This is a genomic window from Winogradskyella rapida (genome assembly GCF_042675845.1).
GTDB classification, from domain to species: Bacteria; Bacteroidota; Bacteroidia; order Flavobacteriales; family Flavobacteriaceae; genus Winogradskyella; species Winogradskyella rapida.
Window position 1 is genome coordinate 1,197,860 of the sequence record NZ_JBHTKM010000063.1, and the last position, 57,671, is coordinate 1,255,530.

General features: G+C 36.7%; 46 protein-coding genes and 1 riboswitch (2 of these 47 running past the window's edge). Of the genes, 23 read left to right on the top strand and 23 right to left on the bottom strand.

What is annotated here, in order from left to right; genetic code table 11:
- The 5 genes from ACFQ13_RS12535 to ACFQ13_RS12555 all read left to right on the top strand — a co-directional run.
- Positions 1-2,144 carry the 3' portion of an efflux RND transporter permease subunit gene (locus tag ACFQ13_RS12535; RefSeq protein ID WP_386117813.1) on the top strand. 1,348 nt of this gene lie to the left of the window's left edge, so 2,144 of the gene's 3,492 nt are visible here — the last part of the coding sequence; its start codon lies off the left edge, out of view; its stop codon occupies positions 2,142-2,144.
- 298 nt (positions 2,145-2,442) lie between these two features.
- The gene (gene aspS / locus ACFQ13_RS12540; RefSeq protein WP_386117815.1) at positions 2,443-4,197 is read left to right on the top strand and encodes an aspartate--tRNA ligase; all 1,755 of its coding nucleotides are present in this window, start codon (positions 2,443-2,445) and stop codon (positions 4,195-4,197) included.
- A gap of 19 nt (positions 4,198-4,216) precedes the next feature.
- Positions 4,217-6,037 (top strand): chloride channel protein, encoded by a 1,821-nt coding sequence (locus ACFQ13_RS12545; RefSeq protein ID WP_386117816.1) that lies wholly within the window; start codon positions 4,217-4,219, stop codon positions 6,035-6,037.
- 138 nt (positions 6,038-6,175) lie between these two features.
- Positions 6,176-6,418, top strand: coding sequence for a hypothetical protein (locus ACFQ13_RS12550; RefSeq protein ID WP_386117819.1), 243 nt, complete (start codon positions 6,176-6,178; stop codon positions 6,416-6,418).
- Between the two features lie 116 nt (positions 6,419-6,534).
- Positions 6,535-6,726, top strand: coding sequence for a cold-shock protein (locus ACFQ13_RS12555; protein WP_092446448.1), 192 nt, complete (start codon positions 6,535-6,537; stop codon positions 6,724-6,726).
- A 179-nt stretch (positions 6,727-6,905) separates the two neighbouring features.
- Here ACFQ13_RS12555 and ACFQ13_RS12560 read toward each other — a convergent pair whose 3' ends face one another.
- On the bottom strand, positions 6,906-7,358 hold the full coding sequence (locus ACFQ13_RS12560; protein WP_386117821.1) for a protease complex subunit PrcB family protein: 453 nt from the start codon (positions 7,356-7,358) through the stop codon (positions 6,906-6,908).
- A gap of 19 nt (positions 7,359-7,377) precedes the next feature.
- Positions 7,378-7,827 (bottom strand): nucleoside deaminase, encoded by a 450-nt coding sequence (locus ACFQ13_RS12565; RefSeq protein WP_386117823.1) that lies wholly within the window; start codon positions 7,825-7,827, stop codon positions 7,378-7,380.
- A 192-nt stretch (positions 7,828-8,019) separates the two neighbouring features.
- On the opposite strand from ACFQ13_RS12565, the gene ACFQ13_RS12570 reads away from it, so the two are divergent.
- Complete coding sequence (locus ACFQ13_RS12570) at positions 8,020-9,801, top strand: 1-deoxy-D-xylulose-5-phosphate synthase (RefSeq protein WP_386117825.1); 1,782 nt, start codon at positions 8,020-8,022, stop codon at positions 9,799-9,801.
- 249 nt (positions 9,802-10,050) lie between these two features.
- On the opposite strand, the gene ACFQ13_RS12575 is transcribed toward ACFQ13_RS12570, so the two are convergent.
- Positions 10,051-11,391 (bottom strand): deoxyguanosinetriphosphate triphosphohydrolase, encoded by a 1,341-nt coding sequence (locus ACFQ13_RS12575; RefSeq protein WP_386117827.1) that lies wholly within the window; start codon positions 11,389-11,391, stop codon positions 10,051-10,053.
- A 174-nt stretch (positions 11,392-11,565) separates the two neighbouring features.
- Between ACFQ13_RS12575 and ACFQ13_RS12580 the strand changes: the two genes are divergently transcribed.
- Complete coding sequence (locus ACFQ13_RS12580) at positions 11,566-12,792, top strand: hypothetical protein (protein WP_386117829.1); 1,227 nt, start codon at positions 11,566-11,568, stop codon at positions 12,790-12,792.
- 76 nt (positions 12,793-12,868) lie between these two features.
- On the top strand, positions 12,869-15,694 hold the full coding sequence (locus tag ACFQ13_RS12585; protein WP_386117832.1) for a TonB-dependent receptor: 2,826 nt from the start codon (positions 12,869-12,871) through the stop codon (positions 15,692-15,694).
- Between the two features lie 74 nt (positions 15,695-15,768).
- Here ACFQ13_RS12585 and ACFQ13_RS12590 read toward each other — a convergent pair whose 3' ends face one another.
- Complete coding sequence (locus ACFQ13_RS12590) at positions 15,769-16,125, bottom strand: toxin-antitoxin system YwqK family antitoxin (RefSeq protein ID WP_114307852.1); 357 nt, start codon at positions 16,123-16,125, stop codon at positions 15,769-15,771.
- Positions 16,126-16,522: 397 nt separating this feature from the next.
- Here ACFQ13_RS12590 and ACFQ13_RS12595 point away from each other — a divergent pair, with 397 nt between their 5' ends.
- The 4 genes from ACFQ13_RS12595 to ACFQ13_RS12610 all read left to right on the top strand — a co-directional run bounded on the left by ACFQ13_RS12595 (position 16,523) and on the right by ACFQ13_RS12610 (position 21,918).
- A complete protein-coding gene (locus tag ACFQ13_RS12595) occupies positions 16,523-17,728 on the top strand; it encodes a porin (protein WP_386117836.1) in 1,206 nt (401 codons plus the stop codon).
- A gap of 79 nt (positions 17,729-17,807) precedes the next feature.
- Entirely contained in the window at positions 17,808-20,090 is a 2,283-nt protein-coding gene (locus ACFQ13_RS12600; RefSeq protein ID WP_386117839.1) for an inorganic phosphate transporter, read from the top strand.
- A gap of 148 nt (positions 20,091-20,238) precedes the next feature.
- Positions 20,239-21,090, top strand: coding sequence for an OmpA/MotB family protein (locus ACFQ13_RS12605; protein WP_386117841.1), 852 nt, complete (start codon positions 20,239-20,241; stop codon positions 21,088-21,090).
- Between the two features lie 108 nt (positions 21,091-21,198).
- Positions 21,199-21,918: a DUF6503 family protein gene (locus ACFQ13_RS12610; RefSeq protein ID WP_386117844.1), complete on the top strand. Its 720-nt coding sequence runs from the start codon at positions 21,199-21,201 to the stop codon at positions 21,916-21,918.
- A 16-nt stretch (positions 21,919-21,934) separates the two neighbouring features.
- On the opposite strand, the gene ACFQ13_RS12615 is transcribed toward ACFQ13_RS12610, so the two are convergent.
- The 4 genes from ACFQ13_RS12615 to ACFQ13_RS12630 all read right to left on the bottom strand — a co-directional run bounded on the left by ACFQ13_RS12615 (position 21,935) and on the right by ACFQ13_RS12630 (position 27,080).
- On the bottom strand, positions 21,935-22,624 hold the full coding sequence (locus tag ACFQ13_RS12615; protein ID WP_386117845.1) for a hypothetical protein: 690 nt from the start codon (positions 22,622-22,624) through the stop codon (positions 21,935-21,937).
- 128 nt (positions 22,625-22,752) lie between these two features.
- Complete coding sequence (locus tag ACFQ13_RS12620) at positions 22,753-24,555, bottom strand: ribonucleoside-diphosphate reductase subunit alpha (RefSeq protein WP_114307858.1); 1,803 nt, start codon at positions 24,553-24,555, stop codon at positions 22,753-22,755.
- A 3-nt stretch (positions 24,556-24,558) separates the two neighbouring features.
- Positions 24,559-25,833: a ribonucleotide-diphosphate reductase subunit beta gene (locus ACFQ13_RS12625; RefSeq protein WP_114308632.1), complete on the bottom strand. Its 1,275-nt coding sequence runs from the start codon at positions 25,831-25,833 to the stop codon at positions 24,559-24,561.
- Between the two features lie 680 nt (positions 25,834-26,513).
- A complete protein-coding gene (locus tag ACFQ13_RS12630) occupies positions 26,514-27,080 on the bottom strand; it encodes a DUF3109 family protein (RefSeq protein WP_386117849.1) in 567 nt (188 codons plus the stop codon).
- A gap of 277 nt (positions 27,081-27,357) precedes the next feature.
- Between ACFQ13_RS12630 and ACFQ13_RS12635 the strand changes: the two genes are divergently transcribed.
- From ACFQ13_RS12635 to ACFQ13_RS12645, 3 genes are read left to right on the top strand one after another with little or no spacing between them, the layout of a single operon-like run.
- Positions 27,358-27,939: a MarC family protein gene (locus ACFQ13_RS12635; RefSeq protein WP_114307860.1), complete on the top strand. Its 582-nt coding sequence runs from the start codon at positions 27,358-27,360 to the stop codon at positions 27,937-27,939.
- Positions 27,940-27,949: 10 nt separating this feature from the next.
- Positions 27,950-28,150: a hypothetical protein gene (locus tag ACFQ13_RS12640; RefSeq protein WP_114307861.1), complete on the top strand. Its 201-nt coding sequence runs from the start codon at positions 27,950-27,952 to the stop codon at positions 28,148-28,150.
- On the top strand, positions 28,150-28,758 hold the full coding sequence (locus tag ACFQ13_RS12645; RefSeq protein ID WP_386117852.1) for an FAD-dependent oxidoreductase: 609 nt from the start codon (positions 28,150-28,152) through the stop codon (positions 28,756-28,758). Before ACFQ13_RS12640 ends, ACFQ13_RS12645 begins: the two co-directional genes overlap by 1 nt.
- On the opposite strand, the gene ACFQ13_RS12650 is transcribed toward ACFQ13_RS12645, so the two are convergent.
- The 3 genes from ACFQ13_RS12650 to ACFQ13_RS12660 form a co-directional block, all read right to left on the bottom strand.
- Entirely contained in the window at positions 28,759-30,369 is a 1,611-nt protein-coding gene (locus ACFQ13_RS12650) for a S41 family peptidase (RefSeq protein ID WP_386117855.1), read from the bottom strand.
- A gap of 22 nt (positions 30,370-30,391) precedes the next feature.
- On the bottom strand, positions 30,392-30,820 hold the full coding sequence (locus tag ACFQ13_RS12655) for a deoxycytidylate deaminase (protein WP_114307864.1): 429 nt from the start codon (positions 30,818-30,820) through the stop codon (positions 30,392-30,394).
- A gap of 102 nt (positions 30,821-30,922) precedes the next feature.
- The gene (locus ACFQ13_RS12660; protein WP_386117858.1) at positions 30,923-31,513 is read right to left on the bottom strand and encodes a HupE/UreJ family protein; all 591 of its coding nucleotides are present in this window, start codon (positions 31,511-31,513) and stop codon (positions 30,923-30,925) included.
- A 134-nt stretch (positions 31,514-31,647) separates the two neighbouring features.
- Positions 31,648-31,771, top strand: a riboswitch (SAM riboswitch).
- 98 nt (positions 31,772-31,869) lie between these two features.
- Here ACFQ13_RS12660 and ACFQ13_RS12665 point away from each other — a divergent pair.
- From ACFQ13_RS12665 to metF, 5 genes are all read left to right on the top strand, one after another.
- The gene (locus ACFQ13_RS12665; protein ID WP_386117860.1) at positions 31,870-33,039 is read left to right on the top strand and encodes a trans-sulfuration enzyme family protein; all 1,170 of its coding nucleotides are present in this window, start codon (positions 31,870-31,872) and stop codon (positions 33,037-33,039) included.
- A gap of 60 nt (positions 33,040-33,099) precedes the next feature.
- Complete coding sequence (locus ACFQ13_RS12670) at positions 33,100-34,101, top strand: homocysteine S-methyltransferase family protein (protein ID WP_386117863.1); 1,002 nt, start codon at positions 33,100-33,102, stop codon at positions 34,099-34,101.
- A gap of 28 nt (positions 34,102-34,129) precedes the next feature.
- Positions 34,130-34,486 (top strand): four helix bundle protein, encoded by a 357-nt coding sequence (locus tag ACFQ13_RS12675; RefSeq protein ID WP_386117866.1) that lies wholly within the window; start codon positions 34,130-34,132, stop codon positions 34,484-34,486.
- 1 nt (position 34,487) lies between these two features.
- Positions 34,488-37,256, top strand: coding sequence for a methionine synthase (gene metH / locus ACFQ13_RS12680; RefSeq protein ID WP_386117869.1), 2,769 nt, complete (start codon positions 34,488-34,490; stop codon positions 37,254-37,256).
- A gap of 196 nt (positions 37,257-37,452) precedes the next feature.
- Positions 37,453-38,406 carry a methylenetetrahydrofolate reductase [NAD(P)H] gene (gene metF / locus ACFQ13_RS12685; RefSeq protein ID WP_386117871.1) on the top strand — a complete coding sequence of 318 codons (954 nt, stop codon included), beginning with the start codon at positions 37,453-37,455 and terminating at the stop codon, positions 38,404-38,406.
- Between the two features lie 10 nt (positions 38,407-38,416).
- Here the strand turns inward: metF and ACFQ13_RS12690 are convergent, their stop codons facing one another.
- The gene (locus ACFQ13_RS12690) at positions 38,417-39,250 is read right to left on the bottom strand and encodes a DMT family transporter (RefSeq protein WP_386119448.1); all 834 of its coding nucleotides are present in this window, start codon (positions 39,248-39,250) and stop codon (positions 38,417-38,419) included.
- A gap of 182 nt (positions 39,251-39,432) precedes the next feature.
- On the opposite strand from ACFQ13_RS12690, the gene ACFQ13_RS12695 reads away from it, so the two are divergent.
- Positions 39,433-41,823, top strand: coding sequence for a polysaccharide lyase 6 family protein (locus ACFQ13_RS12695; RefSeq protein WP_386117873.1), 2,391 nt, complete (start codon positions 39,433-39,435; stop codon positions 41,821-41,823).
- Between the two features lie 369 nt (positions 41,824-42,192).
- Here the strand turns inward: ACFQ13_RS12695 and ACFQ13_RS12700 are convergent, their stop codons facing one another.
- Positions 42,193-43,395, bottom strand: coding sequence for a T9SS type A sorting domain-containing protein (locus tag ACFQ13_RS12700; protein WP_386117875.1), 1,203 nt, complete (start codon positions 43,393-43,395; stop codon positions 42,193-42,195).
- Between the two features lie 510 nt (positions 43,396-43,905).
- Between ACFQ13_RS12700 and ACFQ13_RS12705 the strand changes: the two genes are divergently transcribed.
- Positions 43,906-44,973 carry a heparin lyase I family protein gene (locus tag ACFQ13_RS12705; protein WP_386117891.1) on the top strand — a complete coding sequence of 356 codons (1,068 nt, stop codon included), beginning with the start codon at positions 43,906-43,908 and terminating at the stop codon, positions 44,971-44,973.
- A 254-nt stretch (positions 44,974-45,227) separates the two neighbouring features.
- Here the strand turns inward: ACFQ13_RS12705 and ACFQ13_RS12710 are convergent, their stop codons facing one another.
- From ACFQ13_RS12710 to ACFQ13_RS12730, 5 genes are all read right to left on the bottom strand, one after another.
- Entirely contained in the window at positions 45,228-46,784 is a 1,557-nt protein-coding gene (locus ACFQ13_RS12710) for a RagB/SusD family nutrient uptake outer membrane protein (RefSeq protein ID WP_386117906.1), read from the bottom strand.
- A gap of 42 nt (positions 46,785-46,826) precedes the next feature.
- Complete coding sequence (locus ACFQ13_RS12715) at positions 46,827-49,880, bottom strand: SusC/RagA family TonB-linked outer membrane protein (protein ID WP_386117908.1); 3,054 nt, start codon at positions 49,878-49,880, stop codon at positions 46,827-46,829.
- Positions 49,881-50,302: 422 nt separating this feature from the next.
- The gene (locus ACFQ13_RS12720) at positions 50,303-50,809 is read right to left on the bottom strand and encodes a LacI family DNA-binding transcriptional regulator (RefSeq protein ID WP_386117909.1); all 507 of its coding nucleotides are present in this window, start codon (positions 50,807-50,809) and stop codon (positions 50,303-50,305) included.
- Between the two features lie 9 nt (positions 50,810-50,818).
- Positions 50,819-51,487: a bifunctional 4-hydroxy-2-oxoglutarate aldolase/2-dehydro-3-deoxy-phosphogluconate aldolase gene (locus ACFQ13_RS12725; protein ID WP_114307877.1), complete on the bottom strand. Its 669-nt coding sequence runs from the start codon at positions 51,485-51,487 to the stop codon at positions 50,819-50,821.
- Between the two features lie 3 nt (positions 51,488-51,490).
- On the bottom strand, positions 51,491-52,537 hold the full coding sequence (locus ACFQ13_RS12730) for a sugar kinase (RefSeq protein WP_114307878.1): 1,047 nt from the start codon (positions 52,535-52,537) through the stop codon (positions 51,491-51,493).
- Positions 52,538-52,688: 151 nt separating this feature from the next.
- Here ACFQ13_RS12730 and ACFQ13_RS12735 point away from each other — a divergent pair, with 151 nt between their 5' ends.
- A complete protein-coding gene (locus tag ACFQ13_RS12735; RefSeq protein WP_386117912.1) occupies positions 52,689-53,705 on the top strand; it encodes a LacI family DNA-binding transcriptional regulator in 1,017 nt (338 codons plus the stop codon).
- 59 nt (positions 53,706-53,764) lie between these two features.
- On the opposite strand, the gene ACFQ13_RS12740 is transcribed toward ACFQ13_RS12735, so the two are convergent.
- From ACFQ13_RS12740 to ACFQ13_RS12760, 5 genes are all read right to left on the bottom strand, one after another.
- The gene (locus tag ACFQ13_RS12740; RefSeq protein WP_386117914.1) at positions 53,765-54,529 is read right to left on the bottom strand and encodes an SDR family NAD(P)-dependent oxidoreductase; all 765 of its coding nucleotides are present in this window, start codon (positions 54,527-54,529) and stop codon (positions 53,765-53,767) included.
- Between the two features lie 50 nt (positions 54,530-54,579).
- Complete coding sequence (locus ACFQ13_RS12745; RefSeq protein WP_386117916.1) at positions 54,580-55,893, bottom strand: MFS transporter; 1,314 nt, start codon at positions 55,891-55,893, stop codon at positions 54,580-54,582.
- Between the two features lie 14 nt (positions 55,894-55,907).
- Positions 55,908-56,609, bottom strand: a complete 702-nt coding sequence (locus ACFQ13_RS12750) for a FadR/GntR family transcriptional regulator (RefSeq protein ID WP_386117918.1) — start codon at positions 56,607-56,609, stop codon at positions 55,908-55,910.
- Positions 56,610-56,729: 120 nt separating this feature from the next.
- Positions 56,730-57,608: a PKD domain-containing protein gene (locus tag ACFQ13_RS12755; protein WP_386117920.1), complete on the bottom strand. Its 879-nt coding sequence runs from the start codon at positions 57,606-57,608 to the stop codon at positions 56,730-56,732.
- Between the two features lie 26 nt (positions 57,609-57,634).
- A protein-coding gene (locus ACFQ13_RS12760) for a RagB/SusD family nutrient uptake outer membrane protein (RefSeq protein ID WP_386117922.1) crosses the window boundary here: on the bottom strand, positions 57,635-57,671 show its 3' end. It continues 1,400 nt past the right edge of the window; the window shows 37 of its 1,437 coding nt (coding positions 1,401-1,437); the start codon falls outside the window, past its right edge; its stop codon occupies positions 57,635-57,637.

Genomic DNA, 57,671 nt, shown 5'->3' on the forward strand with positions numbered 1-57,671 from the left:
TTATTATTTCTACCGCAACAACAGTTGCCGCCTTTGTCCCTATTGGGTTATGGCCAGGAATTATGGGTGAGTTTATGAAAATCTTACCAATTACCTTATCTATTGTATTAGGCTCCTCGTTAATTGTAGCCATCTTCTTTAACTCTGTATTGGTCTCTCGTTATATGACCACAGAAGATAAGGATATGCCGCTAAAGCAAATTATTAAAATCACGGTAATTATTGCCGCTTTCGGTATCTTAATCTTAGTATTTGGTGGGACCTACCGAGGCTTAGGAACCATTATGGTCTTTACCGCTATTATGCTATGGGCTTACCGCTATTTTATTAGAGGTTGGGCCAATAGCTTTCAGAATAAAGCCCTTGTAAGTCTAGAGAATTGGTACGAAGTTCGCTTAAGAAAAGCGCTTTCTAAAAAGCAACCTTACGTGTTAACTATCGTAACCTTTGTGCTTTTATTTGCGGCATTTATCGCCTTTGGTTTGTCTTTAAAAAGTCAGCGTACTAAAGTGGAGTTCTTCCCAGATAATAAGCCCAACCAAATAATTGTCTATATCGAATATCCACAAGGAACGGCTATTGAAAAAACCAATGCCATTACTGCACAGATTGAAAAACGTGTAGAAGCGGTTATTAATGACGGGCAATACATGGATGGGGATCGTAACTTTTTAGTAGAAAGTGCCGTTTCTCAAGTTGGTGAAGGAGCCGGAAACCCTCAAACCGACATGGGATCTGGAGCAGAGATGCCCCATAAAGCTAAGATTACAGCCTCTATGCGGGAGTACAAATATAGACGTGGCGAAGACAGTGAACTTTTACGTCAAAAAGTACAAGAAGCCTTAGTGGGAATCTTTCCTGGGGTTTTAATTTCTGTTGAAAAAGACACCAACGGTCCTCCTGCCGGACCACCAATTAATATTGAAATTGAAGGTAGTGACTATGACCAACTCATAGGACTGGCAGAGCAAATGCGAAGCTTTATTAACTCTAAAAACATTCAGGGTATCGATGAACTTAAAATCGATGTGAACAAAGACAAACCCTCAATGCTTGTTGAAATTGATAGAAAGAAAGCCGGAGAATTAGGAATTTCAGCCAGACAAATAGGTGATCAATTACGAAACTCTATTTTTGGTTCTAAAGCAGGAATTTTCAAAGAAGACGGCGATGATTTTGATATCTATGTCCGCTTTAATGAAGACAACCGTTACGATAAAAGTGCCTTATTTAACCAAAATATCACGTTTAGAGACAACACAGGTCAGATTAAGGAGATTCCATTATCTACAGTTGCCAAGCAGAAAAACAATTCGGGCTTTAGTGCCATTAAGCACAAAGACACCAAACGTGTGGTTACCGTATACTCTGCCTTATCTCCTGGATTTACAGATGCCGGAGCAATTGTAACGCAGATTCAGAATGAAATGAAAAGTTTTGAAGGTTTACCAGAAGATGTGCATATTGATTATACGGGTCAGATTGAAGAACAGAATAAACAAATGGCCTTTTTAGTAGGGGCGTTTTTCACCGGATTAGGGTTAATTTTCTTCATTTTAATTTTCCAATTCAACTCGGTATCTAAGCCAACCATTATTATGATTGCTATTTTCTTGAGTTTCATTGGGGTCTTTGGAGGTATTGTAATCTCTGGAAGTGCCTTTGTTATTATGATGACTATGGTAGGGATAATTTCCCTTGCAGGAATCGTTGTAAACAACGGGGTGGTACTTCTTGATTATGCGCAACTCTTAATTGATCGAAAGAAAAATGAATTAGATCTTATTGAAACCGATTACCTTACAACTGAAGATTTATTTGAAAGTATCGTTAGAGCCGGAAAAGCCCGTTTAAGACCCGTTTTATTAACGGCTATTACCACGATTTTAGGTTTAATTCCGCTTGCCATAGGACTAAACATTAACTTCTTTACCCTATTTGCAGATTTCGATGCTAATATTTACATGGGTGGAGACAATGTGGTGTTTTGGGGACCATTAGCCTGGACCGTTATTTACGGTTTATTAGTGGCCACCTTCTTAACCTTAATTGTGGTTCCTATTTTATTCTTTTTAAGTATTAAACTTAAAATGTGGATGCGCTTAAAGTTTACTTCAGAACCTTTAAGAGCTGAAAAAAAGTAAGGCCTTTAGCACTTTATTTATAAAGTCTCCCCTTTAAAAAACACGTTATATAAAAGTCCATTTCGGCTTTTATATAACGTGTTTTAGGTTTTACTCGGTTTTCAAAATGCACTTTTATTACAGCGTTGTAAACAGATTGTGTTTGGGATGTGTAGAGCGGGGCCTTCAAACTTTAAAATATTCCACCTTCTAAGGATGAAAAATCCCAATTCATTATCCGATAATAATTAAACTTACTTAAATTTGCACCCGCATTCATCATAGCATTAGCAGCGATGAACAAAATTTAAATTTCATTATGTACAGAAGTCACAATTGTGGTGAATTAAGAGCATCACACAGCAATACAGAAGTTACACTCTCAGGATGGGTTCAAGGTGTTAGAGATAAAGGGTTTATGATCTATTTAGATCTTCGTGATCGTTATGGCATCACCCAACTTTATTTTGATGAAGAAAGCACTCCAAAAGAGATCATGGAGAAGGCTTCAAAATTGGGACGTGAATTTGTAATTCAAGTAACAGGTAAAGTTGTAGAACGTGCTTCTAAAAACCCAAATATTCCTACAGGAGATATAGAAGTTTTAGTTTCAGAACTTAATGTGCTTAACAGTTCATTAGTACCTCCATTTACTATTGAAGACAAAACCGATGGTGGTGATGATGTCCGTATGAAATACAGATATATTGATATCCGCCGTAATCCGGTAAAAAATAAACTGATCTTTAGACATAAAGTTTCTCAAGCGGTGCGTAATTATTTATCGCAACAAGACTTTATAGAAGTTGAAACACCATATTTAATTAAATCTACACCAGAAGGAGCGCGTGATTTTGTGGTGCCTTCTCGTATGAATGAAGGCCAATTTTACGCTTTACCACAATCGCCACAAACCTTTAAACAACTATTGATGGTTGGTGGAATGGATAAGTATTTCCAGATTGTAAAATGTTTTAGAGATGAAGATTTACGTGCCGACAGACAACCCGAGTTTACACAAATAGATTGTGAAATGGCTTTTGTTGAGCAAGAAGACATCTTAAATATGTTTGAAGGCTTAACCCGTCACTTATTAAAAGAAGTGAATGGTGTAGACATCGAAAAGTTTCCAAGAATGCTTTACGATGATGCCATGCGTTTATACGGAAATGACAAACCAGACATTAGATTTGGAATGGAATTTGGCGAGCTTAACGCCGTAGCACAACACAAAGATTTTGGTGTTTTTAACAATGCCGAATTAGTAGTCGGGATTGCCGTACCAGGCGGAAACGCTTTTACGAGAAAAGAAATCGACAACTTAATTAAGTGGGTAAAACGTCCACAAGTGGGAGCCTTAGGTATGGTATACTCACGTTGTAATGACGATGGTAGCTTTAAATCTTCAGTAGATAAATTCTATGACCAAGAGGATTTAGCAAAGTGGGCCGAGGTTACTGGCGCTAAAGCTGGTGATTTAGTTTGCATCTTATCAGGAGACAAAAATAAAGTAAGAGCACAATTAAGTGCGTTACGTATGGAACTTGCTGAGCGTTTAGGTTTAAGAGATCCTAAAGTATTTGCGCCATTATGGGTTATTGACTTCCCATTATTAGAGCTTGATGAAGAAACAGGAAATTACCACGCCATGCACCACCCGTTTACCTCACCAAAACCAGGACAAATAGAATTGTTAGATACCAATCCTGGCGAAGTAAAAGCCAATGCTTACGATTTGGTATTAAATGGTAATGAAATCGGAGGGGGTTCTATTAGAATTCACGATAAGAAAACCCAAGCCATTATGCTAAAACATTTAGGTTTTACTGAGGAAGAAGCAAAAGCGCAATTTGGATTCTTAATGGATGCTTTTGAATATGGTGCACCGCCACACGGTGGACTCGCTTTTGGTTTAGATCGATTGGTTGCCATTTTAGGAGGTCAGGAAAGTATTCGAGATTTTATTGCCTTCCCAAAAAACAATTCAGGTCGTGATGTAATGATTGATGCGCCTGCAGCAATTGACGATCAGCAACTTGAAGAACTCAGCTTAAAACTAAATTTAAAATCTTAAAAATATTTAATCCTGCTTTATGCAGGATTTTTTTATTAGATTTAAGACCATGCCACGAAAACATCCCATACTAAAAAAGATCCTAATATGGAGAACGAAGCACATCTCTGATAAGCAGTTTGTGTTTTTTCTTAGTGTACTTGTTGGTATTACCTCTGGAATTGGAGCCGTAATCCTAAAAAACTTAACACACTTTATTCAACATTTATTAGAAGGCAATTTAGTGCGGTATTACCACCATGCTTTTTACTTTTTATTTCCTTTAATTGGTTTCATTCTGGTGTATTTAATCATAAAATACATTATCAGATCTAAGGTAAGTCATGGAATTCCTTCTACCTTATACGCTATTGCCAAACGTAAAGGCGTTATAAAACGCTACCAAATGTTCGGTTCTATATTAACCGCTCCCATCACCGTTGGTTTTGGTGGTTCTGTAGGGCTTGAGGGGCCTTCGGTAGCGACCGGTGCTGCGATAAGCTCTAATATTTCGCGGTTGTTTAGGATGAACCAGAAGACCAAAATGCTACTTATTGGCTGTGCTGCAGCGGGTGCCTTGTCTTCTATTTTTAAAGCGCCGATTGCTGCCATTATTTTTGCTATTGAAGTGTTTAGTTTAGATTTAACCATGGTGTCTATGATGCCGTTGTTATTAGCCTCACTCTCGGCCATTATTACTTCATACTTTTTCTTTGGAGACGATGTTTTACTTCCCTTTAGAATTGAAGATCACTTTACCATATCTGATGTTCCTTTTTATGCCTTTTTAGGGGTTTGCGCCGCCTTTACCTCTATTTACTTTAATCAGGTGTATGAGAAGGTGCAAGATTTTTTTGATCGCCTAGACTCCCCTATTAAGAAATTATTGGTTGGAGGTGTGGCCATTGGAGTATTGGTCTTTTTTATTCCACCACTCTATGGGGAAGGGTTCGAAACCATGAACAACCTTATTGCCGGAAACCCTCAAAAAGCCCTTGAAGCTAATTTTTTCAATTTAGATCTTTCAAATATTTGGGTCGTAATTGCGCTGTTAGCCGGATTGGTATTTTTTAAAGTCTTTGCTAGTGCCATAACCTTTGGCGCCGGAGGTGTTGGTGGTATTTTTGCTCCAACCTTATTTATGGGCAGTTTAATGGGGAATTGTGTGGCCAAAATCATTAACAACTGTGGGTTGTTCCGCGCTCCCGTTTCCGAAAGTAATTTCACCCTGGTAGGGATGGCTGGTATATTGGCGGGTGTATTACAAGCGCCATTAACGGCGATTTTCTTAATTGCTGAATTAACTGGTGGCTATGATTTGTTTATACCGCTAATGATCACAGCAGCCATTTCCTTCGGGATTACCCGTATTTTCTCTCCACATTCTGTTTATACGATGGAATTGGGTAGAAAAGGTGACCTTATTACACACGATAAAGATCATGCGATTCTCACCCTTATGGACATTCATAAGGTCATTGAAACCAATTTTATTAGTGTTACAACTAAAATGAATTTGGGCGAAATTGTTAATACGGCCGTGGTCAAATCTAACCGTAATATTTTCCCTGTCTTAGATGAAACGAAGCAACAATTAAAGGGCGTCATCTTATTAGACGACATTCGCTCTATAATGTTTGACCAAAAGCTCTATAATGAGGTTTTAGCGATGGAAGTGATGCAGAAACCACCAGCGATCATTAATCTTGACAAGGATAAGATGACGGTGATTATGAAAAAATTTCAGGAGAGTAATGCTTGGAATCTCCCTGTAGTGAAAAACGGGAAGTATGTTGGTTTTATTTCTAAATCTAAATTACTAACCGCTTACCGACGAGAATTGATAAATATTACCTCTTAAACCTTAAAACCGAACGGCATTAACAGCCTCCTAAGTGGGTATTAAAATATTAATTATTAACAGCATACCATTTAGAATTGCTTAATTTTGCAGCGAATAACAGGGGCGTTATCACATTTTTTAAGCCTATTTACTCATATGAAACCTATAAAAATCATCACCTTTATTGCTTTTTTAGCCGCATTATCTAGTATTATTTGCGGTTTAATCCTCGATATTCCCTCCAAACAAAAATTAATTGGCTTCGGAGTTACCGGTTTATTTTTGGTGGTTTTCCCTCTATTTTCTTACTACCGATGGAAAGACAAAAACGTGCAGGACTACATGCTCACAAAGGAAAACTTGGATAAAATGAGAGAGAATCAGCGCCGTAATAAATGATAACTTTGGAAGAAATTTTTTAAAGGATTTTCGATTTAATTTAAAATTAAACAATTTAATAACATTGCGTTTTAATTTTATAGTATCTTTGTCCTTTAATTTTTATTTATATTATAATGACTGGAACAGTTAAATTTTTTAATGATTCAAAAGGATTTGGATTCATTACCAACGAAGAAACAGGAAAAGACATCTTTGTACACGTATCAAACCTTAATGGCGTAGAATTACGCGAAGGTGATAACGTAGAGTACGATGAAGAAGAAGGAAGAAAAGGTTTAGTAGCTGCAAACGTGCAGGTATTATAAGTATATATCTTAAAGTTTCAACGCTCAACCTTTGGTTGGGCGTTTTTTTTGCGAAATACTCAAGCGATTAATTCGCTTCACTATTAAAAAATATAGAGTTCCACTCCCATAAAGACAGAGCCTTAAATGGTAGTTATAAGGCTTCAGTTGAGAATCCTAAAGCCTTTGTAACCCCTCTTTTATTCAAAAATAACTGGTAAAGTAGTCTTAGGAATTTTTACAATACAATATGGCTGAGTTATAACACTCGTAGCGATGCCTTCAGGAGATTTCTGCTTAACTTTAACCAAGGTATGCTTAGAGGTATTATGCACTTCTAAATCTATACGATAACCGCCACTCCCTTTAACATCACTAAACACGGCAATAACATCATAGTCTGAAAAATTAATATCCGTTTCAGAAAATTGTTCTGAAACCGTATTCACCCGATTCATCTGCATAATTAAAGCCTGCCAATCTTTCGCATTGGTAATCACTAGGTTTTGTTTGCTTATCCCCTCTTCACCTGAGCCATGTAAATTTCCTTTCGCAATCTGTTGTGTTGTTATCATGCCGGTCTCATTATTTTTTAAATTGGTTTTGCAACTTAGGATCACAAGCGCAAAACAAAGTAGTAATTTCGTTTTCATAGTTGTTTTTTTAATCTTCTTAATTCAAATTTCGTTTTTCAATAAAAAAGCGTTTCATCAATGCGGATGCTTCTTCGGCTAAAACCCCACCGACCACTTCTGTTTTAGGATGCAATTGCGTCCCCATGGTGGTAAAACCTCGCTGTATATCAGAAGCCCCATAAACCACTTTAGATATTTGACTCCAATACAAGGCCCCAGCACACATTTGGCAAGGCTCTAGTGTTACGTACAGGGTGCAATTCAGCAAATACTTTCCGCCTAAAAAATTGGCTGCCGAGGTAATGGCTTGCATTTCGGCATGCGCGGTAACATCATTTAATAATTCCGTAAGGTTATGCGTACGGGCTATAACACGATCTTTAACTACAATTATGGCGCCAACCGGAATTTCCCCTTTCTCATAAGCCAATTCCGCTTCTTGAAGGGCTTTTTTCATAAAATAGGTATCGTCAAATGGATTAATCATGCTCGTATGGCTTAGGTTTTTGTTAGGTTGAATGGTCTCACATTTCAACCTCAACGCTGTAGGACTTTAAATTTAAGCGTTTCATAATTCCTGAAACCTTATCGGTATAAAATCGGAATCATGAATCTATTGTAAAAATACGATTCTAATTGAATTAAAAAATACAATTGCATATAGTACATTTGTAAACGGATGAAAAAACTTTTAGACCATATTAATCTTCCTGAAGATTTACGCCAACTCCCTGCAGAAGACTTAAGGCAACTTGCCCAAGAGTTACGCCAATTTATAATTCATATTGTAGCCACTAAAGAGGGTCATTTAGGGGCAAGTTTAGGGGTTGTAGAACTTACTATTGCCCTACACTATGTTTTTAATACGCCTGAAGATTTGTTAATTTGGGATGTTGGGCACCAAGCTTATGGTCATAAAATATTAACAGGACGAAGAGATACTTTTGAAACCAATAGGCAATTTAAAGGCTTAAGCGGATTTCCTAAACGCAGTGAAAGTCCATTTGATGCCTTTGGTGTTGGTCACTCTTCCACTTCAATCTCTGCTGCCTTAGGAATGGCGATCGCTTCTAAAATTAAAGGCGAAGACAAACAACACATTGCGGTTATTGGAGATGCCTCTATTGCGAGTGGTATGGCCTTTGAAGGACTAAACCACGCTGGAGTTACAGATGCCAATTTACTGGTTATTTTAAACGATAACGCCATCGGTATAGATCCTAGTGTAGGCGCGCTAAAACAATACCTTACCAACGTAAAAAAAGGTACCGAGAAGCAAGATAATATCTTTGAAGCCTTAAATTTTAATTATTCCGGACCTATTGATGGTCATGATTTACCTTTATTAATTAAAGAATTAAAACGTTTAAAAACCGTAAAAGGGCCAAAATTTTTACACGTTATCACCACTAAAGGTAAAGGCTTAAGACAAGCCGAACTCGATCAGATAAAATACCATGCTCCCGGAAAGTTTGATGCCTTAACCGGCGATCTTCCTATTAAATCTAAGAAAAAAATTCCACCTAAATTTCAGGATGTCTTTGGCGAAACCATCGTGGAATTGGCAGAAAACAATAAAAAAATTGTGGGGATTACCCCAGCAATGCCAACAGGAAGCTCTTTAAAATACATGATGGAAGCTCTTCCAGAACGTGCTTTTGATGTGGGCATCGCAGAGCAACATGCCGTAACCTTAGCTGCAGGTATGGCCACCCAAGGCTTAATTCCGTTTTGTAATATCTATTCAACGTTTTTACAACGGGCTTATGATCAAATTATTCATGATGTTGCCTTGCAAAACCTACCGGTTGTATTCTGTTTAGATCGTGCTGGATTAGTGGGAGAGGATGGTGCTACACATCATGGTGTGTTTGATTTGGCCTATCTGAATTGTATTCCTAATCTCGTAATTTTTGCTCCGAGAGACGCCATTGCACTTAGAAACATAATGTATACCGTACAGTTAGGTATTGATTTTCCTATCGCCATTCGCTACCCGAGAGGTCGTGGGCATTTACTCAATTGGAAAAAACCATTTGAATCTATTGAAATAGGTCGTGCTGTTCCGCTTAAAACAGGAGATAAAATTGCCATACTTTCTATAGGAACGATGGCGAAAACTGTTGAAGAGGCTATTGTACACCATCCCGACGAGGCCGCGATTAGTCATTACGACATGCAATTTGTTAAGCCGTTAGATGAAACGTTATTGCATGATGTCTTTGCAAACCATAAAGCCGTTATTACCATTGAAGAAGGTACACTTAACGGTGGTTTTGGGAGTTCTATTCTCACTTTTGCTAATTCCCATCATTACAAGCTTCCTATTAAAACCATGGGAATTGAGGATGCCTTTATTGAGCATGGTACGGTGAGCCAATTGTTAGCCTTGCAAGAATTAGATGTTACTGCGGTTCAGAAAACAATAAATGACTTAATGTTGAAAGTGAACAACGGCTAAGTCTGCATCCTTCTCTACATGTTGTAATTCTGTACCCTCATAATGAGGCACTGTTTCTTTTGGCGTAGAAATGTCGTCTAATAAGAGCAAACAGGTAATGACAACAACAAAGATTACCAGTCCTCCGAGTATATTATTTTCCATCTGTAATAAGTTAAATGGTTGATCTTGTAGTAAAAGAAAACAATATCTCGTTAAAAAACAAAATTATTCGATGAAATGCACAGCACTAAGTCCTTTAAGGTCAGATTATAAAATCTGACCTTGTAACTTTTTATGCAATAACATGGCGTTTGTATCCGATAGTTTTGAGATGTAGAGACATACCGCTAATAGATTGTCGTAAAGAGAATCGGTATTGAGCTGCACAATCTCTGGCAAGGTACTGAGCAATAGCTTATCGTAGTTAGAGAGCTTTCCGAGGTAATAGTGGTAAGCCATTTTACCAAATGCTTCTAATAATTGATTCAGAATCTGATAGCCTGCAATCTCCTTATTAATAACATCTTTAGAGCGGTATACATTATTTATACTAATATTAATGATATCCTTAATTTGGGCTTTATACTGACTTACATCAAGCAAAGCGGTTTCAAACTTTCCTTCTAAAATCGCTTCTTCATGGGCCATAAATAAGGTTGCCGCTTCATCAATAAGGCGCCCAATCGCTAAGGCTCGTAAATAACTTATACGGTCTTGCGTGGTTTTAAGAGTGTTATAATTTTCCGTTTTTATACTGTCACGGACCAAATTAATAAGGTACTCTAAGGCGTATTCTTCTTGAATTAATCCGAGGTTAATACCATCTTCAAAATCAATAATCGTATAACAGATATCATCTGCAGCCTCAACTAAGAAGGCTAAAGGGTGTCTTTGAAAACTTAAATAATCGTCATGTCGTTTAATTAAGCCTAGGTCCGTAGCAATATCATTAAACATGTGTTTTTCACTTTGAAAAAACCCATATTTCTTATCCACAATATGGTTACTCGGCTTTTTAGGCAGAGATTCTTTAGGGTACTTCATAAAAGCGCCCAATGTGGCATAGCTTAATCTAAGACCACCTTCTCTCCCCGGTCTACTTTCGGTTAAGATCTTAAATCCGTTAGCATTACCTTCAAAATCACAGAGGTCTTGATATTCTTTTGCGGTTAATTGCGCTTTAAACTCAGCGCCATGACCTTCTCTAAAATAGGCCCCAATAGCTTTTTCTCCAGAATGTCCAAAAGGAGGATTCCCAATATCATGAGCCAAAGCTGCGGCAGCTACAATAGCCCCAAAGTCATTCATTTTATACCCATGAACACGTTCTAGATGCGGATGTTTTTGTAAAAGCAATTGCCCTACACGTCTTCCAAGAGAGCGCCCTACGACACTCACCTCTAAACTGTGGGTTAAACGGGTGTGGACAAAATCGGTTTTAGACAAGGGTACCACCTGGGTTTTGTCTTGTAAACCTCTAAATTCAGAAGAAAATATAATCCGATCATAATCCACTTCAAACCCCAAGCGGGTCTCATCTTGTTCCTTTCTTAATCTCTTATTTGTATCGCCAAAGCGCTTTAAGGATAGTAATTGTTCCCAGTTCATACCTATATATTAAAGAAGGCAAGATAGCATTTTCAATGTTAAATTAATGTTTCCTAAATGATAAAACAACGGTCTTAAGGTAACCTTTTTATCACCAAGGCTTAACTATGAGGTAACAGACTTTTTCGGCTTTCGCAGTTTCTTTGCGGCATAACAATTAATGAACAAAACAAAATGAAAACAATTAAAAATTTATCTTTCTTATTTGCATTTTCACTATTAGCATTTAACTGTAGTAGTGATGATGACAACGGTACAACTACTGGTGGTGGAGTTGATAACGAATTAGTTCAAAAATCTGGAATTATCACTGCAGATGAAACATGGTCTTCTAGCAACATTTATCAATTAAATGGAAAAGTGGTTGTTAATGACGGTGTAACTTTAACTATTGAAGCAGGAACTATCATTAAAGGTGCAGAAGGACAAGAATCTTTAGCGTCTGCTTTAGTTGTGGATCAAGGTGGTAAAATAATGGCTGAAGGAACGTCTTCAAACCCTATTATTATGACCTCTGTTTTAGATAATATTACTTACGGTGAAACTGCAGGAACAAACTTAAACCAAAATGATGTTGGTTTATGGGGTGGTTTAATCATCTTAGGACGTGCGCCTATCTCTGTTAGTGGTGATGTTGAAACTGCACAGATTGAAGGAATTCCTGCTACTGAGCCTTACGGTCAGTATGGTGGAACAGATGCTGATGATAACTCTGGTGTTTACAAATATATTTCTGTAAGACATGGTGGTATCACTATCGGATCTGATAACGAAATTAACGGTGTTACTTTTGGTGGTGTTGGTGCTGGTACTACAGTAGATAACTTAGAAGTTGTTTCTAACCAAGATGATGGTTTTGAGTGGTTCGGTGGAACTGTGAATGCTACAAACTTAATTACTTGGTCTCATGGTGATGATGGTTTAGATGCTGACCAAGCTTGGTCTGGTTCTGTAACTAACGCTGTAGTAGTTCAAGGTGTTGAGTCTGGAAGTGCTTTAGAATTAGACGGACCTGAAGGATCTGATGCTACTGAAGCGGGTTATACAATGAGCAATATTACTTTAATTGGTAACGCTTCTAACTCTAGTTACATGACGGATTGCAGAGATGGTTTAATTGCTGACTTAAATAATATTTTAGCTTACAACTTTAGTGCTGATGCTACAGTAAGAATTAGTGGAGAAGATACTCAAACTGAATTCGCTGCTGGTCGCTTAGCATTCTCTAACTGGGAAGTTGTTTTACCAACAGGAGTTGCATTAGCAGATCTTATTGAAGCAGAGGCTAACGCAGAAAACTTTACAAACAACGTATCAGCGATCACAGCTACTGAAGCATCAACTGGTGCAAACACTTCAGTATTTGGATGGACTTATGCAGCGTCTCAAAACGCCTTCTAAATTAACAAACATAATTTTTCAAAATGTCCGAAAATCACTTTCGGACATTTTGTATATTTTAAAATAATACCCTAAAATGCTTAAATCTTTATCTCTATTTTTTTCAATTCTTTTATCTCTTTCATTCGTGTCGGCACAAGAGACCGGAACGTTAACGGGTAAAATTTTTGATGGTGAATTTAACGACGTGCTTCCTTTTGCTAATGTTGTTGTTCAAAACTCCTCTACTGGTACCACGACCGATTTTGATGGTGTCTATAAATTAACCCTAGATGTCGGAACCTACACCTTAGTATATTCTTTTGTGGGTTATGAAACAAAAGCGATTTCTGAAGTTACTATTGAAGCTAATAATGTTGTTGAAGTTAACGTAACTTTAAACCCCTCTTCAGCTGCTTTAAGTGAAGTGGTAATTACCACCTCTGCTCGAAGAAACACAGAAGAGTCAGTGCTTAACCTGCAACGTAATTCGGCTGTACTTTTAGATGGTCTTTCTATTGAAAGCATCAAAAAATCAGGGGCAAGTGATATTGCTTCTGCTATTAAAAGTGTACCTGGTGTATCTGTACAAAACGGAAAGTTTGTATACGTTAGAGGTTTAGGAGACCGTTACACCAAATCTATTTTAAATGGGATGGATATTCCTGGACTTGACCCTGACAAAAACACGGTTCAGATGGATATTTTCCCTACCAATATTTTAGAAAACATAATTGTTATAAAATCAGGATCTGCAGATTTACCAGCAGATTTTACAGGCGGTGTTGTAGATATCATTACTAAAGATTTCCCTTCAAGAAAAACGATGAGCTTCTCAGTCTCTACGACCTACAACCCTGATATGAGCTTTAACTCTAACTACGTAACTTACGATGGTAGCGGTACTGACTTTTTAGGTTTTGACAGTGGTACTCGAGAATTACCAGTAACCCCTACAACCGCAATTCCAAACCCAGCTTCTGCTAATAACAGCAGCTTAGAAGGGATTACTCGTTCTTTCAATAGAACTTTAGCGACAGAACGTGGTACTAGTAGCCCAGATTTTAGCTTAGGGTTTAATTACGGTAATCAATTTGATTTGGGTGAAAATCGTTTAGGTTTAATTGCCTCTATTAACTACAAAAACGAAACTAAATTTTATGAAGGTTTTGAAAATGGGGTGTACCAAAAAAATGAAGATCGTTCTATTAACACCTTAAGATTTGACCGTAGACAAACCGGTGATTTAGGTGAAAACAACGTCTTATTAAGTGGTTTAGTAGGTTTATCTTATAAAACAGATAACTCTAAATATAACTTCAATGTTTTACACATTCAAAATGGAGAAAGTAGAGCGGCCTTATTTACACAAAACACAGAAATCTCTAACGATATTGATGTTAACAAAGACAATTTAGAATACACACAACGTTCATTAACTAATTTCTTAATTGGAGGTCAGCACAACGATATTGAAAATGATTTCATCACAGAATGGAAAATTTCCCCAAGCTTTAGTCGTGTATATGATAAAGATGTGCGCTTAACGACTTTTATTATAAACAATGATGGCTCTACAAGTATCAGTTCTGATGCAGGTTTCCCACAACGTTTATGGAGAGACTTAGAAGAGTTTAACGGAACAGGTAAGGTAGATTTTACTAAAAAATACGAATTATTTAGCAAGCCTGCAGCCCTTAAGTTTGGTGCTTTAGCAAGTTACAAAAAACGTAATTACGATATCTATAAGTATGAAGTTGCTTTTAGAAGCGTAAACACAACAACTTTTAACGGTGATCCGAATGCGATTTTAGATCCTAACAATATTTGGACGCCTGATACCAATTCAGGATCTTATATTCGTGGTAATTTTGAACCAGCCAACTCCTACGAATCTGTACAAAATACAGCAGCAGCATATGTTTCTAATGAGTTTAAGATTACTGAAAAACTGAAATCTATTGTTGGACTTAGAGCTGAATATTTTACAACCTTATTTACAGGTCAAAACAATTCGGGTTCTGAAATCTATGACAATGAAAAAACTATTGAAGAATTAGATTTATTCCCTTCTGCAAACTTTATCTATGAAGCCAATGAAAAATCTAACATACGTTTGTCTTACTTCCGTACGGTAGCACGACCAAGTTTTAAGGAGTCTTCAGTAGTACAAATTCCAGATTTATTAACAGGAATAACCTTCTTAGGAAATATTGACTTACAACCCTCGTACATTAACAACTTTGATGCGAGATACGAATTCTTTGGTGAGAAAGCTCAGATGTTTGCTGTCAGCGGATTTTACAAAAGGTTTAACGACCCTATTGAGTTAGTGGCCTTTTCTTTTGTTGCACCAAACCAGTTTACACCAAGAAACTCACCAGAAGCGCAAGTGTATGGTTTAGAGTTTGAAGGTCGAAAAAACTTTGGTTTTATTTCAGAGTCCTTAACAGATTTAAGTTTAAATGTGAACATCTCAATTATAGAATCTGAAATTGAAATGGCTAAAGGCGAAGGACAAGAATATGAATCTAGACAACAGTTTGCTAGAGATGGGGAAACTATAGACGATACTAGAGAATTACAAGGTCAGTCTCCGTACTTAGTTAACGTTGGTTTAAACTACAACAATACCGCTTCAGGTTTTGAAACTGGAATCTTTTATAACGTTCAAGGAAAAACATTACAAGTTGTAGGATTTGGTCAGAATCCAGATGTGTACACCCAACCGTTTAACAGTTTAAATTTTAATCTTTCTAAGACTTTTGGTGAAGACAACAGATCTAAAATCAGCTTAAAGATTAGCAACATTCTTAACGACGAAAAATTAAGTCAGTATGAATCTTTTGGTGATACCACGGCAAACTTTTCAGTAAGAAACCCTGGAACATCGTTTAGCTTAGGATACAGCATGAAGCTATAAGCTATTATAGTTAGTAAAAACAAAAAAAGAGCTGTAATACGTATTACAGCTCTTTTTTTATATATAATGTTTACTTAGTTCCTAGATACCAAAGTACGATCATTAGACCATTCTACAACTTGAACAATTCGGTTGTTTTTATAATCTACTTCTTTCAAGACATCACCTTCCCAAAAGAACCATTTCCCTACTTTTTTTCCTGCTTCATAAGTTGCTGAAGCTAGTTTATTTCCTTCAGAATCAAAACTGGTCCATTCTCCTTGTAATTTACCATTTTTATCAAACGCTCCCGTTTGTTGAATTTCTCCATTATCATGGTAATACGTAGCGACAATGCCATTATCGTTCTTCTCTAATTTAGGTTGTATTTTTTCTTGTGCAAACGTAAACCCTACACACAGCATTACGATCATTGTTACTATCTTTTTCATACAATTGGGGTTTTAATTAATAATTACTATACGAATATAACATAAAATTTACATTTAAGCAACATTTACGTAACATTAAGTTAACATTAGACCCCTAAAACACTTGTGTACAGTTTCTTACATATTACGAAATCGCTTAATTTAAACTTAATAATTACATAATGTTAGCATTACACGCTTAAAACCTTTAATTGCCATATTTGTAACGTGTTATTATAACACTTTAAGCATTTCATAGGTATTATTAGTTTTTGTCGACTTAATAAATATGAATTTTAATAAGGCTGCTTTTTTTAAAGCGGCCTTTTTTTTTGAAACAGATATCGTAATAATAAGAAAACATTCTGTTAACATTAGACTTAGTAATTTTGCTCCCGACAAAAACTAATTACTAATAATGAAATTATCATTCTCTACGATTGCTATGGTACTCATAGTAATGTCTACTCTTGGTGCACAAGAAATTAGCGATACCTCTTTTGGTAAGGGTCTAATTAACTTTACCGCTAAAGACAGCTCTTTTAGTATAAAATTCGCTCCACGTTTTCAAGTCCGTTCTATTTCATCATGGGATTACGACAGTGACCAGTACGGAAGTCCAGAACACAATTTTATTGTTCGCCGAGCACGTTTAAAATTTGATGGCTTTGCGTATTCACCGCAACTCCGTTATAAATTAGAATTAGGCTTATCTAACCGCGATGTTTCAGGAGCCAATGATTTTAATAGAAATACCCCACGTTATATTTTAGATGCCGTAGCCATGTGGAACTTTTCCGGGAACTGGGAACTATGGGCCGGACAAACAAAACTACCGGGTAACGTAGAACGTGTGGTGTCTTCTGCCAACCTTCAATTTATAGACCGTTCATTATTAAATAGCAGTTTTAATTTAGATCGCGATATCGGTATTCAGTTAAGACATAAAACAGCCATTGGTAAAACCCTAGTAATGCGCGAAAAATTTGCTATTTCACAAGGTGAAGGTCGTAATGTTACAGAAGGTAATGAAGGCGGTTTGCAATATACCGCACGATTAGAAGTCTTACCATTTGGAATGTTTAAATCTAAAGGCGACTACAGCCAATCTGATTTAAAACGTGAAGAAAGTCCAAAATTAATGCTTGGCTTTACCTACAACTACAACCAAGATGCCGTTAGAGAACGTGGTTTTGCTGGGGATTATATGTTACGAGCTGACGGATCCCTTTATGAAACCGACCAAACCACCCTATTTGCAGATGCCATGTTTAAGTACCGCGGATTTTCGTTTATGGGCGAATATGCCAAACGTACCGCTGAAGACGAAATAGCCACAGAAGCAGATACCTTGACACCAACGGGAGCTCTTGTGCTTACCGGAAGTGCTATAAATTTACAAGCCGGGTATTTGCTAAAAAGTAATTATGAGATTGCCCTGCGTTTTACCACGCTAGACTATGAAGAGGTTACAGGAACTTTACCCGAAGAACAGTATACCCTTGGAGCGTCTAAATACATTGTAGGCCACAAACTAAAAGTACAGTCAGATCTTAGCTATACCACTGAAGATAAGAACCAAGATAATATTACCTTTAGGCTTGGTTTTGATATTCACTTCTAAACTTAAAAAATATAACAATTACATAACCTTATTCTGAAATTCTAATCAGATATTTGCAAACTTATTTTAATTAAAAATTATGGATAATATTTATTTATTAATGTTAATTGCCATTACCGTTTTAGCGATTGCTGATATTGTAGTTGGCGTTAGTAATGATGCTATTAACTTTTTAAACTCGGCTATTGGGTCTAAAGCGATATCATTAAGATCAATTATGATCATTGCCAGTTTAGGAATCTTTATTGGTGCCGTCTTCTCTAGCGGAATGATGGAAGTTGCAAGAAAAGGTATTTTTGTACCCGCACAATTTGAGTTCGGTGAAATTATGCTCATCTTCATGGCCGTAATGATTACAGATATCTTATTGCTAGATTTCTTTAATACCCTTGGTTTACCAACCTCTACAACGGTTTCTATTGTATTCAACTTATTGGGTGCTGCTGTTGTGATGTCACTTATAAAAATTAGCCAATCGGAAACAGAGACTTTTGCAGATTTAGGAAAATACATTGCTACAGATACCGCATTAACCATTATTAGTGGTATTCTACTGTCGGTGATAATTGCGTTCACAGTCGGTGCCTTAGTACAATGGGTTTCTCGATTGATTTTCACCTTTAACTTTGAAAAAAAATTAAAGCACTTCGGAATTGTTTTCGCTGGTGTAGCCTTAACTGCTATTACCTACTTTATCTTCTTAAAAGGTTTAAAAGGAACCCCATACTACAAAGAAATGAAGAGTGTGGTTGAAGGTAACGAAGCCTTTATTATTCTAGGTAGCTTTGTTTTCTGGACCTTATTTTCTTTTGGTTTTGAAAAACTTACTAAAAAGACCTCTTTACTCGCCGTTATTGCGGTAGGAACATTTGGTTTAGCCTTAGCCTTCTCTGGTAACGATTTAGTAAACTTTATCGGGGTACCAATGGCAGCTTACCACTCTTATGAAGCATGGATTGCTGGCGGAATGGATGTTGGTATGTCAATGTCTGTATTAGAGAAAAAAGTACCGGCTGAACCTTATTTATTATTCATTGCAGGCGCTATTATGGTCTTAACCTTATGGTTTTCTAAAAAAGCAAAATCGGTTGCTGAAACAGAATTAAGCTTATCACGTCAAGGTGATACACACGATAAATTTGAACCTAACCGTCTCTCTAGAGCTATTGTAAAAGGATCTTCACAATTATCCAGTTATTTCGGTGTCTTAGTTCCTAAATCATTCCAGGTAAAAATTAATAATAGTTTTGATAAACCAGCCTCTAATATGACCAAAGATCAAAGTATGGATGCCCCTGCTTTTGATATGATTAGAGCTTCTGTTAACTTAATGGTTGCCGGTGTACTTATTGCTATTGCAACCTCTTTTAAATTGCCATTATCTACAACTTATGTGACCTTTATGGTGGCTATGGGTACCTCTTTAGCCGATAGAGCTTGGGGTAGAGAAAGTGCTGTGTACAGAGTTGCCGGAGTATTAAATGTTATTGGTGGATGGTTTGGTACCGCATTAGGAGCCTTTTTAGCTGCTGGTATCGTGGTGTTCTTAATCAACTGGAATCCATCGGTAATGATTCCTATTTTATTATTAATTACAGCATTGTTACTTTACAGAAACTATGTTTCGCATAAAAAATCATCAAACAAGACCGCCGAAGAAGATAGTCTTAAAGAAACAGGAAGTAGCTCTGTACAAGGTGTTATTTTAGAAAGTGCAGATAACATTTCTAACGTGGTAAAACGTGGAAACAAAATCTACACCAACGCCGTAAACGGCTTAGCAAAACAAGACTTGTCTTTATTAAAAAAGAATAAAAAACAAGTTGATAAGTTAGCTAAGGAAGTTGATAGTCTTCGTGATAACATATTCTATTTTATTAAAAATTTAGATGAAACAAGTCTACGTGCAAGTAGTTTCTACATTAATATCTTAGGGTACTTAGAAGATATGACGCAGTCTTTAGAATACATTTCTAAGGTGAGCCATAAGCATATTAACAACAACCATAAGAAACTTAAATTTAGCCAGATTAAAGAATTAAAAGAAATTGATACGGCCTTAGAAATTCTATTTAACGATACTAAATCGGCCTTTAATTCACATTCTTTTGAGCAAATTGGGGTAATTATTAGTCGTAAAAAAGAAGTTTTAGACCTTGTTACCGACAAGATTGTAAAACAAGTGGCTAGAACACGAACTGAAGAGTCGAGTCCTAAAAATACCACCTTGTATTTTGGATTACTCTTAGAAACTAAAGATTTATTAGTTGCTACTATGAATCTTTTAGAAGAGTATTACAATGCTCACGACAGCTCTGTAGAGCCGGCAACTTTAGCCGCTGACAAGCAAGAAGTGGAGTAAAACTTACACTTTCAACTTAGACCACTCTAAATGAATGTATTAACATAAAAAGCCCTATTTTTATCTAAAAAAATAGGGCTTTTTAACATCCAAAAATAGACTTTCGTCGTATATCTACTTTAGAAATTAATTAAATTAAAAACTTAAGATGAAAAAAATTTCAATACTATTAGTCACAACCCTACTATTAAGTGCATGTGTTTCAAAAAAGAAATACGTTGCCTTAGAACAAGAAAAAGGTGAGCTTACAAGCGAACTTACTAAGACAAGAGTAGAAAAGGAAGAATTAGAGAATAAGTTTGCCATTATAGAAGCTCGCGTTAATGATTACAACAGCAAAATAAAATCTTTAAACGAAGATGTTGAAGGTTTAACTATTGAAAATAAAGCCAAGTTTCAAGTTTCTGAAGATGGTACTGTAGCCTCAGGAGCAAGCAAAGAAAAAATGCGTGAAACCTTGAAGAATGTAGATCCGGAAAAATTAGCTGGAGCTAAGACCTTAAAGGATTCTATGAATATTGCTATTCAGTACAACTTAAGTAAAGCAATGAACACTAGCGATCTTGATGAAGATGAAGATATCGTTGTAGACATTAACGAAACGGTTGTTATGATTTCTATTGCTGATGACATGTTGTTTAACACTGCAAGTTACCGTGTCGGAAATAAGGCTGACAAGATTTTAAAGAAATTAGCTGAAGTTATCAATTCTGAACCAAGTTTAGATGTTATGGTTGAAGGTCATACGGATTCTAGAAGCATTAACACTGAAAAAATTGCAGACAACTGGGATTTAAGTGTATTACGTGCCACTTCAGTGGTAAGAAAATTACAAAATCAGTTTAACGTTGCCCCAGAGCAATTAATCGCTTCTGGTCGTAGTAGCTACCAACCATTGGTTGAAAATGACTCTAACGCTAACCGCGCTAAAAACCGTAGAACACGTATTATCTTAATGCCAAACATTGATAAGTTCTTCGCTTTAATGGAAGAGAAATAAGAACAAAATCGTTTTAGATTTTAAGTTAAAAAAGCATCCTCCCGTAAAATTCGGCATTGGATGCTTTTTTTTATGCCCTAATGTGTAATTTGTAGCAAAATTGAAACTATGAAATCATTCGTTATATACAGTCTCTTCTTCATGTCCTTTTTAAGCTTTAGCCAGAATATAAGTCCCGAAACCTTATTAGATAAAGCCATTGCATATCACGATCCCAACGGCAATTGGAAAACATTTAATGAGACCTTTATAGTTGAAATGACAACACCAAAATCTACAAAACGCACGAGTAGCATTTCAATTAATTTACCTGCTGAATATTTTAGCGTCACGGCCACAAAAGATACAGTTAGCACCACTTACACCTTAAACAAGGGCAAATGTACCATGCGCTATAACGGAAAGGCTTTAGAGCCCTCAGCTGCTAAACAAAAGAACATGACTTGCGATAGAGCCACCTTATATAAAGACTACTATTCTTATTTATATGGCTTACCAATGAAGTTGAAAGATGCTGGCACCAATTTGAGTGATCAGGTTGAAAAGAAAAGCTTTAAAGGCAAGGACTATTTGGTTTTAAAAGTAACTTATGACGAAGCCGTAGGAAGCGATGTTTGGTACTTCTATTTTAATCCGAAGACTTATGCCATGGAAATCTACCAGTTCTTTAAAACAGACGATAATGGTAAAGAGAAACAAGATAGTGGTGAATATATATTGCTTTCTGAAGAAACCCTTCTAAACGGCATAAAAATACCCAAAGTTAGAGCCTGGTATTACAATAAAGATAATAAGTATTTAGGGACGGATACTTTGGTTGAAAAGTAATTCTGAATTCTGAAATCTATTCTGAATCTGATGTGTAACAATGTTCATTATAGAATTCTATGACCTGAAGTAAATTCTCCTTTGAAAAGGTTTTATTTTCTACGTTTTCAAGCAAGGTTGGACAATCTTTAAAATACGCTTTCATTGCCTTTTTAAAACTTTTCGAAAATGGCAAACCCTTAGTGTAAAGATGAGCCACCTGATCGTCTTCTCCATTCCCAACATAATAACTATATCTAGGGATACTCATCTCCGTGTAAACAGCTCGACTTGAACGTAGATCAATTTCCTGACCGTTATCTAACACAACCGTTTGATAGGGCATACTAGACGTAGCGGGAAGCGCTGAGAACGAATTGGTAAGCATACCACCTTCATAGACGCGTACATACAGACTTAAACGCGGATCTATAGCCACAATCTCCATGATTTCGGGGTACTTGTCTCCATCGATGTATTTATACCGAAATTGGCGATAATAATCGTTTTCAAGAATATCTACACCAATAAGATCTTTTGATCTGTAGGTTTTATACTTTAAGGAATCATTTTTAAACTTAACGGAAACGATAGATGCGATTCCGCTTATTTCTCCAACACCATTAATTCTAGTACTATCTTTTAAGATCAGCACCGCAGGTCCGGACTGCGCATTTATGGCGCTGTAGATCCAAAGAAAAGACAGAACAAGAATTTTATGTATCATGATTGCGAGATTAAAAGCTGTCCTAAATAGACCTATAAAACTCTAAAATAAAAAAAACCACCCGTATTTCAGAGTGGTTTTTTAATTTAAAATTTATAGAATTCCTGCCTTCGCAGGAATTTGATTAACTAGCCTTCACAACTCGTACATTCTTTCTTTTGCTTAAACTTCTGTGCAGCATTCATACTGTGTTGGTAGTACAATGATTTCACACCAAGTTTCCAAGCCGTTACATAAAGCTTATTAATATCTTTTACAGGCATATCTGGGTGTACCATGATATTTAAAGACTGCCCTTGATCAATATGATTTTGACGGTTTGCCGCTTGATAGATAAGCGTCATTTGGTCAATTTCAGAATAGGTTTTAAACACATCCTTTTCATGATCCGTTAAGCCTTCTAAATGTTGTACAGAACCATCATAGTCTCTAATGCTTCTCCACACCTCACTGGTATTCATGCCTTTTTCTTCTAAAAGCGCTACCAAATATGGGTTTTTAATCGTGGTTTTAATCTTCGCAATATCTTTTACATAACTGTTAGACCAAATTGGCTCAATTCCTTGAGAAACTTGTCCTAATATAAATGCAGAAGAGGTTGTTGGTGCCACCGCATTTAAGGTTGTGTTACGTCTTCCATAGCCTTTTAAAACTTCTGGCTCACCAAATAATTCGGCTAACTCTTTAGAGGCTTTGTTAGATTTTTCGTTAATCGTTTTAAAGATTTCACTGTTTAAGTTAAAGGCTTCCTGACTGTCAAAACCTAACATTTTAGACTGTAATAAAGAATGCCATCCTAAAGCTCCTAAACCTAAAGCTCTATTTTCTTTTGCAAAATTATAGGCTTTTTCCATGAACATAAACGTCTGTCTATCATCACGATCTGCAGAATCTCTGTACACCTCTAACTTGGTGATAAATTCTTCTAAAACCGCATCTAAGAAATAGACCATTGTTTCTACAGCGTCAGTATCTTTCCACTTATCATAATGCAATAAGTTTATAGATGATAATACACATACAAACGACCATTTTTCATTTGTTGGTAACATGATTTCTGTACACAAGTTACTTGCGTAGATTTCATGGTTTTTATCTTTATAAACATCTGCTGCTTTGTTGTTCGCATTGTCTTTAAAGAAGATATAAGGATATCCTATCTCTCCTCTACGTTGCAATACTTTGGCCCAGATAGCTCTTTTATCTTTATCACCATCAATCATTTCTTGCATCCACTCATCTCCAACAGTTACCCCATGGGTTAACTCTTGTATTGGATTTCCTTCGGTACCAATTTCTAAAAACTCATGAATGTCTGGATGCTCTATAGGTAAGTAAGGTGAAAAACGACCTCTTCTTACTGACCCTTGACTTACAACATCAACCATTTTTTCAAACAATTGCATAATATGCACTGCTCCAGAAGACTCTCCGTTATTTTTAACAGGAGCACCACGATGTCTTAATTTACCAAAGTAACCCGAAGTACCACCTCCAAGTTTAGACATCATACCAACTTCAGACTGGGTATAAAGAATATCCCCCATATCATCAGAAATATGCGACCCAAAACAACTAATAGGAAGTCCACGGCGCTTACCAAAGTTAGACCAAACCGGTGACGCTAAAGAATAATAGCCTTCTGCCATATAGCCATAAAACTTATCTGCAAAGCCATCGATGCCTAATATTTTTTCAGCATTATTAGCAATTTCTCTTATACGCTCTTCTGGCGTTGTATCACCTGTTAAATAGCCTGACGCTAAAAACTGACGACTGTTCTCGGTTAACCATTTTATTTCGGGTTCTGATTTAGCATCAGCATCCTTAATAGCTTCTTTTCTCGCTTTTATTAACTCCTCACGGTTAGAGGTTGTCGTTGTGTCTTGCTTCAATTTGTTGTCGAGGTCGGTGTTTGTGTAGTTGCTCATAATTTAAAATAGGTCGTCGCTGGTTATACTTTTGGTTCTTTTACTGTAGTTGATAGAACGTTTCACGAAGAAATCTCCATGTTTAGTTCCAATAATTTCATCATCAAACCATTCGGTTTGTGCTAATAGGGTCTCATCAACATCAAAGACTTTTTCAATGCCAATACTTTCTAATGAATTATTAAATCTATTTTTTATAAACTCATTAATCACATCTTTAGGTAAGAACTCAAGTTCACCCGCTTCAAAAATCCAATCTACTAATTTGCTTTCTGAAGTGAAAGCCTCTTTACATAAGTCTCTTACTAAAGCGCTGTGTTCTTCATCAAACCAAGTTGGGTTTTCATTTTTGATAATTTTTATAATATCAATACCAAAATCACCATGAATTTGCTCTTCCTTAGAGGTTGCTTCAACAACATTAGACACCCCTTTCAGCATGTTTTTGTGTTTGTTGAAAGCCATGATAATTAAGAATTGTGAAAATAAAGACACATGCTCTATAAATAGCGAGAATAATAAAATAGACTCAGCATACTCTTTATTGTCTTCACTCTTGGCATTTTTTAAAGCCGTTTCTAAATAATGAACACGTCTCATTATTACGGGCTTTTTCTTAAGATTTTTAAACTCGTTGTTAAGTCCAAGAATTTCTAATAAGTGCGAATAAGCATCTTGATGACGTACTTCACTTTCTGCAAACGTCGCCCCTACAGATCCGATTTCTGGTTTTGGCATTTTGTTATAAATCTCACCCCAGAACGACTTCACTGCTACCTCAATCTGAGAAATGGCTAACATTGTATTTTTTATCGCATTCTGCTCTACAACGGTAAGTCTTGTTTTGAAATCTTGAATATCACTAGTAAAGTTAAATTCTGAATGAATCCAGTAAGAGTGTCTAATAGCATCTACATATTCGTTAAGCTCAGGATATTCGTAAGGCTTAAGGTTAATACGTTTTTCAAAAATATTAGTCTTTCTATTTCTGGCCTGTTCATCACGGTATAAAATGTAAGCCTTAGCCACATCATGAAACGCGCTTTGCATCAGTTTCTCTTCCACCAAATCTTGAACCTCTTCTACGGTTGGCAAATAATTATGATCTGTTTTTTTGCGATCCAATAAGGTCTGTAACACATCTACAGAAATTCCATTAGCATCTTCTTTAGTACCATTTCCTACAGAAAGCATAGCTTTTTCAATCGCATTAGAAATCTTATTTAAAACAAAGGGACTTGTTTCATAATCTCTTTTTATAATCTGAGTAATCTCCATAGTTCTTCTTTTAATTTTAAAGACTAGATGTCCATTAGAATGAGTATGAATCATTCCAAATTCCATTAGTTATTCCGTAAAATGAGTTTAATTTTTTTCCTTTAAGGGGACAATAAGGGGCTTGCTTATAAAATGTATAATTTGACTTATTCTCTTTCAAAAATCCTTCAAAAATTCATTTCATTTGGCCTGCAGCAAAGATTGACATTTGTAATGAAAAATGAAAGATGATTTGCTAAACGTTGTCAACAAGTTTTTAACAAAGCCGCCTGAAGCCGTTAAAACAACATCATTCTTCAAAACACAAGCAAAACCCTGTATAACAGCAGCATAAGCAGTTTTCATAATTTAAAATTTTGTAAGATTTTACTTATTAAAACAAACGTTAACAAGCCTATTTACTGACCTTTTAAGCCGAAGCCTTTTCCAAATATTTTTGCAAAAATAAAGATTAAAATAGAATCCTTTTCCTACTATTTGTAGCAATTACGAATCGGACGTATAAATGAAATATTTTAACATTAAAATTTTAGAAATTCGGATAATTAGGCCTTATTTTTTAGCAATACAAAAATGATAAGGGTCTAAATTTTTTAGGCCCAGTATTTTTAGCGTTTTAACCCTAAAAATAGGACCACAATTTCTAATCTTTTAAAATAGGAAAGCGTAATGCCTAAATTTTAGCCTCTATTTTCAGCGATTTTTTCTAGTTCAGCATACCAATCGGCACCAAATTTTCGGATGAGCGCCTCCTTTACAAACTTATAAACCGGAACTTGCAACTCCTTCCCTAATGAACAGGCGTCATCACAAATCTCCCATTTTTCATAGTTCACACCAGAAAACTCCGAATAGTCTTTAACTCGAATAGGATACAAATGGCAAGACACGGGTTTTTTCCATGTAATCTCACCTTGATTATAAGCCTCTTCAATACCGCAAAGTGCCGTTTTCTTTTCATCAAAGATCACATACGCACAATCCGCACCATTAATTAAAGGGGTTTCAAAATCACCAAACTCGGTCGTAATAGACGTGCCCTGCGCCTCAATAGCATCAATACCTTCTTGTCTTAAAAAAGGTTTTACTTTAGGATAGATAGATTCTAAGATTTCAACTTCTTCTGGGTCTACAGGTGCTCCCGCATCACCGTCAATACAACAAGCTCCTTTACAGGCGGAGAGGTTACACACAAAATCCTTATCTATTATGTCTTCTGAGACTATGGTTTTTCCAAGTTGGAACATACACTAATTAATTAGCCTTAAAAAAGGCTGTTATGGTTTCTTTTTCGCCTTCAAATATACTGTAAAATATCCCTTTTAAAGCGCTGTTTTTAAGCATAAAAAAGCAAGTACAAAAATACTTAAACTTAACAATAATTTATTATTGTTAATCCTTAATAATATCGCACCTTTGCAAAAAATTTAAAACCTTGTACCTTTATAAGGTCTTTAAAGAACTATAAAACAAACCCTTATAACGCTTACACCAAAGCATCAGAATTTTTAAATTGAGTAAAAAATGCAATTAGATCTTAAACAAATTGTAACGGCTTTCATGATCCTTTTTGCGGTCATCGATATCATTGGAAACATCCCAATCATCATTGACTTAAGAAAAAAAGTGGGTCATATTCAAAGTGGTAAAGCCTCTATTATTGCCGGTATTATTATGATTATTTTCCTTTTTGTAGGAAAAAGTCTTTTAAGTCTTATTGGTATTGACGTCAACTCGTTTGCTGTTGCCGGTGCCCTTGTTATCTTTTTTATTGCTTTAGAAATGGTTTTAGGGATTACCTTATATAAGGAAGATGAGCACAGTTCGGTTACGGCTTCTGTTTTCCCCCTAGCCTTCCCTTTAATGGCAGGACCAGGAACCTTGACCACGTTATTATCGCTCCGTGCTGAATTTGCTATAGAAAACATTATCGTGGCCGTTATTAGTAACGTGCTTGTTATTTTTCTTGTTTTAAAAACCTCAGCCAAAATAGAACGTCTTATCGGAACTAACGGAATTAACATTATAAGAAAGATTTTTGGTGTAATTTTGTTAGCCATCGCTGTAAAACTATTTGCTCATAACATTAAAGCGTTATTAGCATAAAACACAAATTATGAAGATTTTCACTTTTGTTTTAAGCCTTATTGCTATAGGCCTCGTCATTTTCAATGCTACAAAATTAGATTTCAATGCCTTATTTGAAGGCGAAAGTCAGACTGCATTAATCACCATGTTAGCCGCTTTATGCGCCGTTGTCTTATTGCAGATTCTTAGAATTTCTAAAAAGATTGAAAAATTAGCCAACAAGAAATAATGGTTTTTGATGCCTTAATTATTGGTGGAGGAGCAGCAGGACTATCTTGCGCCTTGGTTTTAGGATCTGCAAAACAGAAAGCCTTTGCTAAGGATAAGCAGATTGGTATTATTGCCCACCAAAAAACATCCCATCTGCAAAGTGCTCTATTTAATAATGTACTGGGCTTAACTCCAGGAACCTTAGGTGCCGATTTGCTAAGGGATGGTAAAGCCCAATTAAAAGCGCAATACCCTCATGTAACCCAAATTGAGGACGAAAAAGTAAAAGCCATTACACGCCAGGCCTCTGGCTTTACCGTAACCACCCAAGAGCAAAGCTACCAATCTAAAATTGTGGTGATTGCTGTAGGCTACACCAGTTTTATTACCATAAAAGGACTTGAGGATTATATAGAACCTCATCCGAGATCGGCTGTTGAAAAAGATAGGATTTGGTTAAGAAACACAGACCATTTGGTTGAAACAAACCTTTATGTCGCTGGAAGTTTAGCGGGTTGGCGCAGTCAGTTTGCTATGGCTTGTGGTAGCGGGTCTCACGTGGCTACGGATATCCTAACCCTTTGGAATGATGGTAAGCAAACCAAAATTCACGATAAAGTTATCTAGTTAATGTTGCTTAAGTGTAGGATATTCAGTGCTTAAAAGAATAACCTCCTGCACCATTGTATCATCATTATTTATAACCTCTTCAAAGGCAATATCATCAAATAATTGTCCTGCTAAATTTGCTTTAATAAGACGTTTTATTTCTGAACTATACACCATAAAATTGATATTGGTGCCTTCTCTTAAGTTTACAAAATTCTGAAAACGGACTACCACCGAGTCTTCCACTTCATAATTCGCCATAAAATCAGATCGTGTTAGATCTTGATACAGCTTACGGTCCTTATCTAACGCTTCAAAAGCAAAATATCTAAAATGCCCTCTTCGTCTTAGATAATTTAAAGTTTCATTATCAAAACTTTGATCGACCGGCACAAAGACATCCGGAATAATACCACCACCACCGTAAACCACCTTTCCTTTTGGGGTGGTAAATTTTAAAGAATCATCGACTGTGATGCTTTCTTCATGCGCCAATTCCCCTGTACGTAAACGTTTATAATAATCATTGAAATAACTTTCACTATCTCCATTGGTATAGGGTTTCTGAATGGAGCGTCCCGTTGGGGTATAATATCGTGATACCGTTAAGCGTACCGCACTACCATCACCCAAAGCCATTTCACGTTGTACAAGCCCTTTACCATAAGAACGACGCCCTACAATAATACCTTTATCATTATCTTGAAGCGCTCCAGCAACCACTTCGCTAGCCGAGGCAGAATTCTCGTTGATTAAGATAAAAATCTCACCATCTTCAAAAGCACCATTACCCGTAGCATAGACATATTCTTCTTTTCCTCGCTTATCTTTAGTGAATAAAATGAGTTTATCATCTTCTAAAAACTCGTCTACAATCTGTTCTGCAATCCCCAAAAAACCACCAGGATTCTCTCTTAAATCTAAGGCCAATTTCTTAGCTCCTTGCCCCTGAAGTGTATTTAAAGCAGCTTTAAATTCCTTATAGGTAGACTCTGCAAAACGGTTAATTTTTATATACCCTAACTCTTCTGTAAGCATATAAGCGGCATCTACACTTTTAATAGGAATGGCTTTTCGCTTAACATCAAACTCTAACAACTCCGGCGCTCCTTTTCTATAAACGGTAAGCTTAATAGAGGTATTCTTATCCCCTTTAAGCTTTTGACTAATCATACTATTGGTGATCTGAGCACCATAAAGCGTATCGTTATCAGCCATAAGAATACGATCGCCACTTATAATCCCCGCTCGTTCACTAGGTCCATTTTTGGTGGGCTTAATCACAGCAATGGTATCACGGTAGGCATAAAAATTAATCCCAATACCTACAAAATCACCTTTCATGTTTTCAGTGACACGTTTTAAATCTTCTTTGGGAATATAGGTAGAATGTGGATCTAAATTTTGCAGAATACCGTTTACAGTCACATCAACTATACTGTCGGTATTCACTTCCTCCACATATTCGTAATCAATATAATCAATTAACCGATTGAGTTTATTCTTTTTACTATTGCTTGTAAAGAGGTTATCTGACGTGTCTGAAAAATTCAATTTTCCACCAATAACCACCCCGGCCGCAATTGCAGCACCGATAATTAATGGTATGTATTTATTTTTTGTTGCCATAGTATTTCCCTCTTAGGGAATCTTAATCGATATCTTCGATAAGCTCTATCTGAATCCCTGCTTTTTTCAGAAATTTTAATCCCGAGTCATCCTTATAACCTTGATGGTACACGACTCTAACAATACCCGCTTGATGGATTAGCTTACTACACTCTTTACAAGGCGAAAGCGTAATGTATAAAGTTGCTCCTTGACAAGACTGCGTAGAGGATGCCACTTTTAAAATGGCATTAGCCTCGGCATGTAACACATACCATTTGGTATAGCCTTCATCATCCTCACAGTAATTTTCAAACCCCGTAGGCGTTCCGTTATAACCATCAGAAATAATCATACGGTCTTTTACAATGAGTGCGCCCACCTGTTTTCTATTGCAATGGGAGAGTTTACCCCATTCTTTAGCGATTCGTAAATACGCTTTATCGTAACGACGCTGTTTTATTTTTGACATTCCTTAAAAGTATTATGCAATCGTACCTTGTTCAGAACGAAGATAAAAGGTTAAAAATACATTCCTCTTTGACTTCGCGTTAAAATTTTACCAAACTTTAATTTAGTTGATAAGATCGCTTTCTATAATCATAGGAATCACTAAGCCAATAACGATAGAAGATAAGACCATCATCCAATCACGACGCGAAAATCTAAATACCGTTTGACAAATAAATCCTATAAACAAGACCACAAAAACAATAATTATTTGTGCAATTTCTATACCTAAAGCAAATTCTATAAGCAGTTCCAATTTATTTTCGGCCTGACCAGAAAACATTTTAAACTCTCTTGCAAAGCCTAAACCATGAATAATTCCAAAGAACAAGGTGGTTACAAACAGCAAGCCTATTTTATTATTTTTAGAAGTTTTACCAGCGGTAAAGACATTGTACAAGGCCATAATTAAAATGGTCACCGGAATTAAAAATTCCACCAATTGGCCGTTAATCTGCACCACACCATAAGCCGCTAAAACCAAGGAGAGCGTATGCCCTACGGTAAAAGTGGTCACTAAAATAAGGACGCGTTTCCAGTCGTTAAACAAATAAGGTACTGCGAGTACCATTAAAAAAAGGATATGGTCATAACCATTAATATCCAAGACGTGATTCATGCCATATTGCACATTGAACCAAAAATTTTCGAACATAGTTGATATTTTAGGGAAATTCAAAGTTACAATTAAAATGCATATGCTCTTAATAAAAAAAAGTGAATAAAATTTGTATAATCCTATTTTCTTTCGGAATATTGTAGTTCACAAAGTTCAAACAACTTATTGAAATGTTATCAAGAAAGGTGGAGGGATTAGACCCTTTGATGCCTTAGCAACCCTTAGACTTACTAAGAAGGTGCTAAATTCTACGTAATTAGCGATTCATTTATCGCTTAATTGGATAGATAACCCATACAATTGCTCATCTGCAATTTTTATTCTTTATAACTTTTTCTATACCTACGTCTTTTGACGTTTTTAGTTTTTTGATTTTTTTTAAATAGAAAAAAATGAAATCTAATCGTATTGAAACACAAGCTATACGCACACAAATAGAACGTTCGCAATTTTTAGAACATTCAAGTCCTTTATACCTAACCTCTAGCTACGTGTTTGAGGATGCTGAAGATATGCGCGCTTCCTTTGCCGATGAAAAGGAACGCAATATTTATAGCCGTTACTCCAACCCGAACACTTCAGAATTTATAGAAAAAATCTGTCTGATGGAAGGTGCCGAACGTGGCTATGCCTTTGCGTCGGGGATGTCGGCCGTATTTTCAACTTTTGCCGCTTTACTTAATGCTGAAGATCATATTTTATCTTGCAGAAGTATCTTTGGGTCTACACAAACCTTATTCAATACCATTTTACCAAAGTGGAACATTGCAACGAGTTATTTTAAAATTGATGAGCTCGATACGATTGAAAGCCTTATTCAGCCCAACACAAAAGTGATCTATGCCGAGAGCCCTACCAATCCTGCTGTAGATATTTTAGACTTAGAACGAATTGGAGCCCTTGCAAAAAAGCATAACCTTATTTTTATTATAGACAATTGTTTTGCCACGCCTTACTTGCAACAGCCTATTAAATTTGGGGCCGATTTAGTCATCCATTCTGCCACTAAGTTAATAGATGGTCAAGGACGTGTTTTAGGAGGTGTAGTTGTCGGCGACACAGAACTGATTCAACAGATCTATTTATTTTCAAGAAACACGGGTCCTTCCCTATCGCCATTTAATGCATGGGTATTATCTAAAAGCTTAGAAACCTTACCGGTGCGCGTCGATAGACATTGTGATAATGCGTTAAAAGTGGCTCATTTTTTAGAATCCCATCATTTGGTGAATGTTGTAAAATACCCATTTTTAAAATCGCATCCGCAATACGAATTGGCGAAAAAACAAATGAAAGCCGGCGGAAACATTGTAGCTTTTGAAATTAAAGGCGGCATTGAAGCAGGGAAGCAATTTTTGAATTCCATCAAACTATTATCGCTCTCTGCAAATCTAGGAGACACGAGAACTATAGTGACGCATCCGGCCTCTACAACACATGCTAAAATCCCAGAATCTGTTCGTTTAGAAACCGGAATTACATCAGGATTAATCAGAGTTTCTGTAGGCCTAGAGCATCCTGAAGATATTATTAACGATTTAAAACAGGCTTTAGAAAACTAAAGTCAGTTCGAGTGATTTTATGACAATGGCATAAAATTATATCGAGAACACAACCATATTATGAGCAAAATAACAGACCAATTACAAAAACGAATCTTAGTTCTCGATGGCGCCATGGGAACCATGCTTCAGCAATATAGCTTCTCTGAAGAAGATTTTAGAGGCGAACGTTTTAAGGATTACCCATCACCTTTACAAGGGAATAACGATTTATTATCCCTAACCCAACCTGAAGCCATAGCCGCTATTCATGCTAAATATTTTGAGGCTGGCGCCGATATCGTAGAAACCAATACCTTTTCTGGGACTACCATTGCTATGGCCGATTACGACATGGAAGATTTGGTGTATGAGCTCAACTATGAATCGGCTAAAATTGCCAGAGACGTTGCGGATAAATTCACGAAAGAAAATCCTGAAAAACCACGTTTTGTAGCCGGAAGTATTGGCCCTACCAATAAAACGGCTAGTTTATCACCGGATGTGAATAGACCAGAATACAGAGCCATTACCTTTAACGAACTACGTGTGGCCTACAAGCAACAAGTAGAAGCTCTAATTGATGGTGGTGTAGACATGCTTTTGGTTGAAACTATTTTTGATACGCTTAATGCGAAAGCTGCTTTATTTGCGATTGAAGAAGTGAAAGAAGAACGCCATATTGATATTCCAATTATGGTTTCTGGAACCATAACCGATGCGTCTGGAAGAACCTTATCCGGACAAACCGTTGAAGCCTTTTTAACGTCTATTTCTCATATTCCGCTTTTAAGTGTGGGCTTTAATTGTGCCCTTGGTGCGCAACAACTAAAACCGTATTTACAACGCTTATCTAACGAAACTGAGTTTTTTACCTCAGCACATCCTAACGCCGGTTTACCAAATGCTTTTGGCGAATATGATGAAACACCAGAGCAAATGCAAGGCTACATTGAGGACTACCTAAAAGACAACCTCATCAATATTATTGGAGGTTGCTGTGGCACAAGTCCTGAGCATATTAAAGCCATCGCTGAAGTCGCTCAGAAGTATGAACCTAGAAAGTTGGTTGTTGGTGTGTAGTTGCTAGTGGTCAGTTAAAGTGAACAAAATGGATTATAAAGATTTAGAGGTTTGGAAATTTTCAAGGGAGCTTGTAAAAAAGGTTTACGAATTAAGCAGTTCGTTCCCCAAAGAAGAATTATACACCTTAACGAATCAAATAAGACGATGTTCAATATCTATACCTTCTAACATTGCAGAAGGTTTAGGACGACAATCAAACAATGAAACCATTCATTTTTTATTTATTTCGAAAGGTTCATTATATGAACTCGAAACACAGCTTTATTTAGCTTTCGATTTAAATTATATCGCAGAAGATCAATTAAAAAAAATTTTAGAACACGTTACCTCTTGCAAAAAGCTACTTAACGGATTCATTAATTATTTCAAATCAAAAAAGTAACATGAGTGCATCTAGCAACTATCAACAACCCCCTAAAAACCAAAAGTACTTAACGCTTTCTGGACTAGAACCGCTCGTTGTAACACCAGATAGCAACTTCATCAACGTCGGTGAACGCACCAATGTCACAGGCTCACGTAAATTTCTTCGACTTATAAAAGAAGAAAAATACGATGAAGCTTTAGAAGTGGCAAGAGACCAAGTCGATGGTGGTGCGCAAATTTTAGATGTGAACATGGACGAAGGGATGTTAGATGGTGTTTATGCCATGACCACCTTTCTAAATCTGATCGCTTCAGAACCCGATATTTCTAGAATTCCTATTATGATAGATAGCTCTAAATGGGAAATTATAGAAGCGGGCTTACAGGTGGCACAAGGAAAATGTGTCGTTAACTCCATCAGTTTAAAAGAAGGTGAAGCGCAATTTAAGCATCATGCTAAATTGATAAAACGTTATGGCGCTGCTGTTGTGGTCATGGCTTTTGATGAAGACGGCCAAGCCGACACCTATAAACGACGTATTGAAATCTGCAAACGCTCGTATCACATCCTAGTTAACGAACTAAAATTTCCGGCCCAAGATATCATTTTTGACCCTAATATTTTCCCAGTGGCTACCGGTATGGATGAGCATCGCAGAAATGCCATTGACTTTTTTGAAGCTACCAAATGGATTCGCGAAAACTTACCACACGCCAACGTTTCTGGAGGAGTAAGTAATGTGTCGTTTTCGTTTAGAGGAAATAATGTGGTGCGTGAAGCCATGCATTCCGCATTTTTATATCACGCCATTAAAAACGGCATGAACTTAGGGATTGTTAACCCTACCATGCTTGAGGTTTATGACGAAATTGATAAAGATTTATTAGAACGTGTAGAAGATGTGCTCTTTGATAGACGCGATGATGCTACAGAGCGTTTATTAGATTTTGCCGATTCTGTAAAAGGACAGAAAAAAGAACAAGACAACAAAGTACAGGAATGGCGAAATGATCCGCTTCAAGATCGTATTACACACGCCTTAGTCAAAGGAATTGATGCTTTTATTATTGAAGATGTAGAAGAAGCCCGCTTAGCTTCTACCAAACCTATTGAAGTCATCGAAGGGCATTTAATGATTGGAATGAATGTGGTTGGCGATTTATTTGGAAGTGGTAAAATGTTCCTGCCGCAAGTGGTAAAATCGGCACGTGTTATGAAAAAAGCCGTGGCTTATTTGCAACCTTTTATTGAAGCTGAAAAGGATGGAAAGCAGGAGTTCGCTGGAAAAATATTAATGGCAACCGTTAAAGGTGATGTTCATGATATTGGAAAAAATATTGTGAGCGTCGTTTTAGGTTGTAATAATTACGAAATCATTGACCTTGGTGTAATGGTGCCACCAGAAAAAATCATTGAAACCGCCATTAAAGAAAAGGTTGATATCATTGGGCTGAGTGGTTTAATTACTCCATCACTTGATGAAATGGTTTATGTGTCTAAATCGCTTGAAAAAGAAAAGGTAGACATCCCCTTAATTATTGGTGGTGCCACAACCTCTAGAGCGCATTCGGCTGTAAAAATTGCCCCGCATTATAACAATACGGTGGTTCATATTAATGATGCTTCAAGAGCGGTGACCGTTGTTGGAAACCTGCTTCAGAACGACAGTAAAATTTATAAAAATCAGATACGAGAAGAGTATGATGCCTTCCGTGAGCAATTCTTAAAACGCACCAAGAAAAAGGACTATTTAACCCTTGCTGAGGCGCGGAAAAATAAATTCAAAATCAATTGGAATACTTCTGAAATTGTAAAACCTAAAGAATTAGGGATTCAAATTATAGAAGATTTCGACATCACAAAACTTGAAGCGTTTATTGATTGGTCGCCATTTTTTAGAAGTTGGGATTTACATGGCAAATATCCAGCCATTTTAACGGATAATGTGGTTGGCGAACAAGCCACCGACTTATTTGCCGATGCGCAGGTGTTATTGAAACGTATTTTCGATGAAAAACTCCTTAAAGCAAAAGCTATTTTCGGATTGTTTGAAGCCAATACGGTAAATGATGATGATATTGAGATTTTTATTGAAGAAGGTCACCTCGAGGGCAGTCGAGAGGTTTCAAATTCAACATCTGCTAAAGAAGGTCTCGACTGCGCTCGACCAGACAAATACAATTTCTTAACCCTTCGTCAGCAATCCAAAAAATCTGAAGGTAAACCTAACATTGCTTTAGCTGATTTTATTGCGCCAAACGCCAGCAATATTCAAGATTATATGGGTTGTTTTTGTGTGACCACCGGGTTTGGAACGGCTGAATTAGCAGCGCAATTTGAAGCTGAACACGACGATTACAATTCCATTATGATTAAAGCTTTAGCCGATCGTTTGGCCGAAGCCTTTGCCGAGTATTTACATAAAGAAGTAAGAATAAAACATTGGGGTTATGCCAAGAATGAAGACTTATCTAACGACGAGTTAATCAAAGAAAGTTATAAAGGGATTCGTCCTGCACCAGGTTATCCGGCTTGCCCAGACCATTTAGAAAAAACAACTATTTGGGACATTTTAAAGGTTGAAGAAAACATTGGGGTTAAGCTTACCGAGAGTTTAGCCATGTGGCCAGCAGCTAGTGTAAGCGGTTATTATTTTGGAAATCCTGAAGCTAAATATTTTGGCTTAGGAAAAATTAAAGAAGACCAAATAGAAGATTACAGCCAACGTAGAAAAATTTCTAATGAAGAAGCAACCAAATGGCTAAGCCCAAATATTGCAGATTAACTAAACCGTAATCTCAGACCTAGCAGGTTTTAAAAACCTAGCAGGTCTTTCACGTCATTGTGTTCCTGCAAGATTTTAGAGACCTAGCAGGACTTTTACAACATTGTGTTCCAGCAAGATTTTAAAACCTTGTAAGTAACGCCGATAAAAAATAAGAGTAAACATTAAAGAGATCCCCACTTTCGTGGGCCATACTATGAAAGTAACAGACCACATCAACAAGGCTAATGGAAAAACATTATTTTCCTTCGAAATTATTCCACCTAAAAAAGGAAATAGTATTCAGCAACTTTATAATAATATCGACCCTTTAATGGAATTTAACCCTCCTTTTATTGATGTAACCACATCTAGAGAGGAGTACCTGTATATTGAAAAAGACGGGCTTTTAGATCGAAAAATTACACGGATGCGCCCAGGAACGGTGGGAATCTGTGCCGCAATAAAACACAAATACGATGTAGACACTGTACCGCATGTGCTATGTGGTGGATTTACAAAGGAAGAAACCGAATATCTACTTGTAGATTGCCATTATTTAGGCATTAACAATGTGATGGCTTTACGTGGGGACGCTATGAAACATCAGCAGTATTTTGAAGCTTGTGATGGCGGACATCAATTTGCAAAAGGCTTGGTAGAACAAATTCAAAATTTAAACAAAGGGCAGTATTTACACGATGTTGCTGAAGGGCATGATAAAGCCGATTTCTGTATCGGTGTAGCGGGCTACCCAGAAAAGCATTTGGAAGCGCCTTCTTTAAAAACAGACCTTAAGCGTCTTAAACAAAAGGTAGATGCCGGTGCTGATTATGTAGTGACTCAAATGTTTTTTGATAACCAAAAATATTTCCAATTTGTAGAGGCTGCCAAGGCAGAAGGTATTAATGTGCCTATTATTCCGGGAATTAAACCCCTTGCTGTAAAACGTCATTTACAGTTATTGCCACAGGTTTTTAAAATTGATTTACCTGAAACCCTAATTGAAGCGGTTGAAGGCTGTAAGGATAATAAAGCCGTTAGACAAGTTGGAGTGGAATGGGCCATACAACAATCTAAAGAATTACAACAAGCAGGAGTCCCTGTATTACATTATTATTCTATGGGAAAAAGTGACAACGTAAAGGCCATTGCCTCCCAATTATTTTAAGTTCTTAAGGTTATTTTCTTTTGGTAACCACATTTAAGGTGAGACCTAATACGATTAATAAAATCCCTATTAAACTCCAAATGGTATAGGTTTCACCAAACCAAATTAGCCCGATAATCATAGTAAAGATGACTTCGAGATATTTTAGTGGTGCCACTTGGTTGGTTTCGCCAACCTGCATGGCTTTAGTCATGTAGAGCTGTGCAAAATAGCCAAAAACACCAAGACTCATTAAAATTAACCATTCGAGACCTACGGGGTTTTTCCAACTACTGACAGCCAAAAGTCCGCCTATTACAGCCGATATAATCATAAAGTAATTAACCACAACCACCGGATGGTCTTGGTTTCCTATTTTTCTGATGATAATAAAAATTAAGCCCGAAAACAATGCCGACACTAAGGCATAGATAATCCCTTCTACCTGCATATTATTATCAAACCCTTTCAGAATTACTACCCCTAAAAAGGCAATGGCAAAAAATACCCATTGTATAAATCGGACTTTTTCCTTTAGAAAAAATAGGGCAAAGAAAGCGGCAAAAATAGGGGCGATATAACGAATTGAGACTGCCGTACCCATCGCAATATACCGAATAGACAAGAAAAATAAGGTCATTGAGGTTACACCAAATACACTTCGTAAAATCAGTAATCCTTTCTTATTCCCAAGGAATGAAATCTTATTTTTTATGAGAAATGGAAACGTAAAAAACAAGGAGCCTATAGATCTAAAAAACACAATTTGATAAACACTAAAATTTGATAAGGTCTTTACAAACACATTTAAAAATGTAAATGCTAAAGCACTGATCACCATATATTGAATTGCCTTTTTCAGAATGTATTGGGAATTAAAATAAAAAAATTGAAGTTGCTTTTTTCGTTGGCAGCAATTTACATAATAAATCACTAAAACATAAGATAAAAAGCCCCTAATTAAGCTTGATTTTTAGGCTTAAAATTTAATAATAGAACCGTTTTTGCTTATTTTTATATAACACAAACAACGAACTATTTTAACATATGAAAACAACACAATTACTTTGCTTTATTAGTGCTTTTTTGTTGCTACACTCTCTACCAGCGCAAGACATTAAGGTTTCTAATATAGACGAATATAACCAAGCCCTAACTCAGGTAAAAAACGGCGGAACTATAATTCTAAAAAATGGCGAATGGAAAGATACTGACCTTTTAGCCCATGGTGAGGGGACCAAAGAAAATCCTATTATTATTAAAGCAGAAACAGCAGGAGAAGTTATACTTACTGGCGATTCTAGTTTAAGCATCTATGGGAGCTATGTTATTGTTAGCGGCCTTTGGTTTAAAGATGGACATTCTACTAAAAAACACGTGGTGCAATTCCGAAAAAACTCTAAAGATTTTGCTAACCATTGCCGATTAACCAATTCTACAATTTCCTATTTTGATGTTGCTGATGATAATATAAAAAATCATTGGGTCGATTTATGGGGAAAGAACAACCGTGTAGATCATAATAATTTTACAGGCAAAAGTTCTGCTGGAACAACCTTAGTGGTATGGCTTAAAGGTGAAGCACATATTGAAAACAACCACCAAATCGATCATAATTATTTTGGCTTCCGTCCGGATTTAGGTGAAAATGGCGGAGAAACCATAAGAATTGGAACGAGCCAAAATTCTATGAAATCTTCAAAAACTATTGTAGAAAGCAACACCTTTAAATCTTGTAATGGGGAAATTGAAATTATCTCTAATAAATCTGGAGATAACATCTATAGAAACAACCTTTTTATTGAGAGCAAAGGGACGCTTACTTTAAGACACGGAAATAATGCCTTAGTTGAAAACAATGTTTTTCTTGGTAATAATGTTCCACAAACGGGTGGAATTAGAGTCATTAATGAAGGGCATATTATAAGAAATAACTTGCTGATTGGATTGGCCGGAAATGATTACAGAGGTCCTATTGTTCTTATGAATGGGGTTCCTAATTCGCCATTAAACAGGTACCACCAAGTGAAACATGTAGACATTCAGAATAACACGATTATTAATTGTGGACCTATGACTTTTGGCGCTGGTAAGAATGACGAGTTAAGCCTACCCCCTATGCAAACCGTATTTGCCAACAACGTAATTACCAATACCACAGGAGGTAAAATTTTAGAGATCTCAGATCGTGTTGATGGCATCACTTTTTCTGGAAACATTGTAGATAGTGAAGCCGTGGTAAACGCTAATTATTTTACGAAAACCACTATTGATTGGACGCTGTTAAAATCTTTACCAATGCCTACAGAGAACAATCCTGTTCTTAAAAGCGTAACCTCGACATCTAAAAGTCCAACTCAAGATATCACAAACACCGAGAGAAGCCCTTATGTTGCTGGTGCTTTTAACCTTAATAACACCAAAGTTCCTAGAGCTTTGATTGCCCGCACCGGTCCTGGATGGAAACCTCATATTGTTGCTCCGGTAACCAAGGCCGAAGACCTTATTATTGAGCCCGGTATTGGGACACTCTCTAAAGTTTTTAGCAAAGCTAAAGATGGTGATGTTATTACTTTAAAGGAAGGGGTTTATGAATTTACAAAAAGCCTTAAAGTTAGCAAATCTATTACCGTTGTTGGTTCTACTACGGGTCAAACCCTATTTAAAATGCAAGATGGTATAGAGAAACCCTTCTCTTATTTTATTCGAATTAATGAAGGTGGTGCGTTAACGTTAAAGCACATCATTTTTGATGCCGCGCATAACAGTCCGCCTAAATACGCTATTGTATCGCCAAATAAGATGGAATCTATTACCTATGCCTTAAATGTTGAAAACTGTACATTTCAAAACTTTACCACACAAAATGGAGGTAGCATTTTTAAGGCTTACGAAGGGACTTTAGCAAGTTCATTATCATTTAAGAATAGCACGTTTAAAGACAGTTACAGAGGCTTAAACCTCTCCTATGATAAAGACAATTTTGGAAAATATAACGCTCTAGAACTACAAATTGATAATTGTATCTTTAAAAATATTGAGGAGTTTGCTATAAATTACATTCGAAGCATCCCCGATCCAAGTATTGAGGGCGGAAAACTACAGATTACCAATAGTATTTTTGATAAAGTGGCCAATGAAGAAAAAGGACGATCTGTGATTAGCAATGGTATTCACGAGGTGCTTATAAAGAACTCAGTATTTATAAATAGTTATAAATCTCAAAACCCTGTCAACCTAAAAGGGACAAACAATGTTATTACCAATTGTTTATTTGATGACAATGGCTATCCTAAAACGAGTAAAGGAGCCAAAGAAGTTAATTTGATCTTTAAAAATCCGAAATGGGAAGACAGCAACAACTATATTCCAAGTAAAAAATCACCATTATTAAAAGCCAATAATGATACGGCTTTAATTGGCCTAAACCCTAATTAAGCGCCGCAGACCACTGGTTAAAAAAGCTAAACGCAAGTCCTTGTGTTTAGCTTTTTTTATGCGCTATATGGTTGATGGTTGATGGCTGATGGTTGATGGTTGATGGTTGATGGTTGATGGTTGATGGTTGAAAGGTCGTTTTTCCCAAACAGAAAACAAGAATTTATGCTCTTAAATTTTAGAAAAAATGGACTTTTATACAACTTTGAACTATAACAAAGGAACCCATCCCTTGATCATTCTCACTGCCTTAATGTGTGAAGCCAAACACTAGCTCCAATAAACCTTAGGCCCTCCTTTGATTTTATAGCATAGAAAAAGGCAACTTAAATTAAGTTGCCCTCTTCACTTTTTAATAATTAAAAATCACTACTCTATAATTATTCTTTTCGTTACTGAATTTACTCCAGAATTTATTTTTAATAAGTAAACCCCAGAGGTCAATTCTGACACATCAACGGCGTCATTCATTAAACTTGTTGTTTTTAAAACACGTTTTCCTAAGATGCTAAAGATCTCTACAGAATCAATCGTCTGATCTGTACCTCTAATTGTAATATGATTATCCGCAGGATTAGGGTATACGCTTAATGTATTAAGGTTGAATTGTTCTGTTGATAAGGTTTCAGCGGTTGGGTTTAAAGCCCCGTAAACCGTATTAATACCAGCCCATCCTAAAAAGGCTGCAGGAAGTGCATCTTCATCATCAAGTTCCCAATCTGGAGCACTACCACTTGTATCTCCAATAGCCCAATCGCTAGTGGTATATCCTGTATTTGTCCCTTGTCTCATAATAATATGTGGGTCAGACCCTGGAAAATCTATAACTGTTGCTCCTGAAGTTGCCGTTTGATCAGCACCATTAACGGCCATATCTTGTGCAAAAACCACCTGTGCATACCCTCGCTCTGGGAGTCCATTCTCAACATCATCATCTAAATAGGCTACAGAATCGTATAAAATCCAAGAGGTATGATCTCCTGTTGCATCAATATTTCCATCAAAAGCTAAACCTTCTCCACTTTCTGGGCCATCTACAGCAACACCATCAGGATCCGTTCCTCTAATTAACATATAAGAACCCGAAGCATCGGCAAAATTACCATTATACCCAATATCTGGGGTTTGTGAAGACACATTACTAGAGCTACCTCCCGAAACATTGTTTCCTGTTAACTCTATAGTAAGCACAGTAGCATCAGGATCCATTAAAGCTGAATAAGGATTCATCGTTACTTCATTGGTGTTTTCATCCGTATAATTACAAACGATAGCAAAAATACCATTGGCACCAAAAGTTCTTGTGCCATCACCTAATTGGATTTCTTGAGTCACCTTCCCGTAGTTACTCGCATTACCATCACCGTCAATAACAAGTAACCAAAGATCATCAGGGATCACTTGATTAGCTGGTCCTCTAACTTCAATAAGCTCTTTTGTTAAGTCAGATCCATTAGGACTCACAATTAATTTGTTAATGTAATATCCTGTTCCCGTAGGAATATTACTAAATGTTTGGGCGAAGCCCATTGCTGTTACTAAAAGTAAAGCGAAGAGTAAAGGTTGTTTCATGATTGTTGTTTTTAAAAGTTACTATATTGGTTTTTTAACAGTCTTAAAGTGTTGATATAGAGATAAAAGCCTGAATTAAAAATTGGTTTACCAATCTGGTTTACCAAATATAGTTAAAATTATTAGGAAAAACCATATTAATTAAAAAATAATTAAAATATTACACAATTGTTAATTTTTGGTATAAAAAAATGACAATTATCAGATTTCAACCTTCAACCTCTACTTTTAAAGGTCAGAACACACTAACAACATCGCTAAACAATTTTAAGCCTTAAAAACACCAATAACCATAAGTCTTCAGTAGCTATCTTAGCATTATAATCGACATAGAGCTATAGCTTTTATTTATACTCTTTTGAAGCCTAAAACCCATAAACCTGATTCCTTTTTTATAAAACTCATTACAGCTCTTGATTTCTTCAAATCGGATCCCTGTGGTTATAAAATGAGAAAATTTAGTAGTATCTTTAATCCAACAAAATTGGTTAACCAATTAATTTAAGCGTTATGAAAACACCTTTACTAACTCTGAGCATGGTTTGTTTTGCGATCTCTTGGAGTCCATCACAAACCGTTTTAAATGCCAACGGATCGGGGAATACTTATGAAGATATTAATGCCGTCCTAGCTCCAGGTTATAATGCCGTTGAAGTCCCTGACTGCAGTCACCCTGAATTTGGTCGTCATATTGATGAAGTCTTTGATGCCGACCTCGACACACATGTTTTTCGTTTTATAGCCCATAAAACACCCGATAATGATCGTTGTATAAATTTCGATAGACAACGTATAGAGATAAAAACCTATGCATCTTCTCCAGACCATTTAAAAGCAACCGAGGGCGAAACCGTACAATACAAATGGAAATTTAAATTGCCTGTTAATTTTCAGGTGTCATCAAGTTTTACGCACATCCATCAAATTAAATCCGTTGATGGCCCTTACGCCTCTATTCCTATGATTACCTTAACACTTCGGAAAGGAAATCCAGACCGCATAGAATTGCGCTATACGCCAACCAATTCACAAAACACCATACAAACAGCAGATCTCAACTTGCTACGTGGCCAATGGATAGAAGTTACAGAAACCATCACTTTTGCCGATGAAGGCAGTTATGCGATTAGCCTTCAAAACCTCGCCGATAACAGTACTATAATGTCTTACACGAATGCGACTATGGATACTTGGCAAAATGGGGCTTCTTTTGCACGTCCGAAATGGGGTATTTACAGAAGTCTTAATAACAGCCAAGACCTAAAGGATGAAATGCTCCGCTATGCCCAATTCAGCATAGAAGAATTAGGGCCTTTATCGGTTTCAGATTTTGAAGCTTTGGCTGCGGAGATCACCTTAGTCCCTAACCCTTCAAAAAATACGGTTACCTTTAAAAACGCCAGGGCTGATGATTATGACAGCGTGTTGTTATTCAATGCTAAGGGGGAGACAATCCCGATTAAGAACCGTCTTAAAAAATACAAATTAAACGTTGCAGGACTAAGTTCAGGGCTCTATTATATTACCTTTTTAAAAGCACAACGTCCCGTAAAAGTTTTAAAATGCATGGTCAAATAAGCTTAAACAAAAACAAGTTTAAAGCAAGTTTTTCTTAGCGTTATAAACCTATCCCTAAAAAACCAACAGATCCTAACTTAAACCACATTATGGCTAAAGTTAGGATCTGTTTTTATGTTCTATTTAAGAGGTTTCCTTCTACTTTTTGAAAACCGCCTTGCTAAGATCTTAATCTGAGGGTTTACATTACATGACCGATGCAAACCCAAAGATTTAAGACGAAAAGGGATTCCTTTTCACCCTCTAGTAAGCTCTTAGTATCCTGGATTCTGTGGTAACAAATTAGGGTTACGCTCTAATTCATCCTCAGGAATTGGTAAAATATAATCGGTATCAGAAAAGTTAGGTTTTGAACCTTCTAACCCTGTACTTCCAAAGACTGTATTACCAATTTTTCTTCTTGCAATATCGTACCATCTTTTCCCTTCAAAAGCCAACTCTAAACGACGCTCTTCTAAAACATCCTCTACAGTAACCGTACCGGTAAGATCCGCAGGAACAGCACTTGGTGGCACAGTGATTTCAACACTAGCCCCGGTCATGGTTTGACCACCCATTCTTGCTCTTGCACGAACTTGATTAATATAATTTAAGGCCGCTGCATTGTTACCTAATTCTACAGCCGCTTCAGCAGCAATTAATAAAACCTCAGCATAACGAATCATTGAATAATTATGACTTGTGGCTCTCGCATTTGCACGAGCAAAAGGTTCTGGGAAACGCGTATACTTTGCAATGTATGGTACATTCTTAGCAAACTCATGACCACTGATATCAAACTGTGTATATGGATAGGCTACAGCCGGTGTGTTTTCATCATTATCATCATCAAATTTAGCAACATCATCTAAGCTTACCGCTCTTCTGTAATCATCTTCATCCCAAGTGGTGTATACGTCTAAGGTAGGTACTGCAACAGACCAGCCGCCTCCAGAGTTTCTGACATCACCTCTAATTCCTGTCATCGGAGCAATTTGATCATAAGCATTATCATCAGCTTCAAAATTGTTGTAATCTAAAGCAAAGATTGGCTCTAACGACCCATCAATCACTTCCGCATTAAATAAGTTTTGAAAGTTTGAATCTAAAGCTAAATTGTAAGTCCCGGCGTTATTAATCACCTCAGTCGCTTCATCATAAGCATTTTGCCATTGTTCCATAGTTAAATACACTAAAGCTAAATAAGAACTTGCTGCCGCTTTAGACGGAATTGCTCTTGAAGCAACCGTATTTGGCAACCACTCTTTAGCGAACTCTAAATCGGCTATAATTTTAGTATAAACTTCTGAAGCAGGCATTCTGCTCAGTGACGTTGCGGCATCTACATCGGTAATTGGAGCGTCTATATAAGGCACATCACCAAATAATCTTACCAAATGAAAATAGTAAAAAGCTCTAGTAAAATACGCCTGTGCAGTCACAGGATTCTTAATTTCTGGATCTACATTAACATCTGCTGCTCCGGCAATAGCTTGGTTAGCCGCCGCAATACCTTGATATGTTTTTGGCCAAAATTCACTAATCATCCCGTTACTTGCTAAGGTGGTAAACTCCTCCATTTCTACTCTACGTGTTTCGTTAGAGGCTAAACTCACCATATCTGAACGCAACATTAGAGCGATAGAGAGTTTTCTTCCCCAAAACTTTTCGTTAATTGCGTGCGTTAAAGCGCCATCTACAGCGGTTTGAATATCTGCGGTAGTCTGAAAAAATCCATCAGGCGCTAATAAACCAACCGGTTCTTCTTCTAAATCTGAACATCCCATTATTGATACTCCTATCAATAACAATATTATTTTATATGTTTTCATTTCTTTTCTTTTTTATTAAAAATATATCTTCTCTACGTGGTCCTAAAATTTCACATTAAGACTAAAGCTCACCGACTTCACTGTTGGGTAGTTTCCGAAATCGAAACCTTGAGCCGTGTTTGCTGAAGTGTTGTTGTTACCATTTGAACCGTAATAGTTGACTTCAGGATCTAAACCAGAATAATCTGTAAAGGTCAATAAGTTCTGTGCACTTAAGCTCAATCTTAATCGGTCTATCCCTAAATCTTCAATAAGATCTTGTGGGAAGTTGTAACCAATAGCAATGTTTTTTAAACGGATATAACTTCCATCCTCTACAAAACGTGAAGACACTTCTCTGTTACTGTTGTTTCCTACACGTGGTGTATTGGTATCGGTATTTGTCGGCGTCCATGCATTGTAGTAATTATCTCTTGTGGTGTTCGCATCACCGTTATATAACTGTGAATTGGTTAAGTTAAAAATATCACCACCTTGAGAACCTTGGAAAAAGATATTTAAATCGAAATTCTTATAGCTGAAGTTATTGGTAAATCCGAAGGTATAATCAGGGTTAGGGTTTCCAATAATTCCTCTATCGGCTTCAGTAATATCTCCACTACCATCTAAATCTGCAAATAATGGATCTCCGGCAACACCGCCTGGTAAGGTTGCTGATCCTGAAGGTAATGCTCCACCTTGGTAAACACCAGTGTAATCATAACCCCAGAAAAGACCTACTTCTTCACCAACTCTTAAAACATAACTTCTATCATGACTGAAGTAACTTGGTGTCGCATCAAAATATAAATCGGCATTGTTAGCCAAGTTCACCACTTCATTTTTATTGAACGAGATGTTAAAATCTGTGGTCCAGCTAAAATCTTCGTTTGTAATGTTTCTGGTGTTTAAATTAATTTCGAAACCGCTATTGTTAATTTCTCCAATATTAGCTAAGATATCATCTCCTGTATACCCTAAGTATTCGGTGATGGTATTGTTGGTTAAAATAAGGTCTTTAGTATCTATATCGTAGTAATCTAAAGATAGTGTCACCTTGTTATTAAACAATCCTAAATCTACACCAAGGTTCGTTTGGTAAGACGACTCCCATTTTAAGTTTGGGTTAGCTGCTTGTTCTGGTGTAATAGCACTTACTGTAGAACCGTTACTAGAAGCGTATAAGGTTTCAAACCTTGCTAAAGACTCGTAAGCCCCGATAGATGGATTCCCTGTTACACCGTAACTTAATCTTAATTTTAAGTTTGAAATAGACTCACTTTCTTTTAAGAAATCTTCACTAGAAACTTTCCAACCTAAAGCGGCAGAAGGGAAAATAGCGTACTTTTCATTTGCTGCGAAATTAGAAGCACCATCTCTTCTCACGGTAGCCGTTAATAAGTACTTATCGTCATAATCGTAGTTAATTCTACCAAATTGCGACTGAATTTCAACTTCAGAAATTGAAGAATCTGGTTGTAAGATGTTGGTTGCAGAACCTAAACCGTAGAAAGAGAAACTATCTGAGATAAATCCGGTAGCTTCTGAATAAAAGTTCTCTGACACTGTTTTTTGGTATGAGTACCCTGCTAATAACGTTAAGTTCCCTTTTCCTATTTCTCTGTTATAGGTTAAGTAATTCTCACTTAACATCGTCGTTTCTTTATCGTGCTCTACAGAAGCTCTTCCGCTTTCAGCACCAGCCGTTTGTCTTAAAACTGAAGGTAAATAAATTCCTCGTGTCGCATTTTCTGTACTAAATCCGTACGTTGTTTTAAAAGACAGTCCTTCTAAGATATCGTAATTTGCGTAGAAATTCACTCTAAAATTATCTGTCTTAGTTTCATCAATACGTTCTTTAGCCACCGCGTAAGGATTATCTACAGGATCTCCAACGGTATTACCGTAGTTATAAGTTCCATCATCGTTATAAACCGGTTGGTCTGGTGCATAACGCATTGCTAAGGTAATAACATCATCACCACCCGCAGAAACAGAACCATTAGATTGCGTTGCCGCTCCATTTTTAGTTCCGCGACTTCCAAAAAGGTTTAATCCTAACTTTAACTTGTCTGTAGCTTGCGCATCAATATTAGACAGAAAGGTTAAACGCTCAAAATCAGAATTAATTAAGACCCCATCTTGCTTAAAGTAGTTTCCTGAAGCATAAAAATTAATTTTATCAGATCCTCCAGAGAAAGAAACTTGATGGTTAGCAGTACTTCCTGATTTGTAAATTAAGTCTTGCCAATCTGTATTTGCAGACCCTTGTACGTATGGCGTTGTTACCCCATTATTTGCTCTAATTTGGTTTTGATAATCAGCAAACTCATCGGCATTTAATAAATCTATTTCATTAGACGTACTTTGAACGGCATATGTAGAGTTAAGTTCAATAGTCAGTTTTCCGCTACGTCCTTTTTTAGTAGTTACTAAAACCACCCCATTAGAACCTCTAGATCCATAGATTGCTGTTGCCGAAGCATCTTTTAAAACTTCTAAAGATTCAATATCACTAGACTGAGGCATTGTTGCGCCCACAAACCCATCAACTACGATAAGCGGAGCACTACTCGCGTTAATAGAAGTGTTTCCTCTAATTTTTATATTGATTGGAGCTCCAGGTTCGCCACCATTATTAGATTGTACTACAACACCAGCAGCACGTCCTTGTAAGGCTTGTGTTGCTTCTAACACAGGAAAGGCGTTAAGTTCTTCAGATTTAACAGAAGACACCGCTCCAGTAATATCACTCTTTTTACGTGTACCATAACCAACCACAACTATTTCACTTAATTGACTAGAATCTTCTATTAAAGTGACGTTAATTACCGTTTGGTTACCTACCGTTACATTTTGAGGTGTAAACCCAACATAGCTAAATACTAAAACTGCAGAACCATTTTCTACCTCAATACTATAATTACCATCCATATCTGTAGTAGCTCCCGTAGTGGTCCCTTTCACTAAAATATTGGCTCCTGGCAAAGGAAGCCCATCAGGCTGACTTAGAACAGTACCTGTTACTGTTTGCTGGGCATTTACTACCAAGCCAAACAAAATGGACACCACCAATGGAACCCATTTCATTTTCATAAATTTGAGTTGTTTTTGCATAAAATTAGTTTTTAATAGTTGTTTTAATATGAAACTTCAGATAAATTATTGAGTGTGTTAAACACCTTATAGAGACAATAAAATATCGTATTAAAAATCTGGTTAACCAGATTGGTTTACCAAATATAGTTAATTAATTGTTAACTAAAACGTTTTCGTTAATTATCCTTGAAGAATCTTTAAAAATTAACAGACACCTCTAACACACTAATAACAAAATGGTTAGTTTACAAAATAGAAGTAAAACATAAGCTAAAACGCTTGAACAGCCCGAATCTAGAGCGATCACGGAATATTTTTGTAAGTAATTTCTATGTGATTTTACCACATATTCAATAAAAACGCTTAAAAAAAGTAGATTGTAAATTTGAAGAGCATCTACAAAGACTTTAACAAAATAAGGGAAGAAAAATAAGGATTTATCAATTTGCAATTAACTTTAAAAGACTGTTTTTTGAACGTCTTTTAATTTCGTCTAAAGGCAAATTATCCTTTAAGTTTAAAACTTGGATAGGAAGGGAATTATAACCGTAATCTGAGATTTGCTTATCGTATTTAGACATGACAATAACACCATCTGTAGATCCATCATTTAAACTTTTGATGTAGTCCATTTCTTTGTCTTGCGAATAAAACGATTGGTATAATAAAATCCTATAACCAAAATCCTCCGCCGATTTTTGCACGTAGCAAAGGGCTTGGTTATAGGATGTATTGGTAACCTCTGGTAATACAACAGCGATAATAGATTGTGATTTTTTCACCCGTAATGCTACCGCATAATTATTGGGCACGTAGTTACACTGTTGGGCTATGGCTTGTATAGCATGCCGCGTTGTTTTACTAACGTCTAGTCTATTATTTAAGGCTTTAGACACCGTTGATACGGAATAGCCTGATAGTATTGAAAGTTCCTTAATGGTTACCATTAAATGTATTTAGCTGCGTAAAGATTTAATAATCTCTAAGGCATTTTTAGTATCCGATTCAATTTTTGCTAAATCGTAAGTACCATCAGCACCTTTAGCGATTAATTTAGAGCCCATTCCAACACAAGTTACACCGGCTTTAAACCAACCTTCTAAGTTTTCTTTTGTTGGAGAAACCCCACCTGTTGGCATAATGCTTGTCCAAGGTTGAGGTCCACGAATAGCCTTTACAAAATCAGGACCGTAAATACCACCTGGGAATAATTTTACAACCTCACAACCGAGCTCTTCTGCTCTACAGATTTCGGTTAAAGAACCACATCCTGGAGACCAAGCCACTTTACGACGGTTACAAACAATAGCAATATCCTCTCTTAATACAGGCGTTACAATAAAGTTGGCGCCCAAAGCCATAAAGCGTGATGCTGAAGCCGCGTCCGTCACAGACCCAACCCCCATAATCATCCCTGGTAATTCTTTAAGAACCCATTTGTTTAATTCGCCAAAAACCTCGTGAGCGAAATCGCCACGTGCTGTAAATTCAAGTAAACGCGCCCCACCATCGTAAGTCGCTTTAATTACTTTTTTACTAATTTCAATATCATCGTTATAAAATAGAGGAACCATTCCGGTCTCTTTCATAACATTTGCAACTTCAATTCTTGTATAATTTGCCATAATTTATCGTGCTACACGGCCAGAAGCATCTCCGCCCATTAATTTTTCTACTTCAGAAACGGTTACCAAGTTAGCATCTCCTTTTATGGTATGCTTTAAACAAGATGCTGCAACAGCAAAATCTAACGCGTTTTGGTCATCTTCAGGATATTTTAATAATCCATAAATTAATCCACCCATAAATGAATCTCCACCACCTACACGGTCTACGATATCTGTAATTTGGTACTGACGTGTTTCATACATTTTAGAACCGTCATATAAAACACCTGCCCATGTATTATGAGATGCAGAGATCGATCCTCTTAGGGTTGTAATAACTTTCTTAGCTCTTGGGAATTTTTCCATCATTTGCTTACAAACTGATAAGAAGGCTTCCGCTTTTACATCATGACCATGTTTATGAACATCTAAGCCTTCTGGATGAATACCGAAATGCTTTTCTGCATCCTCTTCATTACCTAAAACCACATCACAGTACGATGTTAATTCCGTCATCACTTTTTCACGGTGAGCATCATCACAGTACGTCCAAAGTTTAGCTCTATAGTTTAAATCTGTTGAAATCGTTACGCCCATTTCACTAGCTACTTTTACGGCTTCTAAACAGGCATCTGCAGCACCTTGAGAAATAGCTGGTGTAATCCCTGTCCAGTGAAACCAAGCCACATCTTTAAACGCCGCTTTCCAATCTACCATTCCTGGTTCAATTTCAGAAATTGCAGAATGTGCTCTATCATAAACTACTTTAGATCCTCTACTTACAGCACCTGTTTCTAAGAAATAGATTCCTAAACGGTCACCTCCGTAAACAATTTTGTCTACGCCAACACCTCTTTTACGCATTTCCATCATAGCACATTCCCCAATATCATTTTTAGGTAAACGTGTAATAAAATCTACAGGAACTCCATAATTTGCTAAAGACACTGCAACGTTAGATTCTCCTCCTCCGTAAACAACATCAAAACTTGATGCTTGTGAAAATCTTAAAAATTGTTGAGGCGCTAATCTTAGCATGATCTCTCCAAAAGTGACTACTTTTTTCATTCTAAATATTCGTTTTATTAGTTATAAATTGTTGTTTTGCTTAAACGTTTAACCATCACTTTTAAAAATAAATCAAAACGTTAGGGTTTTGATTTATCTTGGTAAAAGCATTACTTTTGCTTAATCGTTTAAGCAAATATATAAAAACTCGGTGAATAAAAAAAGAACAACTATAAAAGACATTGCCAATGCGCTAAACATTTCACCTGCAGCAGTTTCAAAAGCGCTACACGATGATTCTAGGATTAGTGTAAAAACCAAAGCCGCTGTTAAGCGTGTGGCCAAAGAACTCAACTATCAACCCAATCATTTGGCCAGTGCCTTAAGACGTGGAAAAAGTAATCTGGTAGGCGTCGTTGTGCCCCGTACCAATAGCAACTTCTTTTCTTCCGTGGTTGAACAAATGGAAGCCGTATTAGATAAAGCCGGTTATAACATTATTATTACCCAATCTAACGAGTCGTTTAAAAAAGAATGTAAAAATATAGACACGCTGCTCTATACGCAGGTTGATGGAATTATTGCTTCTATGGCGAATGAAACGGTTGATCTTTCGTATTACGAAAAAATAAAATCGAACGGTATTCCTTTGATTTTATTTGACCGTGGTGAAAATGATTTGAATGTGGATTATGTGGGGATTAATGATTACGACAGCAGTCATGTTATTGTAGAACACCTCATTTCTAAAGGCTGTAAACGCATTGCTCATATTGGTGGGTACCGACGAACCCGTATTTTCAACAACCGAATTAAGGGGTATATTGATGCCATTACAAAGAATAACCTTCCTATTGATGATAGCCTTATTATTGAAAGTTCACTGACATTGGAAGACGGACGACGTGAAATGACCCATTTGCTTCAGCTAGAAAATAGACCCGATGCGGTTTATGTGGCTAGTGACTATGCCGCTTTAGGAGCGCTTCAAGTTTTAAACGAACAAGGGGTTAAGGTTCCTGAAGACATCCGCTTAATAGGATTTGGTAACGAACCTTTTACATCTTTAGTTACCCCATCGATTTCTAGTATAGAACAACACAGTAAAGACATTGGTCGTATTGCCGCGGAAACCTTTTTAAAACGGGTTGCGGAACCCAAATTAAAACAGACTTTAAATAAAATTATTTTAGATGCTGAACTGATTATAAGAGATTCTTCTCAATAAAAAAAGCGTTACTGTGAATCTACAGTAACGCTTTTTTTAAATATAAATTTTAGGTCGTCTTAGATACCTAATGCTTGACCACCACCAATTTGGATAGTTTCAGCAGTTACGAAAGACGCATCTTCACTTGCTAAGAATGATACAACACCAGCAACATCTTCTGGTTGTCCTAATCGTCCTAACATAATGTTATTTGCCCATGAAGCGAATACTTCTGGTTTCGTTGCTTTAATTTGCGCATGGAAAGGCGTATCAATAGTACCAGGAGATACTGCGTTAACTCTAATTCCGTATTCCGCTAAATCTTTAGCTAAAGCTCTAGTAATTGCGTGTACTCCTGCTTTAGACGTTCCGTAAATACCAGCACCTGGTCCACCAGCAGTCCAACCTGCGTTAGACGTATAGTTGATGATTGATGGGTGTGCCCCTTTTTTAAGGAATGGTATTGCTGCTCTTGACGCAAAAAATACAGAGTCTAAGTTTAAAGCCATTACAAATCTGTAGAAATCTGTAGTCATTTCTTCAAATCTAGAACGACCACCTAAACCACCGGCGTTGTTAACAAGGACATCAATTCTTCCGTACTTCTCACCAATTTTAGTAATATTAGAAGTTACTTCTTCTTCTTTAGTCACGTCAAATCCTACGTATTCAGCAGTAATCCCTTCACTTGTAAGTTCTTTTACTTTTTCTGCACCTGCTTCATCTTCAATACCGTTTAAAACTACAGTATAACCATCTTTTCCTAATCGTTTTGCTACTTCAAAACCGATACCACCTGTTGCACCCGTTACGATTGCTACTTTTCCTTTGTTTTTGCTCATTTTGTTATTATTCTTAAATTATACTTATTCTATTATTATGTTTATTCTTATTAATTTTTAGGTTTTACTGGGGCAATATTTGGACATAAAATCCATACACTAGCAAGTGTTATTACAGCTAATGCAGCACCAATAATAAAGGCTGGTGAATAATTTCCTCCACTGGTTAGCCAAGGCACTAAATAGGTTAAACCTGCCGCCGTTAATTTGGCTGCCATTCCAGAAAATCCAGCTAAGGTTCCTACCGTTTTACCACTGAATAAATCACTTGGTAAAGTTTGAACATTTCCAATAGCCGTTTGGAAACCAAATAAAATCACCGCCATAATTAGTACCGCTTGTGTTGGTCCTCCTGGGTTAGACATTGCAATTAATGCCGGAAGCATTAAAACACAACCTAAAGTGATCACCATTTTACGGGTTTTATCTACATTCCATCCTGCTTTTAATCGGTTTTGTGCTAATAAACCACCAAACCAAGCGCCAAACATTGCTCCTACGTAAGGAACCCATCCGTAAAGTCCGATACTCTTAACATCCATACCATACACTTCATGTAAGTAAATAGGAATCCAGAATACAAACAACCACCAAATTGGATCAATAGCAGCGGAGGCTAAAATAACACCCCAACTTTGTTTGTGCTTTAAGAGTTTTCCGGTATCCGGGTTGTACTCTTGATCAGGTTCACCGTCACCATCAAAATCTTCATTTCTTTGTCCGGTTAAGATATATTCTCTTTCTTCATCTGTAATCCAAGGGTGCTCCTTTGGTGGTGCTTTTACTAAAATTAACCAAGGCACTAACCAAAGTAAACCGGTAAGACCAATGATGATGAAAATTGCTTTCCAATCGAAATAAATGGTTAAAAAGGCAATTAACGGAATGGATATAATCCCTCCTATGGCAGCTCCAGAATTAAAAATTCCTTGCGCTAAAGCCCTTTGTTTTGTTGGAAACCACTCGGCGTTACCTTTGGTGGCTCCAGGCCAGTTTCCGGCTTCAGCGATCCCTAAAATAGCGCGGAAGATCCCGAAACTTAAGATTCCTTGTGCTAAAGCATGTAAAGCGGTTGCTACAGACCACACTCCGATAGAAAGGGTGAACCCAATACGTGTTCCGACCCAGTCAAATATTTTTCCGAAGATCGCCTGACCAAAAGCGTATGAAAACACAAAAATTATGGAAATAAGGGCATAGATGGATTTATGCTCATCTGGTGTATGACCGGGATAAATTTCATCGGCAATTTGTGGCCAAAGTACACTTAACGACTGTCTGTCTATGTAGTTAATGATTGTGGCTAGAGCAATCAACGTGACTACCCACCAGCGTAAGCCTTTAATCTTTTTACTTATTTGCATAATTTCTTTTTATATTAAATATTATAACAGTATTGATACAATTCACTAAAGTGATCTTTCATTTTTTGTTTTGCTAATTGCGGGTTTTGTTGCTTAATGGCATCATAAATAGCTTGGTGCTCTTCAATACCAATTAAGGCTCTGCTCTTACCACAAACATGATAGGTTTCAAAATTTGTAATAATCTCAGGCGTAATCATTAACATAAAGTTATTGATAGTTGCATTACCGCTCGCTTTTGCAATGGCCAAATGAAATAAAAGGTCTTCTTCTACGGCATTTTCTCCGTTAGTGACTTTTTCTGAATAGGCTGTTAAAGCCGACATCATATTGTCTAAATCCTCTTTAGTTCTTCTTATCGCTGCTAATCTTACAGTTTTTAATTCTAATAAAATTCGAGTTTCGACTAAGGCTTTAAAATCTTGGTCTTCCAATCTTAAAATATCCTCAATCATACCATTCATGGCTGTCACCCCGATATTAGCTACAAAGGTTCCACTCTGCGGCTTAGAAATTAATAGTCCGTACAACTCCATTTTCTGAATAGCATCTCTGACAACGCCTCTAGACACTTTAAACTTCTCGGACAGCATGCGCTCTGATGGCAATTTATCTCCTGGTTCTAGGTTTTTCACATTGATTAGTTCTCCTATACTAGAGATAATCTCATTTATTCCTTTTGTATTTTCCGATTTTGCTGTCGTATCCACTTTCATATGATGTGTTGTAATAACGGTTAAGTTTTCTGCCCAAAAATAAGACAGTTATTCTTATTACTATTAATTCATAATTGTTTTGAATGGTTAATTTTTAAGCTTGCTATTAAAAGTTAATTTTTACTCTAAGGCTATAATTTCAAAAGAATCTATATAAGCCTCATCATCTGCATTAAAGAAGAAGATAGCTAAAGCGGTATTGGCTCCAGAATTGAAGACTAAAGACCCACTCACTAAGGCTCCTGCCCCTGCTACATCTTCTGTAAAGGTGATCATTCCCATTGCATTATCATCAAACTGACTTAAATCGTCCATTGGTTGCACCATGGCAACATTTAAACTTCCGTTTGCCGCTTCAATTTGATCTCTAAAAGCATATTTAAAGTTTAATTGATAGGTTTTATTTGGTGTAAATTCTCCGATTAATTGATATCCAATACGGTCTCCTGAAGTTGGTAATTTTGCCCCATAAGAACCTTCATGATATCCGTTTGAAGAGGTAATTTGAATAACTCCTCCTAAGTCTGAATTTCGCCATGGATCTCTACTATCATTACCATTATCGAAACTAGCTTCTAAGATTACTGGAATTGATGTTGGTGGAATTTCTGGTTCTACGACCACAACCTCTTCAGAATATGTGCTAGACACTCCTAAATCATCTGTAGCGGTTAAGGTTACAGTATAAGTCCCTTCATCAGGGTAAGTATTCATACCATCTAAGCTTGTAGCGGTGTTTCCATCACCATAGTCCCAAAAATAACTCGTAGCACTTACAGACTCATTAGCAAAGGTGAAACTTAGAAAATCATCACCTTCAGACACGGTAAATAACGCGGTAGGTGGTGTTTTATCGTCTTGAGAATTGGCATCTGGCAAATCGAAAGCCAGAGCATCAATTGAAGGATCACAAGCTGTAGCCATTGCACAAGTTACAACAAGTAACGCTGCCATGAGCTTTTGTGATACATAGGTTCTTATGTTATATCTATTTTTCATTGTTTAATGTTTTTAGTTCCTACTAATTAGTATCCTGGATTTTGCGTCATTAAGCCGTCACTT

Bases quoted from the DNA above. Each gene is read 5' to 3' on its own strand.
- ACFQ13_RS12720 (WP_386117909.1), bottom strand. From the start codon at position 50,809: ATGGTAACCATTAAGGAACTTTCAATACTATCAGGCTATTCCGTATCA.
- ACFQ13_RS12625 (WP_114308632.1), bottom strand. From the start codon at position 25,833: ATGGAGATTACTCAGATTATAAAAAGAGATTATGAAACAAGTCCCTTT.
- ACFQ13_RS12560 (WP_386117821.1), bottom strand. From the start codon at position 7,358: ATGAAAACGAAATTACTACTTTGTTTTGCGCTTGTGATCCTAAGTTGC.
- ACFQ13_RS12630 (WP_386117849.1), bottom strand. From the start codon at position 27,080: ATGTTCCAACTTGGAAAAACCATAGTCTCAGAAGACATAATAGATAAG.
- ACFQ13_RS12545 (WP_386117816.1), top strand. From the start codon at position 4,217: ATGCAGGATTTTTTTATTAGATTTAAGACCATGCCACGAAAACATCCC.
- ACFQ13_RS12725 (WP_114307877.1), bottom strand. From the start codon at position 51,487: ATGGCAAATTATACAAGAATTGAAGTTGCAAATGTTATGAAAGAGACC.
- ACFQ13_RS12610 (WP_386117844.1), top strand. From the start codon at position 21,199: ATGAAATCATTCGTTATATACAGTCTCTTCTTCATGTCCTTTTTAAGC.
- ACFQ13_RS12595 (WP_386117836.1), top strand. From the start codon at position 16,523: ATGAAATTATCATTCTCTACGATTGCTATGGTACTCATAGTAATGTCT.
- ACFQ13_RS12700 (WP_386117875.1), bottom strand. From the start codon at position 43,395: ATGAAACAACCTTTACTCTTCGCTTTACTTTTAGTAACAGCAATGGGC.
- ACFQ13_RS12605 (WP_386117841.1), top strand. From the start codon at position 20,239: ATGAAAAAAATTTCAATACTATTAGTCACAACCCTACTATTAAGTGCA.
- ACFQ13_RS12645 (WP_386117852.1), top strand. From the start codon at position 28,150: ATGGTTTTTGATGCCTTAATTATTGGTGGAGGAGCAGCAGGACTATCT.
- ACFQ13_RS12705 (WP_386117891.1), top strand. From the start codon at position 43,906: ATGAAAACACCTTTACTAACTCTGAGCATGGTTTGTTTTGCGATCTCT.
- ACFQ13_RS12550 (WP_386117819.1), top strand. From the start codon at position 6,176: ATGAAACCTATAAAAATCATCACCTTTATTGCTTTTTTAGCCGCATTA.
- ACFQ13_RS12715 (WP_386117908.1), bottom strand. From the start codon at position 49,880: ATGCAAAAACAACTCAAATTTATGAAAATGAAATGGGTTCCATTGGTG.
- ACFQ13_RS12740 (WP_386117914.1), bottom strand. From the start codon at position 54,529: ATGAGCAAAAACAAAGGAAAAGTAGCAATCGTAACGGGTGCAACAGGT.
- ACFQ13_RS12575 (WP_386117827.1), bottom strand. From the start codon at position 11,391: ATGAACTGGGAACAATTACTATCCTTAAAGCGCTTTGGCGATACAAAT.
- ACFQ13_RS12615 (WP_386117845.1), bottom strand. From the start codon at position 22,624: ATGATACATAAAATTCTTGTTCTGTCTTTTCTTTGGATCTACAGCGCC.
- ACFQ13_RS12580 (WP_386117829.1), top strand. From the start codon at position 11,566: ATGAAAACAATTAAAAATTTATCTTTCTTATTTGCATTTTCACTATTA.
- metF (WP_386117871.1), top strand. From the start codon at position 37,453: ATGAAAGTAACAGACCACATCAACAAGGCTAATGGAAAAACATTATTT.
- ACFQ13_RS12660 (WP_386117858.1), bottom strand. From the start codon at position 31,513: ATGTTCGAAAATTTTTGGTTCAATGTGCAATATGGCATGAATCACGTC.
- ACFQ13_RS12600 (WP_386117839.1), top strand. From the start codon at position 17,808: ATGGATAATATTTATTTATTAATGTTAATTGCCATTACCGTTTTAGCG.
- ACFQ13_RS12635 (WP_114307860.1), top strand. From the start codon at position 27,358: ATGCAATTAGATCTTAAACAAATTGTAACGGCTTTCATGATCCTTTTT.
- ACFQ13_RS12565 (WP_386117823.1), bottom strand. From the start codon at position 7,827: ATGATTAATCCATTTGACGATACCTATTTTATGAAAAAAGCCCTTCAA.
- ACFQ13_RS12675 (WP_386117866.1), top strand. From the start codon at position 34,130: ATGGATTATAAAGATTTAGAGGTTTGGAAATTTTCAAGGGAGCTTGTA.
- ACFQ13_RS12570 (WP_386117825.1), top strand. From the start codon at position 8,020: ATGAAAAAACTTTTAGACCATATTAATCTTCCTGAAGATTTACGCCAA.
- ACFQ13_RS12665 (WP_386117860.1), top strand. From the start codon at position 31,870: ATGAAATCTAATCGTATTGAAACACAAGCTATACGCACACAAATAGAA.
- ACFQ13_RS12745 (WP_386117916.1), bottom strand. From the start codon at position 55,893: ATGCAAATAAGTAAAAAGATTAAAGGCTTACGCTGGTGGGTAGTCACG.
- metH (WP_386117869.1), top strand. From the start codon at position 34,488: ATGAGTGCATCTAGCAACTATCAACAACCCCCTAAAAACCAAAAGTAC.
- ACFQ13_RS12750 (WP_386117918.1), bottom strand. From the start codon at position 56,609: ATGAAAGTGGATACGACAGCAAAATCGGAAAATACAAAAGGAATAAAT.
- ACFQ13_RS12640 (WP_114307861.1), top strand. From the start codon at position 27,950: ATGAAGATTTTCACTTTTGTTTTAAGCCTTATTGCTATAGGCCTCGTC.
- aspS (WP_386117815.1), top strand. From the start codon at position 2,443: ATGTACAGAAGTCACAATTGTGGTGAATTAAGAGCATCACACAGCAAT.
- ACFQ13_RS12590 (WP_114307852.1), bottom strand. From the start codon at position 16,125: ATGAAAAAGATAGTAACAATGATCGTAATGCTGTGTGTAGGGTTTACG.
- ACFQ13_RS12585 (WP_386117832.1), top strand. From the start codon at position 12,869: ATGCTTAAATCTTTATCTCTATTTTTTTCAATTCTTTTATCTCTTTCA.
- ACFQ13_RS12555 (WP_092446448.1), top strand. From the start codon at position 6,535: ATGACTGGAACAGTTAAATTTTTTAATGATTCAAAAGGATTTGGATTC.
- ACFQ13_RS12650 (WP_386117855.1), bottom strand. From the start codon at position 30,369: ATGGCAACAAAAAATAAATACATACCATTAATTATCGGTGCTGCAATT.
- ACFQ13_RS12695 (WP_386117873.1), top strand. From the start codon at position 39,433: ATGAAAACAACACAATTACTTTGCTTTATTAGTGCTTTTTTGTTGCTA.
- ACFQ13_RS12710 (WP_386117906.1), bottom strand. From the start codon at position 46,784: ATGAAAACATATAAAATAATATTGTTATTGATAGGAGTATCAATAATG.
- ACFQ13_RS12755 (WP_386117920.1), bottom strand. From the start codon at position 57,608: ATGAAAAATAGATATAACATAAGAACCTATGTATCACAAAAGCTCATG.
- ACFQ13_RS12655 (WP_114307864.1), bottom strand. From the start codon at position 30,820: ATGTCAAAAATAAAACAGCGTCGTTACGATAAAGCGTATTTACGAATC.
- ACFQ13_RS12620 (WP_114307858.1), bottom strand. From the start codon at position 24,555: ATGAGCAACTACACAAACACCGACCTCGACAACAAATTGAAGCAAGAC.
- ACFQ13_RS12730 (WP_114307878.1), bottom strand. From the start codon at position 52,537: ATGAAAAAAGTAGTCACTTTTGGAGAGATCATGCTAAGATTAGCGCCT.
- ACFQ13_RS12670 (WP_386117863.1), top strand. From the start codon at position 33,100: ATGAGCAAAATAACAGACCAATTACAAAAACGAATCTTAGTTCTCGAT.